The organism is Shewanella sp. SM68 (genome assembly GCF_025653925.1).
GTDB lineage: Bacteria > Pseudomonadota > Gammaproteobacteria > Enterobacterales > Shewanellaceae > Shewanella > Shewanella oncorhynchi.
Genome location: NZ_JAKKRU010000007.1, coordinates 115,343 through 173,013, shown reverse-complemented (window position 1 = coordinate 173,013; position 57,671 = coordinate 115,343). Strand labels below are relative to the sequence as shown.

46 protein-coding genes, 1 other RNA gene and 1 other annotated feature (1 of these 48 cut by a window edge) are annotated in these 57,671 nt (G+C 44.7%); of the genes, 21 read left to right on the top strand and 26 right to left on the bottom strand.

Annotated features, from left to right (window positions below):
- On the top strand, positions 1-232 hold the 3' portion of the coding sequence (locus L5M40_RS13240; RefSeq protein WP_028760718.1) for a hypothetical protein. The gene continues 134 nt to the left of window position 1, outside the view; 232 of the gene's 366 nt are visible here — the last part of the coding sequence; its start codon lies off the left edge, out of view; its stop codon occupies positions 230-232.
- Between the two features lie 288 nt (positions 233-520).
- Entirely contained in the window at positions 521-727 is a 207-nt protein-coding gene (locus tag L5M40_RS13235; RefSeq protein WP_028760719.1) for a hypothetical protein, read from the top strand.
- A gap of 80 nt (positions 728-807) precedes the next feature.
- Here L5M40_RS13235 and L5M40_RS13230 read toward each other — a convergent pair whose 3' ends face one another.
- From L5M40_RS13230 to aceB, 3 genes are all read right to left on the bottom strand, one after another.
- On the bottom strand, positions 808-1,176 hold the full coding sequence (locus L5M40_RS13230; RefSeq protein WP_006080843.1) for an acyl-CoA thioesterase: 369 nt from the start codon (positions 1,174-1,176) through the stop codon (positions 808-810).
- Positions 1,177-1,711: 535 nt separating this feature from the next.
- On the bottom strand, positions 1,712-3,037 hold the full coding sequence (gene aceA / locus L5M40_RS13225; protein WP_263256751.1) for an isocitrate lyase: 1,326 nt from the start codon (positions 3,035-3,037) through the stop codon (positions 1,712-1,714).
- A 140-nt stretch (positions 3,038-3,177) separates the two neighbouring features.
- On the bottom strand, positions 3,178-4,827 hold the full coding sequence (aceB, locus tag L5M40_RS13220; protein ID WP_263256750.1) for a malate synthase A: 1,650 nt from the start codon (positions 4,825-4,827) through the stop codon (positions 3,178-3,180).
- An 860-nt stretch (positions 4,828-5,687) separates the two neighbouring features.
- Here aceB and L5M40_RS13215 point away from each other — a divergent pair.
- A complete protein-coding gene (locus tag L5M40_RS13215) occupies positions 5,688-8,132 on the top strand; it encodes a TonB-dependent receptor (protein ID WP_263176703.1) in 2,445 nt (814 codons plus the stop codon).
- A 92-nt stretch (positions 8,133-8,224) separates the two neighbouring features.
- Here the strand turns inward: L5M40_RS13215 and L5M40_RS13210 are convergent, their stop codons facing one another.
- The 4 genes from L5M40_RS13210 to L5M40_RS13195 form a co-directional block, all read right to left on the bottom strand.
- Positions 8,225-9,994 (bottom strand): monovalent cation:proton antiporter-2 (CPA2) family protein, encoded by a 1,770-nt coding sequence (locus L5M40_RS13210; RefSeq protein ID WP_105249794.1) that lies wholly within the window; start codon positions 9,992-9,994, stop codon positions 8,225-8,227.
- A gap of 330 nt (positions 9,995-10,324) precedes the next feature.
- Positions 10,325-12,058, bottom strand: coding sequence for a GGDEF domain-containing protein (locus L5M40_RS13205; RefSeq protein WP_263176728.1), 1,734 nt, complete (start codon positions 12,056-12,058; stop codon positions 10,325-10,327).
- 63 nt (positions 12,059-12,121) lie between these two features.
- The gene (locus L5M40_RS13200; protein WP_173246043.1) at positions 12,122-12,334 is read right to left on the bottom strand and encodes a hypothetical protein; all 213 of its coding nucleotides are present in this window, start codon (positions 12,332-12,334) and stop codon (positions 12,122-12,124) included.
- A gap of 58 nt (positions 12,335-12,392) precedes the next feature.
- Positions 12,393-13,184: an SAM-dependent methyltransferase gene (locus L5M40_RS13195; protein ID WP_028760726.1), complete on the bottom strand. Its 792-nt coding sequence runs from the start codon at positions 13,182-13,184 to the stop codon at positions 12,393-12,395.
- Between the two features lie 429 nt (positions 13,185-13,613).
- On the opposite strand from L5M40_RS13195, the gene L5M40_RS13190 reads away from it, so the two are divergent.
- Positions 13,614-14,105 (top strand): outer membrane protein assembly factor BamE, encoded by a 492-nt coding sequence (locus tag L5M40_RS13190; protein ID WP_263256748.1) that lies wholly within the window; start codon positions 13,614-13,616, stop codon positions 14,103-14,105.
- 89 nt (positions 14,106-14,194) lie between these two features.
- Here L5M40_RS13190 and L5M40_RS13185 read toward each other — a convergent pair whose 3' ends face one another.
- Positions 14,195-14,527, bottom strand: a complete 333-nt coding sequence (locus L5M40_RS13185; RefSeq protein WP_263176700.1) for an RnfH family protein — start codon at positions 14,525-14,527, stop codon at positions 14,195-14,197.
- Positions 14,517-14,954 (bottom strand): type II toxin-antitoxin system RatA family toxin, encoded by a 438-nt coding sequence (locus tag L5M40_RS13180; RefSeq protein ID WP_028760728.1) that lies wholly within the window; start codon positions 14,952-14,954, stop codon positions 14,517-14,519. The genes L5M40_RS13185 and L5M40_RS13180 overlap by 11 nt, the downstream gene beginning before the upstream one ends.
- 278 nt (positions 14,955-15,232) lie before the next feature.
- Here L5M40_RS13180 and smpB point away from each other — a divergent pair, with 278 nt between their 5' ends.
- Positions 15,233-15,724 (top strand): SsrA-binding protein SmpB, encoded by a 492-nt coding sequence (smpB, locus tag L5M40_RS13175; RefSeq protein ID WP_006080832.1) that lies wholly within the window; start codon positions 15,233-15,235, stop codon positions 15,722-15,724.
- Between the two features lie 72 nt (positions 15,725-15,796).
- Positions 15,797-16,152: a transfer-messenger RNA gene (gene ssrA / locus L5M40_RS13170) on the top strand.
- Between the two features lie 174 nt (positions 16,153-16,326).
- Here ssrA and L5M40_RS13165 read toward each other — a convergent pair.
- Positions 16,327-17,565, bottom strand: coding sequence for a DEAD/DEAH box helicase (locus L5M40_RS13165; RefSeq protein ID WP_263176699.1), 1,239 nt, complete (start codon positions 17,563-17,565; stop codon positions 16,327-16,329).
- Positions 17,566-17,664: 99 nt separating this feature from the next.
- Positions 17,665-20,385 carry a putative bifunctional diguanylate cyclase/phosphodiesterase gene (locus tag L5M40_RS13160; protein WP_263145134.1) on the bottom strand — a complete coding sequence of 907 codons (2,721 nt, stop codon included), beginning with the start codon at positions 20,383-20,385 and terminating at the stop codon, positions 17,665-17,667.
- A 519-nt stretch (positions 20,386-20,904) separates the two neighbouring features.
- Here L5M40_RS13160 and L5M40_RS13155 point away from each other — a divergent pair.
- The gene (locus tag L5M40_RS13155; RefSeq protein WP_263176698.1) at positions 20,905-23,322 is read left to right on the top strand and encodes a Lon protease family protein; all 2,418 of its coding nucleotides are present in this window, start codon (positions 20,905-20,907) and stop codon (positions 23,320-23,322) included.
- Between the two features lie 70 nt (positions 23,323-23,392).
- Here the strand turns inward: L5M40_RS13155 and L5M40_RS13150 are convergent, their stop codons facing one another.
- Entirely contained in the window at positions 23,393-24,460 is a 1,068-nt protein-coding gene (locus tag L5M40_RS13150; protein WP_263176696.1) for an alkene reductase, read from the bottom strand.
- Between the two features lie 133 nt (positions 24,461-24,593).
- On the opposite strand from L5M40_RS13150, the gene L5M40_RS13145 reads away from it, so the two are divergent.
- On the top strand, positions 24,594-25,175 hold the full coding sequence (locus tag L5M40_RS13145; protein WP_263176694.1) for a TetR/AcrR family transcriptional regulator: 582 nt from the start codon (positions 24,594-24,596) through the stop codon (positions 25,173-25,175).
- 176 nt (positions 25,176-25,351) lie between these two features.
- On the opposite strand, the gene L5M40_RS13140 is transcribed toward L5M40_RS13145, so the two are convergent.
- Positions 25,352-25,576: a TIGR02922 family protein gene (locus L5M40_RS13140; RefSeq protein WP_028760777.1), complete on the bottom strand. Its 225-nt coding sequence runs from the start codon at positions 25,574-25,576 to the stop codon at positions 25,352-25,354.
- A gap of 332 nt (positions 25,577-25,908) precedes the next feature.
- A complete protein-coding gene (locus L5M40_RS13135; protein WP_263146127.1) occupies positions 25,909-27,477 on the bottom strand; it encodes a methyl-accepting chemotaxis protein in 1,569 nt (522 codons plus the stop codon).
- Between the two features lie 435 nt (positions 27,478-27,912).
- On the opposite strand from L5M40_RS13135, the gene L5M40_RS13130 reads away from it, so the two are divergent.
- Complete coding sequence (locus L5M40_RS13130) at positions 27,913-28,635, top strand: YebC/PmpR family DNA-binding transcriptional regulator (protein WP_028760779.1); 723 nt, start codon at positions 27,913-27,915, stop codon at positions 28,633-28,635.
- A gap of 65 nt (positions 28,636-28,700) precedes the next feature.
- Here the strand turns inward: L5M40_RS13130 and L5M40_RS13125 are convergent, their stop codons facing one another.
- Both L5M40_RS13125 and L5M40_RS13120 read right to left on the bottom strand, forming a co-directional pair.
- Positions 28,701-30,365 carry a carotenoid oxygenase family protein gene (locus tag L5M40_RS13125; RefSeq protein ID WP_263146124.1) on the bottom strand — a complete coding sequence of 555 codons (1,665 nt, stop codon included), beginning with the start codon at positions 30,363-30,365 and terminating at the stop codon, positions 28,701-28,703.
- Positions 30,366-30,379: 14 nt separating this feature from the next.
- On the bottom strand, positions 30,380-30,889 hold the full coding sequence (locus L5M40_RS13120) for a DUF2141 domain-containing protein (protein ID WP_219234069.1): 510 nt from the start codon (positions 30,887-30,889) through the stop codon (positions 30,380-30,382).
- Between the two features lie 183 nt (positions 30,890-31,072).
- On the opposite strand from L5M40_RS13120, the gene L5M40_RS13115 reads away from it, so the two are divergent.
- A complete protein-coding gene (locus tag L5M40_RS13115; RefSeq protein WP_263256747.1) occupies positions 31,073-32,266 on the top strand; it encodes a sensor histidine kinase in 1,194 nt (397 codons plus the stop codon).
- Between the two features lie 30 nt (positions 32,267-32,296).
- Complete coding sequence (locus tag L5M40_RS13110; protein ID WP_263146118.1) at positions 32,297-32,947, top strand: response regulator transcription factor; 651 nt, start codon at positions 32,297-32,299, stop codon at positions 32,945-32,947.
- Between the two features lie 93 nt (positions 32,948-33,040).
- Here L5M40_RS13110 and hpf (L5M40_RS13105) read toward each other — a convergent pair whose 3' ends face one another.
- Positions 33,041-33,397 carry a ribosome hibernation-promoting factor, HPF/YfiA family gene (hpf, locus tag L5M40_RS13105; RefSeq protein WP_028760784.1) on the bottom strand — a complete coding sequence of 119 codons (357 nt, stop codon included), beginning with the start codon at positions 33,395-33,397 and terminating at the stop codon, positions 33,041-33,043.
- Positions 33,398-33,645: 248 nt separating this feature from the next.
- Positions 33,646-35,214: a methyl-accepting chemotaxis protein gene (locus tag L5M40_RS13100; RefSeq protein WP_263146115.1), complete on the bottom strand. Its 1,569-nt coding sequence runs from the start codon at positions 35,212-35,214 to the stop codon at positions 33,646-33,648.
- A gap of 428 nt (positions 35,215-35,642) precedes the next feature.
- Between L5M40_RS13100 and L5M40_RS13095 the strand changes: the two genes are divergently transcribed.
- The 5 genes from L5M40_RS13095 (at position 35,643) to L5M40_RS13075 (ending at position 39,226) form a co-directional block, all read left to right on the top strand.
- Complete coding sequence (locus L5M40_RS13095; RefSeq protein WP_131523016.1) at positions 35,643-36,017, top strand: DUF3649 domain-containing protein; 375 nt, start codon at positions 35,643-35,645, stop codon at positions 36,015-36,017.
- Position 36,018: 1 nt separating this feature from the next.
- Positions 36,019-37,689, top strand: a complete 1,671-nt coding sequence (locus L5M40_RS13090; RefSeq protein WP_263146112.1) for a PepSY-associated TM helix domain-containing protein — start codon at positions 36,019-36,021, stop codon at positions 37,687-37,689.
- Positions 37,686-38,036 (top strand): DUF3325 domain-containing protein, encoded by a 351-nt coding sequence (locus L5M40_RS13085; protein WP_113940646.1) that lies wholly within the window; start codon positions 37,686-37,688, stop codon positions 38,034-38,036. Before L5M40_RS13090 ends, L5M40_RS13085 begins: the two co-directional genes overlap by 4 nt.
- Before the next feature lie 87 nt (positions 38,037-38,123).
- Entirely contained in the window at positions 38,124-38,561 is a 438-nt protein-coding gene (locus L5M40_RS13080) for an OsmC family protein (RefSeq protein WP_028760789.1), read from the top strand.
- A gap of 224 nt (positions 38,562-38,785) precedes the next feature.
- Entirely contained in the window at positions 38,786-39,226 is a 441-nt protein-coding gene (locus tag L5M40_RS13075; RefSeq protein WP_219253032.1) for a hypothetical protein, read from the top strand.
- 106 nt (positions 39,227-39,332) lie between these two features.
- On the opposite strand, the gene L5M40_RS13070 is transcribed toward L5M40_RS13075, so the two are convergent.
- From L5M40_RS13070 to thrA, 6 genes are all read right to left on the bottom strand, one after another.
- Positions 39,333-42,617, bottom strand: coding sequence for a S41 family peptidase (locus tag L5M40_RS13070; RefSeq protein ID WP_263176689.1), 3,285 nt, complete (start codon positions 42,615-42,617; stop codon positions 39,333-39,335).
- Between the two features lie 347 nt (positions 42,618-42,964).
- Positions 42,965-43,822, bottom strand: a complete 858-nt coding sequence (locus tag L5M40_RS13065; protein ID WP_263176688.1) for a substrate-binding periplasmic protein — start codon at positions 43,820-43,822, stop codon at positions 42,965-42,967.
- A gap of 280 nt (positions 43,823-44,102) precedes the next feature.
- Positions 44,103-44,396 (bottom strand): hypothetical protein, encoded by a 294-nt coding sequence (locus L5M40_RS13060; protein ID WP_028760793.1) that lies wholly within the window; start codon positions 44,394-44,396, stop codon positions 44,103-44,105.
- Positions 44,397-44,679: 283 nt separating this feature from the next.
- The gene (gene thrC / locus L5M40_RS13055) at positions 44,680-45,963 is read right to left on the bottom strand and encodes a threonine synthase (protein ID WP_263256745.1); all 1,284 of its coding nucleotides are present in this window, start codon (positions 45,961-45,963) and stop codon (positions 44,680-44,682) included.
- 70 nt (positions 45,964-46,033) lie between these two features.
- Positions 46,034-46,996, bottom strand: a complete 963-nt coding sequence (gene thrB / locus L5M40_RS13050) for a homoserine kinase (protein ID WP_263176687.1) — start codon at positions 46,994-46,996, stop codon at positions 46,034-46,036.
- Entirely contained in the window at positions 46,993-49,461 is a 2,469-nt protein-coding gene (gene thrA, locus L5M40_RS13045) for a bifunctional aspartate kinase/homoserine dehydrogenase I (protein ID WP_263256744.1), read from the bottom strand. Before thrA ends, thrB begins: the two co-directional genes overlap by 4 nt.
- A gap of 641 nt (positions 49,462-50,102) precedes the next feature.
- On the opposite strand from thrA, the gene slyD reads away from it, so the two are divergent.
- Both slyD and L5M40_RS13035 read left to right on the top strand, forming a co-directional pair.
- Positions 50,103-50,759: a peptidylprolyl isomerase gene (gene slyD / locus L5M40_RS13040; RefSeq protein WP_028760797.1), complete on the top strand. Its 657-nt coding sequence runs from the start codon at positions 50,103-50,105 to the stop codon at positions 50,757-50,759.
- A gap of 237 nt (positions 50,760-50,996) precedes the next feature.
- Positions 50,997-51,368 carry a hypothetical protein gene (locus L5M40_RS13035; RefSeq protein WP_173246097.1) on the top strand — a complete coding sequence of 124 codons (372 nt, stop codon included), beginning with the start codon at positions 50,997-50,999 and terminating at the stop codon, positions 51,366-51,368.
- A 64-nt stretch (positions 51,369-51,432) separates the two neighbouring features.
- On the opposite strand, the gene trpR is transcribed toward L5M40_RS13035, so the two are convergent.
- A complete protein-coding gene (trpR, locus tag L5M40_RS13030) occupies positions 51,433-51,708 on the bottom strand; it encodes a trp operon repressor (RefSeq protein WP_028760799.1) in 276 nt (91 codons plus the stop codon).
- A 190-nt stretch (positions 51,709-51,898) separates the two neighbouring features.
- On the opposite strand from trpR, the gene L5M40_RS13025 reads away from it, so the two are divergent.
- Positions 51,899-52,348, top strand: coding sequence for a c-type cytochrome (locus L5M40_RS13025; protein ID WP_263146091.1), 450 nt, complete (start codon positions 51,899-51,901; stop codon positions 52,346-52,348).
- A 73-nt stretch (positions 52,349-52,421) separates the two neighbouring features.
- On the opposite strand, the gene L5M40_RS13020 is transcribed toward L5M40_RS13025, so the two are convergent.
- Positions 52,422-53,114: a cytochrome b/b6 domain-containing protein gene (locus L5M40_RS13020; RefSeq protein WP_263176683.1), complete on the bottom strand. Its 693-nt coding sequence runs from the start codon at positions 53,112-53,114 to the stop codon at positions 52,422-52,424.
- A 299-nt stretch (positions 53,115-53,413) separates the two neighbouring features.
- On the opposite strand from L5M40_RS13020, the gene hpf (L5M40_RS13015) reads away from it, so the two are divergent.
- Together hpf (L5M40_RS13015) and L5M40_RS13010 are read left to right on the top strand one after the other, a co-directional pair.
- Positions 53,414-53,770 carry a ribosome hibernation-promoting factor, HPF/YfiA family gene (hpf, locus tag L5M40_RS13015; protein WP_028760802.1) on the top strand — a complete coding sequence of 119 codons (357 nt, stop codon included), beginning with the start codon at positions 53,414-53,416 and terminating at the stop codon, positions 53,768-53,770.
- Positions 53,771-55,407: 1,637 nt separating this feature from the next.
- Positions 55,408-55,524, top strand: a sequence feature (Phe leader region).
- 41 nt (positions 55,525-55,565) lie between these two features.
- Entirely contained in the window at positions 55,566-57,560 is a 1,995-nt protein-coding gene (locus tag L5M40_RS13010) for a chorismate mutase (protein ID WP_263176681.1), read from the top strand.
- Positions 57,561-57,671: the final 111 nt, after the last annotated feature.

The window sequence follows — 57,671 nt, the reverse complement described above, 5'->3', positions numbered from 1 at the left end:
ATGGCACGAGCTTTCTGGGGAAAAAACCTTCGAAACGAATAAGTTTGTGGTTCGTAAAGCCGAAAATGAAGATGCTTACTTCTCAATGCAGAGTGACAGACTCAAAAATGACGGCCATGCCTTAGTCACCTTTAAAATCTTTTTAGACGATTGCTGTGACGATGCGGCGCCAGAAGAAATCATGCAGCACCTGATTGAAGACTATCAACAACGCTTAGCCAAACTCGAATAATCTTTGCAGTATTATTTAGCGACCTTAGACGCCAGTGCGCAAAACGCCACTGGCGTTTTTATTTGTCGAGTTAGATAACTCAACCCACGACGTCATTTAATGCTCTTAGTTTCACTCACTCGGTTGATACTCGAACAGAAGCATTGCAACAGCGACTCAGCAGATAATGTCGCCATAGCGTGATTCAGCTCAAGATCTGTTATATTGTCCCGAATGTCATTTAGCACAGTAAAAATGGCAAGGCCCAGTAAATTGAGTTACGAACTTAAATTGAGGATTAGCATCACAATGAATAAAGCGACGCTCATTATTATTCCTTTATTACTCGCTACATCCGCCTGTGCGGATTTAAAGGACGCAGGCCGTGCCATCGGCACAACGACTAAAGAAGTCACCACTGAGATAGGCCACGCGACTCGAGACACGACAAAAGCCATAGGTCATGCTTCACGGGATGCGGTCAAATCGGTAAAAGAAGATTTAACCAAAGACTAATGACAGTGACGCCTAGGCGTCACTGCTCATTTTAAGCATCTTATACATTTAAGCATCACGCATTTTAAGCGCCACGCCCCTTAAGCCGCATTCGCCCGAATACCATGGGGCACAGGCAATCCTTGGGCATTGACATGCACAAACACCATCTTATCTATGCTCACCACTGGCGCCTGCGTCATCTTATTGCGTACTTGGCAACTGACGGTAATAGAACTGTGGCCGAGACTCACGAGCTCCAGACCAAACTCAATCACATCCCCTTGATGCGCTGGCGTCATAAAGTTGATTTCAGAAATCAGCTTAGTCACATGGCTGGTGCTCTTCATCTGGCAGGCAGCAAAGATAGCGGCCTCCTCATCTATCCAACTGAGCAACTGACCGCCAAACAGGGTATTTGCTGGATTTAAATGTTCAGGTTTAACTAAACGGCGACTGTAATATTTCATGGCGGTGACCTCAATGTGAATGCCAACAATCAGCTTTAATACTCTATAACTTCCCGTAATATTCAGAGCATTATTCAGGCCACAATTGATCGCCATTAAATAACAATGAGATAGCAATAAGCTGCTGTAAAATAATCCGATTATTGCACCAAGTCGCATCAGAGTTGCACCATATTAATCAGCACAATAATGAACCAATAAGCAAAAAAATAGCGACTCATAGAGTCGCCAAGCTAAGGCAAGCAAAAACTTACTGGGTAGGAAGTTAAGTCACAAGGTTTGACTTAAAAACCCGCGCAGCTCATGTAGGCGAACTGCACGGGGACAACAGCTGCAAAGCAGCTAAACACAGGTTTACAGGTAACACTCTTTCATACTCAACTCGAGATTTAGGCTTCAAGCTCGGTAACTCATCACAGTCCGCCTTGCTCTTTACTTCGAGTTTTACCACCACGCCTCACCACATACATCAGCATAAGGCGTGCTAAGGATTGATCCACAATCACAATGGATCATCCTAAGCGCTGTTTACTGCTTAAAACTGCTCTTCTTCGGTAGACCCTGTCAGTGCAGTCACGGAAGAATGGCCACCTTGAATAACCGTAGTCACTTGGTCGAAATAACCTGTGCCCACTTCCTGTTGATGCGCCACGAAGGTGTAACCTTTCTTCGCTGCAGCAAACTCAACTTCTTGAACTTTCTCAACATAATGCTTCATACCTTCGCCACGAGCATAGTCGTAAGCGAGGTCGAACATGTTGTACCACATGTTGTGGATGCCGGCTAAAGTGATGAACTGGTACTTGTAGCCCATGTCTGACAATGCTTGTTGGAAGCGCGCGATAGTGGCGTCGTCCAGATTTTTCTTCCAGTTGAACGAAGGCGAACAGTTATAAGCAAGCAGTTGTTCTGGGTACTGAGCATGAATCGCTTCAGCAAAAACACGTGCTTCTTCAAGATCCGGTTTAGCGGTTTCACACCAAATCAAATCCGCATAAGGGGCGTAAGCTAGACCGCGAGAAATCGCTTGGTCAAGACCTGCTTTCACACGGTAGAAACCTTCATTGGTGCGCTCGCCAGTCACGAAATCACGATCGTATGGGTCGCAATCTGAAGTTAACAAATCGGCCGCGTTAGCATCGGTACGGGCAATAACCAGCGTATCGACACCGCTCACGTCCGCTGCTAAACGTGCAGCAACCAGCTTTTGTACCGCTTCTTGGGTTGGCACTAATACTTTGCCACCCATATGGCCACATTTTTTCACTGAAGCTAACTGATCTTCAAAGTGAACACCGGCAGCGCCCGCGTCGATCATCGACTTCATCAGTTCGAAGGCATTTAATACGCCGCCAAAGCCCGCTTCTGCGTCAGCAATAATTGGCAGAAAGTAATCAACAAATTTTTCATCTTCTGGATTAACGCCATTGCCCCACTGAATTTGGTCAGCACGACGGAATGAGTTATTGATGCGTGACACCACAGCTGGCACTGAATTGGCTGGGTATAAAGATTGATCTGGGTACATAGTGCCGGCTAAGTTAGCATCGGCTGCCACTTGCCAACCTGAAAGGTAAATCGCTTCGATACCCGCTTTCGCCTGTTGTACCGCTTGACCACCCGTTAACGCACCCAATGAATTCACATAGCCTTTTTTAGCGCCACCGTTAACCAATTCCCATAACTTAGCTGCACCGCGCTTAGCGATAGTATTCTCAGGCACGATTGAACCGCGAAGCGCAACCACTTCTTCTGCGGTATAAGGACGACGCACGTTTTTCCAACGTGGGTTTTCTGCCCAATCTTGCTTGATTGCATCAATCTGCTCTTGACGTGAAGTCTGAGTCGTTGCCTTAGTCATAGTGTCGCTCCTTTATCTTTGATGTTGTAGCTATCATGAAACTGCCCCCCAGTTTCACTCTGCTAAATTGTTTGGTTGGCGGTAGCCCCGCCACAGCTAAATCTGGTTTACCTAAAACGGTTCAAGCAAATGAGTTCATTCTAAGCTGTCAGCATTTCGTAACCGGGTAAGGTTAAGAAATCGACCAGCTCGTCGGAGGTGGTAATGTCTTCAAGCAATACCGCCGCTTGGGTGAATTTGCCATGGGTGAATCTGTCGCTACCCACTTCTTTTTTCACGTTCGACAGCTCTTCAACCAACATGTCTTTAAAGAGTTGTTTGGTCACTAATTTGCCGTTTGACAGCGACTTACCGTGTTGGATCCATTGCCAAATTGAGGCTCTAGAGATCTCAGCCGTAGCCGCATCTTCCATTAAGCCGTAAATAGGTACACAACCGTTGCCGCTGATCCACGCCTCTAAATACTGCAGGGCGATACGAATGTTCAGACGCATCCCTTGTTCAGTGCGCTCACCATCGCAGGTTTTAAGTAACTCACTAGCCAGAATTGGCGCGTCTACATCACGGGTAATATGTAATTGATTACAGTGATCTTGGCCTATGTATTCGTTGAAAATCCCCATAGCGGTATCGGCAAGGCCAGGGTGCGCGACCCAAGTGCCATCGTGGCCGTTACGCGCTTCTAGTTCTTTATCCTTACGCACCCGCTGCAATACCGCTTCGTTCTGAACCGGATCTTTGGCTGGAATAAAGGCTGCCATGCCGCCCATCGCTAATGCCCCGCGTTTGTGGCAGGTCTTAATCAAGAGTCTTGAATAAGCGCTTAAGAAAGGCGTATCCATAGTGACGGCTTGGCGATCCGGTAAGACTCGGTCGCTATGACGTTTTAATGTTTTGATATAGCTGAAGATGTAATCCCAACGACCACAGTTCAGTGCGACGATATTGGAACGTAGTTCATAGAGAATTTCGTCCATTTCGAACACGGCAGGCAAAGTCTCAATCAAGCAAGTACATTTAATCGTGCCCGCTTGCAGACAAAACCTTTCCTCAACAAAAGCAAACACTTTTGCCCACCAGCGCGCTTCAATATGACTTTCTAACTTAGGAATATAAAAATATGGACCACTGCCCTTGGCCAAAAGTTGGCGATAGTTGTGGTAGAAATACAGTGCGAAATCAAACAGTGAGCCAGGAATCGCTTTGCCATTAAACTGTACGTGTTTTTCTTTAAGGTGCAGACCACGAACGCGGCAGATAAGCACTGCCGGATTTGGTCCTAATTTATAGTGCTTACCCGTGTCCGGTGCTGTGTACTCAATATCACCCCGCACGGCATCACGTAGATTGATTTGACCTTCGACGACTTTTTCCCAGCTTGGTGCTAAAGAATCTTCGAAATCGGCCATAAACACTTTGGCATTGGCGTTGAGTGCGTTAATCACCATCTTACGTTCAACGGGACCTGTGATTTCTACGCGGCGGTCAAGCAAGTCATCGGGAATACCGCGAATTTGCCATGCACCATCACGAATAGCTCGGGTTTCAGGCAGAAAGTCTGGTAATGATCCTTTATCGATACGCGCTTGCTTATCTTTACGTTTAGCGAGTAAGGCGGGTACTTCGTCGGCAAATTCACGACAAAGGGATTCGAGTAAGGCGACAGCCCCTTCGGTAAATATGACTTCTTGGCCTGGAATGTCACGACCCACAATATTAAGCGTGGCGTTTGCTGTAGCTTTACCCAGTGTCGAATTCAATTGCTGTTCACTCAAAGTGTGTTCCGTCATCTTGATGCCCTCCCAAGAGGCTCCACTATCACAGGCTTAACGCTGACATATAAAGCAGTAGCATCCCCAATCACCACTGCTTATAAACTCACCAAAAAACCATCAAATGTTTGTTTCGAACTAAAACTTACCGACAAACGTTTGTATTTGCAACAGTCCAAGATTGACAAAAACATGCATTAACCTAAGTAAAAGCCATGCTAAAATTGGTCTGACCAAGCAATAAAATAAACAACAAACAACTGATAAATATGCAATTAAACATTTTAATCACATATGGCAATTGCAGTTAAATGAAACTTGTCAGACAACTTTACCAATCAATACGCAAAGTAATTAATTACGTAATTAAATAACCAATAGTAAATTTATTATTACATATTTTTTACTCTATTGGACCTAAGTAGAAAATGCTCAATGTTTTGAACTAACCTAGAGGTAAGTCAGATAAATTCATATAAATCATAATGATAAAGACTGTTGCTATTGCCACAAATTAAAACGACCGTTTCATTTTGACGTTTACGTAAACGAAATAAGTATCGTGTGCGATTCAAACTAAGTACCAGGTTGCGTTTCCCGATCAACAAGGTGGGATGTGATGGTTAACTCAAAAAATAAATCACTTTTTTATAAAAAAAATGAAACAAATTTGACATTACAGCGGGATGGAGCTTAGACGCGACTTTTTATGAAGCTTTTATCCTGCGAGAACCCATACCTTACTTCCTCAAATACATGCCTTTTCGTAACACTTATTCGCAGCACTGCACATTTCAACCACGACATCTGAAACATATGTTGCCAACTTAAATGCAAATCATTACTATTCGCGACCTATTTATTTGGGGGAACCATTAATGAAATCATTTCGTTTGTCACTAACTGCACTCACCTGCCTTTCCGTTTTATCGCAAACTGCATCCGCCGAAGCTAACTCGGTATCAGCAAATACTGAAGCCAACGTTGAGCGCATCACGGTTTATGGCAGACAAAACTCAGTGGTGAAAAATTCAGGGCTAGCGACTAAATCAGACATGTCTCTCATGGAAACCCCTGCAGCTGTAGTGATTGTTGACCAAGAACTGATCGAAACCCAAGGTACAGATAATCTGCAAGACTTGATCCGTAACATCAGTGGTGTGACTCAAGCGGGTAATAACTATGGCATCGGTGACAACATAGTCATCCGTGGTTTAGGCGCAAATTACACCTATGACGGTATGTATGGCGGTGCTGGCCTTGGTAACACTTTCAACCCCACGCGCTCTTTAACCAACGTTGAATCCGTAGAAGTATTAAAAGGCCCAGCGACTGGACTCTATGGCATGGGGAGTGCTGGCGGCGTCATCAATTTAATTGAGAAAAAACCGCAATTCGAGTCAAAAAACAAATTTACCGCCGAAGTTGGGCAATGGGATACCTACTCCCTTGCTCTGGATAGCACGGGCGGTCTGAGCGATGATGTCGCCTACCGTTTAGTGGCAAAATCCGGCCGCAGTGATGGCTATCGCGATATAGGTACAGACAGAGACGAAATCTATGGCGCCTTGAAATGGGTATTAAGTGATAGCCAAGATTTAATGCTTTCAGGTGCTTACATCAAAGATGCTATTGCCGTTGACTCTATTGGCCACCCGATTCGAATTTACAATGCCGATTCAGTCGGCGGTAAGAGCGCGGGCGAGGTCACGTGGCAAGATCTGGTTAATGATCCCAACGGTAATGGTCTACAACTCACCGATGCACAGCGTCAGCAGTTAGCGGCCTCGTTGTCGGGCGCTGATGGCTTAAGGCCCTATTCGTTTGGTGATGCAGGGCTGATTTCACCCATGGCGAAGGACAATGAAGGCGAAGAGTTAAGATTTAAACTAACCCACAATATTTACTTCAACGATAGTCTGTTTCTTAATCAGCAATTACAGTATCGCGACTACACTTCAGGCTTCGCCCGCCAAACAGGTGCTTATAACTACGTCTACTGGAAACAAGGCAAAAACCCGATCAACGCTGATCCCCGCGCGCCATTAGTTGAAAACGGCGAACTTTATCCTTTTGCTGCAAGACGTCAGGAATACCGTAAAGTTGATGCCGACGAGACTTCGTGGCAGTACTTTGCCGATTTACGTTATGACTTCCAAATTAGCAATATAGACAATGAATTATTGGTCAATGCCAACTATGAAGACCGTAATATTCGCTTCCAGCAATATTCTATCTACGATGCGGATCAAATCTTTAAAAACAAAGATGGCAAAATCATTTACCAAGGATCTCTGCCTTATATATACGACATCCGCAATCCTAATTGGGGCACAGGTAAATTCGAGGACTATGACCCACTCAAAACCGCTAACTATGACAAAAAAGTCAGCGCTTGGGGCGTAGGCTTACAACATGTCAGTTATCTGCCATACGGCTTTACCACGCGTATTGGTGTTGCCTTTAATGAGATTAAACAAGCCTATGAGCACTTTGGTGTTGATCCACGCTATAGCACTAGCCAATCCCAAGCAACACCAGAAGCCGATACCACAGATAACGGTATGACCTATAACCTAGGGTTAACCTACATGCCAATTGAGGATTTATCATTTTTCATCAACCATTCTAAAGGGCGCACCGCTTACAGTGTACTTGATGCAGTAAAAGATAATGCTACCGATCGAGATGATTCAGAATCAATTAGCAATGATGTAGGTATGCGCTTTAAAGCATTTGAGGATCAATTGCTTGGCTCACTGGTATTCTTTAAAAGCTCGCGTACTAATGTCGCCTATAACAACCCTGATTATACCAATGGCATATTAACCCCTAATATTCCCGTGTATTTTTATGATGGCAGCGAAGATACTCAGGGGGTCGAACTCGATCTCAATGCCCACCTGAATGATCAATGGCGCGTTAACCTTAATGGCATGTACCAAGATGCAAGGGATAAGCAAAACCCGAATGACGTCGCAAATTACGACAGCCGTCAAAAAGGTGTGCCTTATGTCACCGCCAGTGCTTGGGTTACCTATGGCGCGGATTGGTTTAGATTATCAAGCCCAATCGAGCTGAGCCTTGGTGCAAAATTTGTCGATGATCGCAGTACGCACTCAAGCTCATTTGGTATTCCAGACGGTTACGTGCCTAGCTATACCGTCGTTGACTCGGCAGTAAGCTACAACGCGGATTCTTGGAAAATCCAGCTGAACATCAATAACCTTTTCAATAAAGACTATTACAGTAAAGCCATGTTCCTCGGAGGTATGCCGGGTGAAGAACGCAACGTCAAACTGCAATACAGCTATAGCTTTTAACACCTAAACATCAGCGTTAAATTTGATGTTTTAAACCAATAAAAAAGAGAGCATTTATGCTCTCTTTTTATATCCAAATCAGAGTGACAACATTAGCTCACATTCTCCCTATCACCACGCATAAGGGATTCCAACTCTGCCTTACCCTTATTCGATAGATTGATTAACGTCGCTAAATCATTCTGATGAGCCGCACTCGCAATCACCAGTTTCTTATCATGCTCAGCAAAGATTTTTACCCGCTCGTTGGCTTGTACCTGCGATAAACCTAGACCTTGGAGAATCTTCTCACTGGCCGATAGCGCCGAACCAAAGGTCTCACGAAACACATCCGTCACCCCAAGGCTCATCAAACGATAAGCATGGTTACGGTCCCTCGCCCGCGCGACTATGTTGATATGGGGAAAATGCGTTTTCACTTGCTGAGCAATTTCAATGGAATCCTCAACACTGTCCACGGCAAGCAATAGTAATCTAGACCGAGCAATCCCCGCCGACATCAACATGTCTAAGCGTCTGGCATCACCAAAATACACTTCACCACCGTATTTACGAATCACATCCACATGACTCGCATCCTTATCCAATGCGACAAAAGGGATACCTGATGAGGCCAAAATACGCCCCGTGATCTGGCCTACTCGACCAAATCCAGCAATCACCACTTCAGATTCGGTGACATTAATCGTATCTGGCAGACGAGTATCCACCACTTTGGCTTTAGTTGCTCGGAACAAAGTAAATAATAGAGGCGTTACTGCCATAGACAAACCAATAGCAAGCACAAGGACTTGCGCAATTTTATCGCCGACAATACCAGATAGCTGCGCCTGAGATAACAGCACAAAGGCAAATTCGCCCCCTTCAGCAAGGATCAACCCTAGTGCAATACTAGGCCGCCATTTGTGGTGCCGAATGCGCCCCAACACCATCAGCACAAAGGTTTTAATCAGCAACATAGCCATTAAAATGCCCAGAATAAGTAACGGATCAGATATCAATAATTTCAAATCCATACTCATACCGACAGCCATGAAAAACAGCCCAAGCAATAAGCCTTTAAAAGGTTCTATGTCAGTTTCGAGCTGGTGCCGATAACTTGAGTTAGCGAGCATTATACCCGCCAAAAATGCCCCCATGCCCGCAGAAAGTCCCAACCACTCCATTAACTCAGCGCTACCCATGACCAGTAATAATGCAAAAGCGGTGAGCACTTCACGCACCCCACTGCTTGCCACTAGTTTAAGGAATTTAGGCAGTAAATATTTTCCCACTAACACAAAACCAACGAGCGCAAGACACGTCCAGTACCAAGGCACCGCATGATGTTCAATCTGAGCAGAATTGGGCGCCAAATATGCTGTCAGCAACAACATAGGGATAACCGCAAGATCTTGCATTAACAAGACCCCAAAAGCATCACGTCCAAGTGGGGTTGTGAGCAACCTATGCTCACTCATTAACTGCACGGCAAAGGCTGTCGATGATAAAGATAGCGCGGCGCCAACCACTAAAGCCGCCTCAATAGACAAGCCAAAGCCCCAAGCCAAACCTCCAATCGCAGCCCATGACAACAACAGCTGACCACTGCCTAAACCAAAGATAGCACTGCGAAGTTCCCATAATTTACTTGGATTCAATTCGAGTCCAAGTACAAACAGCATAAGTACCACACCTAACTCGGCAAAATGCAACACGGCTGCAGGATCAGAAACCAACGCCATACCACCTGGGCCTAAAATAATCCCTGCGGCCAAATAGGAAAGAATAGGACCCGCGCCAAAACGTTTACCCAAGGGAACAAAAATAACCGCCGCCAATAAAAATAGCAGCACCGACGTGAGTAAACTCGACTGTTCCATGAAGGCTCCAACGGAAAAAGGAATGCGCATTGTTCTATGTAAGGACCCAGCAATAGCTAGGCAATTATCAGCTATGATATCCCATTTATTTATTAACAAGGTCAAGGCAATTCATTAAAAATGAGAAATTTTGATACGAAAAACACTTAAGCGTAGAGGAAATCAACTGGAGCAACAAAGCAGAGTAAAGGAGCGCTTAGAGACACCTTAGACTGTTATCGCATTTTAGTGAGTGGCTGCAAAATAAAAAGTGAGCAATAAACTAAAGAAGGATAAAACCAGGAAGGGCTTGCCAACTCTGGATGAGACTAAATGCTCACTCGACTTGCATTACACAGAGGGCGATGCGATATGACGCCGTAAATCAGTTGCCTGCTTGTCACATTTTAATATGTCAGAATAGCGTACTACGGTGTTGCGGCCATTGGCCTTAGCGGCATAGAGCGCCATGTCGGCTCGGTGAAATAATGGATCCAAACTCAGATCATCAGCCATTAAACCGCTCACGCCAAAACTCGCCGTTATGACGAACTTATGCCCTGAATGTTGGGTATCAATGGCCTCGATACGAGCTCGACATTGCTCCGCCACTTCCATGCCTTTCTCTTCATCGGCATAGGGTAATAAAATTGCAAACTCCTCACCGCCGATACGAGCAAAAACATCACCATTTCGGATATGGGATTTAAGGGAGTCAACCACCTTTTTAAGCGCCCAATCGCCAGTTCCATGACCAAAAGAATCGTTGATGCGTTTGAAGAAATCTAAATCGAATAAAATGACACAGAAATCCCCGCTACGCGCCGTGGCTTGCACAAAAAGGTTTTCTCCCAACTCTTGCCCTGCACCACGATTCAATATGCCTGTTAAGGCATCCATTCTCGCCATACGCATAAACTTACGTTTCTGCATCTGACCTACGGCTAACAAAATCCCAAGGAAGAACAGCCCACCGACTAGAATAGTGATAAACATCAGCATATTGGTGTATTCCCGCTCTTTTACCATTTGCTGAGCGATGTAAAGTTCACGCTCTTTATTGAGTAAATTGATTTCACGCGACTGTTCATCAGCATTAAACTTAGCCGCCTGATAAGCGAGGGTTTTCATTCTAGATTGGTCAAAAATCAATTGATTATAATATTGTTCTTTTCTTGTGTATTCATAGGCTTGCTCAAATTGTTTATCCGCCGCCATCAGTTCGGCAAATACCTTATATGCAATATGCTTATATTCGATGTAGCTATTATCATCGGGGAATGAAAGCACTTTAACGGCGTGACTTTTCGCTTGAACCTGCTCACCCATGGCAAAGTAATTCTCGGCAAGTAGTGCATGCACATGGCTAATTTCTAACTGAAATTGAAAAGCTTCATACCCTTTTAAGGCTAATAGCAGAATCACTCTCGCGCCTAAAAAGTCGCCCCGATCCTGCAAAACCATAGCTTTGCCTTTCATCGACATAGTCGCCAGAAGGGGGAATTGCTTCGCATCACAGTATTGACGGCTATCTTCGAAGGCATCGAAGGCATCGGGATTTTTCACGCCGAGTAAATAAATAGCGCGCAACAATTTGGCATGACAAATATCGCGGACATCGGTTTCCTTTGCGAGTTGTAGCACCTTATTGGCATAAAGGCCCATATCGCTATAAGCGTCCATTTCGGAATAAATATTGGCAATTCTTAGATATGAGTGCCGTTTAATTGTGACATCATCAATATTCACCACTAGGGCTAATGCTTGAGCGACTGCAGCCAAGGCTTTGTCATAGTCACGGATCCCTATATATACCGTGGCTTTGTAACTATAAACTGACGCCAATAAATCAGTATTTGTCACTAAGGTTTCGGCTTGGTGTAGATCATCTAACGCTTTAGTATATTCACCGATGAAAAAATAACCTATCGCTCTATCTATCCTCAGTCGTCCTTGTTGTATTGTAGTTAAACGACTGAATTCTTTCTCATATTCGGCAAGCTTTTTCTGCGCAGCACTAAGATCAGATTGCAGTAATACATCAAGCTCATTGAGTGCCTGATCAAAATCGAGAGAGTTAGCCATCAAAGCTGTCGAACACAAGGCGAAGATGGCTAATAGGGCACAACGTAACCGTTTCAAGATTAGTTAATTATTACCATGATTGACTAAAATAAATGTTTGATAATTTTGGTCGCCACTCAAAACTTTTAGTTTTGTCATATCCCCTGTCATTACAGCGCTAATTTCTTCATCAGTTAACCCATGGGCACGCATAACGGACTCAGGGTCCTGTTGATACGCTTCCATCAGTTGTGCATCTTGGCCTAACTGGGTAAAAAAATCCGATAATGCAGACATACCTTTCCTTATTTATATGATGACTCCCGAATTCAGCTCAGAAGTACAGCACTCACAATTAGCCTAAATCTTCAGGTCTAATGCCTAATTTAGTTAAAATAGCATAGTTGTATTCGAGTTTTTTTGCTGGCGGGATCAGTAAAGTACTGATCGGAGACAAGTTTGCCTCGGGCAGCTTACTCAACGGCAAATACTCAATTCTAGGGGCTTGAACTGGCAGATTAGCAGCTTCGTAGATCACCACTTGATGATCTCGCGGATACCATTGATTCAGTTGTTCAACCAAAATCTGCAGCCTGTCACTCGTAGTATGGAACTGAGTTAAGGTATGTTCACCAGCAATCGCAATTTGCCATAACAATAAATGGGTTGTCGGATCGGGCACATGATTAAAAAACATAAACTGGCTAGCTTCAAAGCTTTGATGCCCAGAGCTACCGGGGTCAATACCCAGATCAGCCCATAAACACGCCTCGGCAGAAATCCCCGGCTCCATCTTCGCTGAAAACCCTTCTGCCCTCGCCCGCGTAATCGCCATATGGGAAACACAGGCAAAGACTCCAGGATGACCATAGAGTGCACAAACGGTTTTTTTGCCAGCCCTCACCGCCTCCAATATAGAATTAACCATTTGTTCATAGGTTTCTCGGCGATTTTTAACTTCACCATTTTGTGCATAAAACGGCTGTAAATTAATGACATTGGGATTAATGTTCTGGATCCAACGCTGCGAAAAACCATCGGGCAAGAGTGAAAACACGACATCAGCGTGCTCAATATAACTACGACTCATCACACTGATCTGTCCGGCCAGTTGTAAACCTGTACCTACGCAAACTAAAGAGCCCAATGCATCTATCCCACTATTTTATTTCGAACACTGCAAACTTACGGCAAAAAAGCCACAGTACAAGAACACAATAAAAACATATCGGTAACTTTAATCTGATTTTAATGAGATTACTATGTTTATCGCCACACATACTGTCTATCGACTTACTAACTAATTGCTTGGCTTTAAAGAAGAAATCGCTCACATTTACTCTTTCCCAATCCAGCCAACAGTAAACCTGTACGGCTCTAGAAGCCGAAAATCATACTCTTAGCCCCATATGACTTTAGCGAATAAATATCCTTAAAGATTGAGAACTAAAGCCAACATACTGGGTCGAAAAGTCACACAATTAGATCTATGACGGTTGCAAAGCCCGATTGCCCTTGTCATGAGGGGGAATGCTTGGGTATTATGGCCGCCAGATTTTCAGAAGTAGCGCATACAATGATCAATAAAAAGCAAAGTCTTACCCTACTGGGCGCTATGGCGCTCTCTGTTTCACTCAGTGCCTGTAGCGTGTTCGATTGGTTGATTTATAAGCCTGACATTCCACAGGGCAACTACATGGAACCGCAACAAGTTGAAAAGTTGCGCATTGACATGACCAAAGAACAAGCCGAATACATTCTCGGCCGTCCGGTATTACGAGATAGTTTTGCTGACGATACTTGGTACTACGTGTATCACTACAAGAGTGGGCGTGATGCCAGCATTACGCATAAAGAACTCATACTGCACTTTACGGGCGATAAACTTACCTCAGTGAAAGGCGATTATGAACTGAGCAAAGAATTTAGTACGCCGCTAGAGCAAAGCAGCTTACCAACAGGTAATAAAACTGAGCTAGTGCCACAAATTCCAGCACAGCGCGCCGATGAAAAGCCATTAGTTAAAGAAAATCAAGCTGAAGCGCAAGTTCAAAAACCAATTAAGTAATATCCTAAACTTTGCTAATGCTCTTCTCAGTCAATCAAATACAAAAAAGCGCCCAAGGGCGCTTTTTTATTGAGCAATGATGTCAGTATTTAAGCCCGTCCGCCCGTCACTTTATTCGCGCGGCCTTCATCTTTAGCTTTATCTGCTCGGCGACGACGCACATCCTTAGGATCAGCAATCAAAGGACGATAAATCTCAACCCTTTGCCCCGGTAAAATCACTTGGTCATGCTTAATCACATTACTAAACACACCGAGCTTAACCGTGTCTAAATCGATCTCAGGAAAAAAGCTTACAATGTTACTTAAACGCACAACCTCAATCGCTGACGTGCCGGGATTCACATTCACCGAAATCACTTTTTGCTGTGTAGGCAAGGCATAAACCACATCAACTACAAACTTATCTGTCTCATTTATCACTGTAAATCACCTTAGCGCGACTCGTAAATGCCGTCACCATTGATACCATAAGATCATTAAACACTTTACCAAAGGCCATATCGGCTAACGAACTTGAAAACTCAAAACTCAGCTCGAATTCTACCTTGCAGGCCTCTTCAGTCAGCTCAGTAAAACGCCACTGCCCCAATAAATGCTTAAAGGGCCCATTTTCCAATGTTAAATCAATACTCTTACCAGGAACCACTTGGTTGCGAGTCGTAAATGTCTTACGGATCCCCGCTTTACTCACATCAACAGATGCCAACATAGTCTTGCCATCAAATTCTAAGACTTTGCCACCCACACAACCGGGTAAAAATTCCTTATACGACTCGACATCATTCACTAAGTCATACATTTGCATCGCACTAAAACGGACTAACACACTTCGAGAAATTTGCGGCATAGGACTTAGTACTCTTCACTAACGTATTCACAGCGACCTAAGCAAACTCAAACGCACGAAAATAACGCACGTGCAATAAACAACTTAGGCCAGCAATCAAAATTTGCACGGATTTTATCACGATACGTAAAAAACGCACCCCTTGTGCACTTAGGCTGATACTCAACCCCCTAATCACGTTCAAAAAACCAGCAATAACACGATAGAGGCTTGAAATTAACTAAATAAACCCTTATATCAATACCAAATTGATTCACCGTGCGTATAATGGCGCCACTATGGTAAAGAAAAATTCAAGCAAAGCCGCGCCTGCGACTATCGCACGTAATAAGCGCGCAACCTTCGAATACCGTTTCGAAGAGAAAATGGAAGCCGGCCTATCCCTTATGGGATGGGAAGTGAAATCTATCCGTATGGGTAAGGTCAACTTGTCCGACTGTTACGTATTCCTGAAAAATGGCGAAGCCTTTATGCATGGCTGCACCATTATTCCCTTGAATACGGCATCGACACACGTTGTCTGCGATCCCCTACGCTTGAAAAAGCTGCTACTCAGCCGTAAAGAGCTAGATAAACTAGCGGGCTTAGTTGAGCGCCAAGGCTACTCTATTATTCCTATCTCAATGTACTGGCGTAAAGGTGCATGGGTGAAAGTGGAAATTGGTCTAGGTAAAGGTAAGAAAGATCACGATAAGCGCGAAGATACTAAAGCGCGTGAATGGGAAGTTGAAAAAGCCCGCGTGATGAAAAAAGAAAAAACGCACGGATAATGAACAAACGATTGAACTTGAAGTAAATGATGCTAGGTGATCATAGTGCTACGGGTTACAATCAAATTCTTGGGGGGCGATTCTGGATTCGACAGGATTCACGAAACCCTGGGAGCATGCCGAGGGGCGGTTGGCCTCGTAAAAAGCCGCACAGTTATAGTTGCAAACGACGATAACTACGCTCTAGCAGCTTAGGCTAGCTAGCCATCTGACACAGGTCTCTCAAATGGGCGGTGTATACAGATGGTCATCTTACATTTGATAGCGAGGGAACTCCGTCCGGGGGTGAACCGCGAAATAGTATCGGACTCGCCCGATGAAATCCTGTCTTTCGGAGTTTATTCGGGTTAATTAAAAGAGAGACTAAGCATGTAGTGCCTTGGATGTAGGTGTTCTGGACGCGGGTTCAAGTCCCGCCGCCTCCACCAATTTTACCAGAAGGGCTTAACCGCAAGGTTAAGCCCTTTTTGTTTGGGTGTTCAAATGATTGCTAACGATTCAAATGCGGCGGCGGGAACTGAACTGGCGTCGATAAATGAATTATGTCACCACTTGATCTAATCTCTATTAGATTCAGCCATTCAGACGCCGCACCTAAAAACCTACCTTTTCCACTTTCCACCCAAAGCCCGTTTCTTCGCTCTTTGCTTCTGAGCCGCTTTGCCGTTACGTCTAGGTTCGGTATCCATCTTATTAAAGTCGGGTTCGAAGCCTAGTAACCATTGTTGTGGTAAACGCTTGTCCAATACGACTTCGACTTCTTCCAATAATAGGGCGTCCTCTTGACTAAAGAGGGTGATGGCAAGCCCTGCACTCCCCGCTCGACCTGTGCGACCAATACGATGAATATAATCTTCGGCGATAAAGGGTAGCTCAAAGTTGATCACATATTTAAGCTCGACGATATCTAAGCCTCTGGCGGCGACATCCGTTGCCACTAGCACTTGAATCTTACCTTGTTTAAATTCCTGCAAAACTTTCTCGCGCGCACCTTGGGACAAGTCACCGTGAAACGCCTGAGTGATAATATCGGCTTTATTGAGTTGCTGAACCAGTTTATCGACACCTTGCTTAGTGCGGCTAAAAATCAGCACTTGATGCCAGTTTTTACTGCGCACCAGATGGCTGACGAGTTCGATTTTACGGTCGGCGTCGACGGCATAAACCACTTGTTCAATTTCAGCAGCGGTCGTATTACGCTTGGCAACTTCAATCAACTTAGGATCGCGCAGTAAGGTTTTACTTAAGCTGAAGATAGCGGCATCTAAGGTGGCAGAAAATAACAGGGTTTGTCTGTCACTCGGTACTTGCTTGAGCACGGCTTGAATTTCATCCATAAACCCCATGTCGAGCATACGGTCAGCTTCATCGAAAACAAGCACACTCAATTGCTTAAGATTTAATGCACCTTGTCTAAGGTGATCAAGTAAGCGGCCCGGAGTTGCGATTAACACATCAATCCCTGCATTAAACACGGCGACCTGCGCATCGATACTCACGCCGCCGTAGGCGATGCCGATACGAATATCAGTCCCTTTAGCGTACTTAACAAAACTCTGCTGTACCTGCACCGCCAGTTCACGTGTCGGCACTAAGACTAATGCGCGTATGGGTCTCACAGCCGTTAACTCTTGCGAAAGGCTGAATGACATCAAATGATGCAAGATAGGCAAGGCGAACGCAGCGGTTTTGCCTGTACCCGTTTGGGCGCCAGCCATCACATCCCGTTTAGCTAAGATGGCAGGGATCGCTTCTAACTGGATAGGCGTTGGCGATTCATAGCCAAGAGCCGCTAAGGTATTCACTAACGTGGAGTTTAAGGGTAAGGCACTAAAAGACATTGCGGTTAACCACTGAAAATAATAGCCAGAATTTTAGCAGACACAACCCTAAGCGACTAGCGACATAGCGTTAGTCCTATTGTTATATGCAAACTTGTTTTACGATAAAAATGCGTCGAGATCTGCAGCTAGTTGCGGACGACTAAAAAGATAACCTTGGGCTTGATCGCACTGGTTTTGTTGCAGAAAATCAGCTTGCTCTTTAGTTTCAACCCCTTCGGCGATAATTTCCAGCTTCAACGCATGTCCAAGCGCAATCACAGCCTTAGCGATAGCGGTATTGTTGGTATCGAAGGGAATGTCCCGCACAAAAGATTGATCAATTTTCAATTTATGAATAGGCAGTTTTTTCAAATAGTTGAGCGATGAATAGCCAGTACCAAAATCATCAACCGATAATTCGATACCCAGATCGCCAAGTCGCTTTAAGTCACGGATAGCAAGATCAGGATTCTGCATCATCACACTTTCGGTCACTTCAAGCTCTAAATGCTTTGCGGGCAAACCCGTTTCAGCTAAGACACGTTTCACATCATCCACAAAGGAACTGCGCTGTAACTGTTGTCCTGCCACGTTCACGGCAATGCGGCCAAAGTGTTTGCCTTCACTAAGCCAGCGCATTCCCTGACGGCAAGCAGTTTCTAACACCCATAAGCCAATTTCATGGATAAGACCTATTTTTTCTGCCACAGGAATAAATATCGCGGGCGAAATCAAACCCAGTTGAGGATCGTGCCAACGCAGTAATGCTTCAAATCCCACGGTTTGTCGAGTCACTAAATCAAGTTTTGGCTGGTACATTAAGTACAAGGCATTTTGCTCAATCGCGCCATAGAGGGCACTTTGCAGCTTAAGATGCTCAAAAGACTGTTGAGTTAAGGACTCTGTATAAAAAGCATAATTATTGCGGCCATCATTTTTGGCGCGATACATGGCCGCATCGGCGTTACGCAGTAAAGTGTCCGCATCGGTTCCATCATTTGGATACAAAGAAACGCCCATACTCGCCGTTAAACGTAAGTGGTCGCCCGTGCTCACAATAAAAGGTTGCTCAAACACTTGGCGCAATTGATTTATGGCAACTGCGGCATCGGCACTATTGTCGATCCCTGAAATCAATGCCACAAACTCATCGCCACCAATCCGTGATAACACATCCTGATCGCCTACTTGGCTGCGTAAACGCTTGGCAAGCTCGACCAACATTTCATCGCCTATACTGTGGCCAAAACTGTCGTTGATATGCTTGAACAGATCGACATCAATCATCACAGTCGCTAATTGCAAATTCAGCCGCTTAGCTTGTCGCACTTCTTGCTTAAGCTGCATCATGAACTTCATGCGATTGGGCAAATGCGTTAGCGGGTCAAAATACGCTAAGTGCGTGAGTTGCGCTTCATTCTCTTTCTGGGCTGAAATATCGGCAAACACAGCGACAAAATAACGCACATCTCCAACGTCATCATAAATAGTGCTTATGGTGATATTTTGCGGAAAAATCGTGCCGTTCTTGCGCCGATTCCAAATTTCGCCATTCCATTTACCTTGAGTAAACAAGGTATTCCAGAGTTTATCGAAAAAATCTTTATCATGCCGACCCGAACTAAAAATCCGAGGATTCTGGCCGAGTAACTCTTCCCTCACATAACCTGTGATCTCAAAAAATGCACCGTTAACGTCGGTAATATTGCCATGCCGATCGGTCACAACGACACCTTCAACCGAGTTTTTAAACACATTGGTCGCCAGTGTCAGCTGTTCTTCAACTGCTTTATGCTTGGAGATGTTGCGAGTCATACCGATAACGCCCACGAGCTCCCCCTTGGCATTGAGTGTTGGGAGTTTTAGCGTTTCTAACCAAAGATGATTTTTAGCTTCACTGCCATCTAAACACTCAGCGACAATGATAGGCGTACCAGACTCGATAGCGAGCCTATCACCCTCTAGAAAAATCTCTGCAATATCAGCACCAAAGAGTTCAACATCGGATTTACCAACAATCTCACTGCGGGGCATTTCCCACGCATTCTCAACACTACGATTGCAAAGAGTGTAAATGCCTGCGGCATTTTTTATCCAAATATGTTCGTCAAAACTATCGATAAAAGTTTGTAAATCGACCGTATCGACACGACTCGGTGAACCTCGGCTTAATGTTTCAGCCGCATTATGTTGGCTCAATATCTCGCCTAACTGGTGTTGAATGCTATCGCTGATAAGCTTAGCGAGTTGTAGCGTTTTTGAATCTACGCCGTGAGCCTTGTTATGATAGAAGCATAAAAAGCCAAAATTAGCCCCAGATGGCCAAGCGAGAGACAAACAAATCACGCTGCCGATTGCGCTACAAGTGTGCCAATCTGAGTGCTGCAGAGTATCCATAATTAACAGAGGCTCACGTACCTGCTCAGTTAGCTGTGATACAGATAATGCAGCCGTGATTTGATGACTGCCTAATCGCGGCAATGCTGAAATCGGCTCGCTCAAGCTGTACAACTTAGCATTGCTTAGCGGGGAAATAGTAGGTTTATCAATTATATCAAAGGGATTAGGAACGATTTCAGATGGTGTGACCATTGACGGCATCGCAACGGACTGGCTTATAGCAGGCTGGGGGTTAGCCAAATGATTGCCACTTAGGTGGCTGAGTATTGCCTGTATTTCACTTTCAGCCGCAGAGTCTGAACTTAACATGCTGCTAAGTTCACCCGCAGCATTCCATGCTAATAACATTGCTTTACTGCTTGATATCTCAGCGACTAAATTTAAGTCACTCAACCAGTTATCCAGCTGTTGCTGCGTAATAGGTACATCTATCATCATCTTGCCAACTCAGATCTCGTTACTGCTCAATCGGCCTATGGCGAGAATACCGTAAGACCTTAAACACATGCCCAATATTGCTACAGAGGGAAAACGTTAACCAAGCAGTAAAATCTCATAAAATTTTACGTTTAACATCAAATCAATACATCTCAATTGGCACTAAGGTTGGATCTAAAACTTACTCCATCATATCCACCTTTTAGGGTGGTAGAGGTCAAACCATCAAAATTCACACTAACTTACTCACACCCAGCAGACTGCTTGCACGGGTAAATCCAACTAACATTGCATTTGCTACTTTAGCACAAAATTTTAGTGTCAGTATCGCGATAAGTTTATTGAGTAACAATTAGTTAGACTTAATCAATTAAGTCTTCCCCCGATAATTCAGCACTTTCTTAGCGAGAGAAAACCATCCCTAAAGACATATATCAGCAATAACAGGGTTTTGATTGACAAAAATGCTATCTTATTGTCTACAATGGAAATAATAAGGCTGAAAAACCAAGGATATTTATGCCCACTGACGTCGTATCAAGCCAAGCTACCCTGCTCAACAGTAAACAATTATATCGCATTTGCGAACTCGACCAATTAAGCACAGATTGCCAATCGACAGCAGAACTCACACCTCTCAATGATATTGTCGGCCAAGAACGCGCCCAGCAAGCGGTAGAGTTTGCAATGGGAATTAAAGAAAAAGGTTACAACATCTACGCCATAGGTCAGAACGGCCTCGGCAAACGGACCATGATGCTGCGTTACCTAAGCCGTCACGAGCCAAACGACCATACCCTGTACGATTGGTGCTATGTGGTTAATTTCGATGATACCCGTTGCCCTAAAGTGCTGAAACTGAGTGCAGGGACTGGGCTTGAATTTAAAAAAGCCGTCGAAAAGTTGATGCTTAAACTTGTCAAAGCTATGCCTTTAGCCTTTGATAATGAAATGTATTATGCCCGCACCGAAAAGCTCAAAAGCCAATTATCACAGAAACAAGAAGTCGCACTCACTGAATTAACCGAAGAAGCAAAACAAAAAGGCATCAGCCTCAGTTTAACCATGCAGGGCGACTATCAAATGGTAGCGCTCAATGGTGAAGAACCCCATGACGAAGCTTCATTCGAAGCATTGACAGAGACTGAACGTAGTCAATTTGAAAGTAATATCAATGGCCTAGAAGTTAAACTGCGCGGTATTATTCGCCAAATCACTGAATGGGAAGAAGAATTCAGCGACAAGCAGCAAGAGCATGACGAACAAGTCGCCAAAGAAGTATTAATCCATTTTATTAAGCCACTCAAAGATAAGTTCAAGCACCAGCCAGAAGCGCGGACTTTCTTAACCGGCATGCAGGCGGATATCTTAGACAATTTAGATATCTTTTTAGAAGAAAGTGAAGAACAACTGGGCCTAGCCTACGCTTCCCTTGAAAAGAAAATGCCCCGCCGCTACCAAGTTAACGTTTTGGTCGCTCAAGGGACTCAAAAATTCCCTATTGTCGTAGAAGAAAGCCCAAGTTATCACAGCCTATTTGGCTATGTGGAAAATGCCACCTTCAGGGGGACAGTGTTCACCGACTTCTCACTTATCCGCTCTGGCAGTCTGCACAAAGCTAACGGCGGCGTGTTATTGATGGATGCGGTAAAAGTGTTAGAACGCCCTTACGTGTGGGACGGGTTAAAACGCGCCCTGCGTTCACGCAAACTCGATTTAAGTTCGCTGGAGCGTGAAGTGTCACTGTCAGGCACTATTTCATTGGCGCCTGAGCCTATCCCCTTAGATGTGAAAATTATTCTGTTTGGCGATCACGAAACTTATCAGCTATTACAGCACTATGATCCTGACTTCAGTGAGTTATTCCGCGTTACCGCCGATTTTGAAGATGTGATGGACAGAACCTCAACTTCTGAGGCGCACTATGCCCGCTTTATTTCGAGCATAGTTCACGACAACAACATGCTACATTGCGACCGTGCGGCTATAGCACGCATCATCGAATACAGCTCGCGGGAGGCCGAAGATCAACAAAAACTGTCGCTACACTCGGCGAATATTGCCAACCTACTGCGGGAATCAAACTACTGCGCTAAATCGGCAGGCAGTCAGCAAATTTTAGTACCGCACGTTGAGCAAGCACTGCGAAATCAAGAGCAAAGAGTCTCGCGTCTGCACGACAACATAATGCAAAGCTTTACCAACGGCACGACCTTGATTAGCACTCAGGGCAAAGTGGTTGGGCAAATCAATGCCTTATCCGTCATCTCGACCTCAGATCATCAGTTTGGTATGCCCAATCGCATCACAGCAACCACAGCGTTTGGTAAGGGTGAAGTGATGGATATCGAGCACAGAGTCAAACTTGGAGGCCGGATCCATTCTAAGGGCGTGTTGATCTTAACCGCTTATTTAGCCTCAATTTTAGGTAAGACGGCGCAAATCCCGCTCACCACTTACCTCACCTTTGAGCAATCATACAGCGGTGTGGACGGTGACAGCGCGTCGATGGCCGAATGCTGCGCCATTATCTCGGCTATTAGCGAGCAAGCAATTAGGCAAGATATTGCCATCACAGGTTCGATGAACCAATTTGGTGAGGCTCAGCCCATTGGCGGCGTGAATGAAAAAATTGAAGGCTTCTTCGATGTCTGCAAAATAAAAGGCCGTACGCCGGAACAAGGGGTGATTATTCCTGCCTCGAACATGGCCAACCTTATGCTGCGCAAAGACATTGTCGATGCAGTGGCACAGGGGGAATTCCATATTTGGGCTATTACCCATGTGACTCAAGCAATGGAATTACTGCTCGGTAAAACCGCAGGAAGTTTGCCGCAAACGGCCGCACCTAGCCAAGGGCAATATTCTCCCGAGAGCATTTTCGGCATCGCTCAGCAAAAACTCACCGCACTCAGATCCTTAGTTAAAGCGGATTAAATAAAAACGAGAGACAAACGAAAAGGGTTAGCACATGCTAACCCTTTCTTTATAAAGCTATTAAATGAAATTACACTAAGCTTGTAAGCATTTCATCGCTGTAAGGAACAAGTTCAACGCCATCACGCACGCGAGCAACATAGTCAGGGTTAGCAATGAATGGGCGACCAATAGCAATCAAATCAAACTTATTCGCCGCAATCGCTTCACTGGCAGTTTCAGCGCTGTAGCTTCCAACTCCCACTAAGGTTTTGCCATAGTGTGCGCGCACATAGCTTGAAGCTCTGCCACCAAGATAATCGAATTCCATGCTGTCATCGAAAATCCCAATATGCACAAAAGCGATATCGCGGGATTCCAGCTCAGGCAAGAAGTAATCGAACACTTCGCGGTCACGACTATCTGCCGCCATATTGAAATAAGCCCCTGGAGAAATCCGTAAACCGGTTCTGTCTTTGCCGATACGATCCACAACAGCATCGACAACCTCAAGCGCAAAACGGGACATATTGGCAGGTGTTCCACCGTATTCATCGGTGCGGCGATTGCTGTCATGGTGTAAGAAGGTATCAATTAAATAACCATTTGCACCGTGGATTTCTACGCCATCGAACCCAGCTTCAATGGCATTTTCCGCCGCTTTGGCGTAATCACGCACTAGGCCTTGAATATCCTCAAGTGTGGCAGGTTTTGGCGTGACATAAGTCAGTTCGCGCATTCTTGGCACGCTGCCTTCAATCTTCTGCGCTGATGCAGCAAGCACATCACCACCACCGAAAAAGTGTGGATGAGCGACGCGGCCCGTATGCCATAACTGCACAAAAATCTTACCGCCATTGGCATGTACCGCATCGGTCACTTTACGCCAGCCAGCAATTTGCGCTTGAGTAAAAATACCAGGGGTATTTGGATAACCTTGAGCATCGGGACGAATAATCGTCGCCTCTGTGATGATCAAACCCGCTTCGGCGCGGCGTGCATAATAGGCAACCATATCATCGGTCGGCACTAAATCGGCATCCGCCATACAACGGGTTAAAGGTGCCATTAAGATACGATTATTTAAGGTAATAGTGTCATTAAGTGAGTAGGTATCGAACAGATTTACCAATGAATTTGGCGTGGTTTGTGTGGTCATTTTCTCAGTTCCATTCTTGAATATGCATTCAAGATATTATTATTTGAACGATCATTCAAGTTTATTTTTGAATGTTTGTTCAAATTTAGGTAGAATCTGGCCTAAGCGTTTCTATACAAGTGAATTAAATTCGATGCGTAATGCAGAGTTCGACCGAGAACAGGTACTTCGCGGCGCTATGGCCGCCTTCATGCACAAGGGTTACACCAAAACGAGCATGCAAGATCTTACTCAAGCCACGGGATTACATCCGGGGTCGATTTACTGTGCCTTCACTAATAAACGCGGGTTATTAATCGCGGCCATTGAGCAATATCAACTCGACAGAAACGAGCAATTCAACAATCTATTCGGCAATGGCGAGAATGTGCTGACTAATTTGAAAACCTACTTAGATCATCTCGTTATTGAATGTCTGAGTTGCGATAGCGCCCAAGCTTGCTTACTGACAAAAGCGTTAAATGAAATTGCAGAGCAAGATGTTGAGATCCGAGACATCATCAATCAGTATCTACAATCTTGGCAGCAAGCACTCACACTACAATTTGCCACCGCAACGTTACAAGGACTCCTCCAAGGCAATCGCAGCAGCGAGCAAAGAGCCCAATATTTAATGATGGGAATTTATGGTTTAAGAACCTTCGCCCACACCCATCCTAATGCCGAAACCTTACAGTACCTTGCAGACCAATTAATGGCAGAAGTCTGCCATTAAAGTGCGTTAATTTGTGGGACAGTAAATATCTGAATGACTAACCGAATATGATTAGGCGAACAAGCGCTAACATTAATAGAAATAGATGTATTGAATAGAATTTTTGCAGAAGATGTCGGGACGATAATTTAGCAAAGCGAATTATTCGTCCCAAGAATGACGATTAGTTTAAAATGTTAACCTATATTAGCTTGAGCAAACACTCGCTCGCCTAATGAATTCAATATCTTACACTCACCTTCAAGTACAGCAATGATAGATTTTCCCTTGCGGAAACTTGCAGGTATCATCACACGCCCAGCTTCACTCACTGGCAAATTACCTAATACGGCGTTGTGCATAATTAACCCTACGGGCGCATCATAATATAAAACAGTTACAGTCGCTTGATTTGCTTGCATCACATTTAACTCACATTAAGCAGCATCTACTGCGTTATATTTACGTCGCAAGAGAGCTCCCTGTCCTTAACATTTTAAAATATCCAGAAAGATATTTTAAACATTTTAAATCAATTGCTTAAGGTCTTATTCAAATTTTATGATTTTTTATTGGATACAATACTGTCTTATACTGTACACCTTGGGCTATTTAAGCACTTCGGCAAAAAGATGCCAATCTATTTCTATTATGTTAATCAATTACCCACTATCGATCACATATAAGACACAAATAAAGATGCGTTTTTATGCATTTTTTAGAGTAAATAACCTAAATTTGAGTTATCAGTAATCTACTTAGCTTTAAATCCCACTCGAAATCCGCCCCAATGTTTACCGTTTACAAAAATGGGTACCGACAAGTCGTGCATCACTTCGCCCGTATCGCGTTTATAAGTTTGCAATAGCACAGGTTCAGTATGGGCGCCGCAACGGATCCCTGTCGGATCATTAAACAAGCGTTTAGTTCGATTGTGCACCATATCAACCTCAACTTTGCCTGTCAGTGCTTGGCTAAAGCGTTTATTATGGGTCGGAAAATAACCTTTCCTATCAACGGCTCCCGCATAAATAATTTCGCTGTGTTTTGCCAGAATGGGCTCTTGAATTGTTGGAAAATGCTGATCGGTATAACGATCGAAAGCCGTGCTGTATTTCTGCGGCTGAGTATTGGTAATAGGTTGGTATTTAGGATTAAACAAATCAGCCTCGCTAAAACTGCCACTGGCTAAACCTTGTGCTAACTTGTCACCGCACGCTTTAGCTGCAACATTCGCCAATTGCAGAACCTGCTGATCGAAGGTTTGTGTATCCCATTTAGACAGCGCTTTAAAAATACCCTCAGTGGTCAAGGATAAAGTAAAGGCCTGCTCGGATACGCTATGACTCTGTTTACCCGTCGAATTTAACGAGTCACGTATTTGAGTCACCGAGCGGCTAATGTCGTTAGTAGTGTTGTTATATTGTTTGAGTGAATCTTCCATATCACCTAAGGCATGGGCCGATTGGGTCACAGAAGCCGAAATCTCAGTGAAGTGCGCGTCTAACTCGCCCATAGCCGCGACCACATCGGCGGTTTGCGTTACGACCCTTTCCATCAGCCCAGAAGTTTTATCCGTTTCACTGCGGATTTCTAATAGCATTTTGCCAATATCTTGGGTTGCACCCGCGGTTTTACCCGCAAGGCTGCGTACTTCGTCTGCCACTACCGCAAAACCTCGACCCTGCTCTCCCGCACGAGCCGCTTCGATGGCCGCATTTAACGCCAACAGATTAGTTTGCTCGGCAACGGAGTTAATCACTTCGGTAATTTTTTGGATTTCTTCGGCTCTTGATTTAAGCGCCTGCACTTGCTCAGCGGCAGTATCAATATCCGTACTCAGTGAACGAATAGCCGCAACACCTTTCTGAGCTTGACTTCGTCCCTGCACGCTAACGCGCTCAGCCTCTTGAGCTTGGCCTAAAATATCGGCGGCATTATCACCAAGTTGGGCCGTAGTGTGGCTCAATTGCCCTGCAGCAACAGCAATGGCACTGGCATGCTCGCCATTTGATTCAATTGATTTATTCAATAAATCAATAAAATGCGACACCTCAGCCGAACCGATAGCAATTTTGCTGGTTTGCACACTAATGTCGTGGGCGGGAATGCTTTGCTCTTGTAATGCCTTAATGTTTGCCTCATCGGTGTCGAGCTTAGCCTTAGATGCGCGCAAACACACCCACACCACTAAGCCACAGGCAAGAACGCCCAAGATCAACGCCTGCACAATACTCGGAAGATGCAGTCCCTCAAGTAATAAACTCCCTAGAGTGACCAGTATGAAACTGATGAAAATTAAAATTTTGTGCTGTATTTCCATATACTTCCCGTAACTGCGCAAGGTAAAAATGAAAGGGAAATGCTAAGAGTCGAATCATTAGCCTTCGTTCAGTTGGTATCAATTACAGCGGCTATTGCTTACAACTGACGAGGGAGGGCTAACTATGATAGCGCTCAAGATTTATAGTTTTAGTCTATTTCTCTGAATAAGCTAGATAATTTATCTCGCTAAATAAACAAAGTAGAAGTTAGCTATCATCAACAGTCTCACGAGCGTATGGCATTAGACATTAGTATTAATCTATCGCGATATAGTCCTAGCCTATCTAAAAGCGGATCTTCCTTGATAAAACCAACTTTGCCCTGAAATGCGTGCCCCGTCGCCTTCTAGGTAATAAATCACATAGGGACGACTGCACTTATGCCAAGAAAACTGCTAATATCGGCGCAATTTTTTTGAGCTAACGAGATCAAGATGGGCAGAGCATATCAAAACAAGAAAGAATCCATGGCGAAAACAGCCGGTCAAAAAACCCGCATTTATTCACGCTACGGTAAAGAGATTTACGTTGTCGCTAAGCAAGGCGGCGTTGAGCCCGATGGAAACTTATCACTGCGTCGCTTAATTGAACGCGCTAAGAAAGACCAAGTGCCTGCGCATGTTATTGAACGCGCAATTGAAAAAGCCAAAGGCGGCGGTGGTGAAGATTACGATACCGCCCGTTACGAAGGTTTTGGTCCTGGCAACTGCATGGTCATTGTTGACTGCTTAACCGATAACGTAAAACGTACCTTCACCGAAGTGCGTCAAGCCTTCGTGAAAAACGATGCCAAACTCGGCGGCCCTGGTACAGTTGGCCACATGTTTGATCATCAAGCCGTGTTCGTGTTTGCGGGTGATGACGAAGATGCGATTTTAGAACTGCTGATGATGGCTGACGTTGATGTAAGCGATGTTGAGCTGGAAGATGGCTTAATCACAGTTTACGCGCCGCACACTGAGTACTTTAAAGTCAAAACAGCGCTGACCGAAGCGATGCCAGAGGTTAACTTTGAATTTGACAATATCACCTTCGTACCGCAGGACATGACTAAAGTTGAAGGTGAAGATGTCGTTATGTTTGAAAAGTTTATTGCCGCACTTGAAGATTGTGACGACGTACAAAACGTCTATCACAATGCGGAAATTGATGACTAAACGTTTCTTTCGCCTGAAACAAAAACGCAGCCAAGAGCTGCGTTTTTTATTTATAGATCAAAATATTAAGCTTCAATAAAGCAGCCATGAAACCCTAGTGGCAATACCCTGTTCATTTGAGCTGAAGCGATGGGGCCCGCACTGATATCACTGGCACGAAACAAAGACAAACCAGACTGTGCATTATGGTAATCGAGCCAAGTCATCAGTAAATAGGCTTCGTGCTGCTCAGTGGCGGGGATATAGAGCGGCTCTTCGGCAATTTTGCCTTTGCCAAGATAAAACGCGCTATAGCTCGCGTCGCCAAGTGTATCCGCACTGTGCTTGCTGCTGTCTTTTGCATTATGAATACAATACAGAGTGTTACTTAGCCCTGATTCAGAGTCAGATTCTGCTTCATATTTAAAGTTAGAGCTGGAGCCAGAGTTAACAGCTGAATCTGATCTTGCTCCAACGCCAAATAACGGAGCAAACGCCGAAGCCCCACCTGTTTTCTCTGCAAACGCTTTTTCACCGCTAGTTTGTTTCTTACTCATAATGTGCTGCGAAAACTGGGGGAACTCCATCATCACGCCGCTGCGCTTAATACGTGCAGAGAAAGACAAGGTCTCCGCAAACTGCGCTTTGCTAGCTGCTGTGAGTGGTACTGTGAGCGGTACTGTGATAGTCACTAACTCTGCATGGGGTGTCTTAGTTTTACGCTCCCCCGTCAGTAACCCCTTCATCCCTTGGGTTAAAATAGCTGAATTGGGATAGAGGCAAAGCTGCACAGAAAGTTCGTCATTCTTCTCAATGGCTTGACCAAAGTGAAACACAAATCCCGCAGGTAGCAGGTATAACTGGCGCACGCTAAAATCAGCTTTGTCGATGACTAGTAATTGCGATGGCAATTCGGGGCGCCATTTAAAGGCATCAACATAGGTTTCGCCCTCTTCATACACGCAGGATGAAATGTAAAACACCAGCTTATTCTCACTCTGCGCGAAGGCATGTAAGTAACTCGCCTGTGGCAATTCAATCACTTCCATTCTGGCTATGCTGTCATCGGGTGCCACTTGATACACAAGTAATTGCTTCTCACCACCGACATACCAGACGCCAAAATTCCATAGTCCACCTTGTCCATCATCGAGTGGATGGGCGGAAAAGGGTAAACCCTTAAACTTGTCGCCAAAGCTTTTAACACCAAGCGTGGTTAAGGTCTGAGCATCGAGTCGATAGGGTGACCCCGCCTCCCATAAAGCGAGCAACTCGCCGTGGCGCGGCAATAAACTGGTATTGGCCACATTCAAGTCATCGTTATTTCGAATAGGTAAAGCATTGGGGATCACTGTGCCTGCGGTCGTGTACTTAAACGCGCCAGCGGCCTCTTCGACTTTAAACTTCTTTGTTTGGATGAACTTGGCCTGATGCTGAATTTGCCCATTGCTCACACTAAACTGTTGCACCATGCCATCGCCATCGAACCAATGCTGATATGCCTTACCTGCCCGAGACATTTTCGCTGGCCCATTACGATATAGATTCCCACTCAACTGCGCTGGCCACTCACCCGAAACCTGCATAGTCAGTGGCTGATAGTCACCTTCAGCACCACTAAATCCAATAGCCCAAGGCTCACGTGCGACCGTTTGTGCGCTATCCAGCGCCAATAACTTATCCACTGAACTGGCCCAAACAGCGGTCGTCATTAGGACGGCTGAGCCTGCTAGAAATTGACGTCTATCCATGGTGCAGCCCCCTCTTAGCGAATGTGTATAGTGATTTGAGCATCGGCCTGCAAACTAAAGCTGGCGTCTTTAAAGCTCGCAGGTCCAAAACTGCCGGCGTTATTGCTAAAGCCATAGCCTTCACTCGGCACACCTAACATATTGGTATCTAAACTGTGATTGTTGTTTTCATCATGAAAGACCTTTACCGCGTATTGGCCATCGGCGAGATCGCTAAATACCAGCCTATGCTCTGTCTTAGTGACGGGTTTTATCATAGACGCGCTAGGATTATGGCCTGCAGCGTAATCCTCGGCATTGGCATAAAGCTCAACCATCAAGGCGCCGGTTTGTACTTGAATATTATCGATATCGACAGTCAAGGTATGTGCCTGGCTCTCAGCCGACATGCTTCCTGCCGACACACTTCCAGCCGACAAGAGCGAGCAAGCTAAGCCTGCGCCCCAAATCGCTGATAACGCCCTTTTCGTCTTATTAGCTTGGGAAAACTGTGTTTTTGTCATAGCCGAGTTCACGTGTTTCATGTCTTACTCCTGTTATTTGCGCTCATAAGTAACTGCGATGGAGTTAGCTTAAAAAATCACAGGACGAAAAACAGGTGCCAAAAGTCATGAAACAAAATGATAACAACATGACTTTTGGCATAGTGACATCTGGCGGTGATACCCTAGAATGGTCGGCAGAATTGGATTAAGGAATAGACATTCGTGCTAGAAAATCGATTAGCGAAAGAAGAAAACATGTTGATTGCCGCTGGAGTGCTCACTTGGGCATTAGTCGCTTGGGTTGGGATAAACCAAGCCGCATTACATACATGGCAAGGCATGCTCAATGTAACACTTTATGGGCTGTATTTAGTGCAATTTATACTGATAGCTACCGATAAAGTTGCGCATAATAATATTCAACTTCGCCGCATAACCACGCTAGTGATGCCGTTGACCGTGATGAGCTTAATGCTCACAGCAAACAACGCATTACTGCCTATCCTCTTCGTCATTTGGGCGTCACTGTTGCCTGAGTTTTTTAGTCGTCGCCAAGCCATTTCACAGCTAGTGTTGGTCAATGTTGTTTATTACCTACTGCAGCAATGGCAATTGCATGAACAAAGCAATGTGTTCAATATTTTGATTTATCTTGGTTTTCAATTCTTTGCCTACAGCAGTAGCCAAGCAAGGCTTTCTGAACGTAAATCACGTTTGATACAAGAACAGCTAAACCAACAACTTATTGCCACTCGCGCGCTGCTGAGCCAAGCCAGCGAACAGCAAGAAAGATTAAGGATATCACGCGATTTGCACGACATTCTCGGCCACCAACTCACAGCGCTTTCCCTGCAATTGGAAGTACTAAGCCATACAGCGCCCGAGGAGCTCAAACCTCAAGTTAACCAAAGTAAATCCTTAGCTAAAGAGCTACTTGAAAGTATTCGCGCCGTCGTCAGGGTGCAAAGAGTGCAAGTCGGATTGGATTTAGTCCCACCTTTAGAGGCACTGATGACCCGCTTACCCAACGTGACTCTTAACTGCAAAGGGATGAAGCCACTGCAATCAGCCGAACTGACTCAGGCACTACTGTTAGTGCTGCATGAAGGCATCAGCAACGCCGTTCGTCACGGCAAGGCGAATCAACTGCAATTGAGCATGCAAGACTCCCAAAGCGCGCTGGTATTGCAACTAAGCGACAACGGCATGGGGCTAACACGGGGAGCCGCGCGAAACGCATCAGCTAAAAGCGGCACAGGGCTAAACGGTACAGGACAGTTCGGCACTGGGCAGTTCGGTACTGGGCTCGGCGGCATGCAGGAAAGGCTACAACCCTTTAATGGCACCTTGGAGTTAAGGGCAAATGACTCGGCGTCCGGTTGCCAACTCACCCTCACACTCCCAGCACTCGCTTAACTTTTTATTAAAAAAATCTTTGGAATAGCTATGGATATGCAAAACAACATCATCAGTGTCGGTTTAGTGGAAGATCAGCAATTGGTTCGCCAAGGGATCGCTAGCCTGCTCGCTATTTCCGACAACATTCGCGTGTTATGGCAAGCCGAAGACGGTCAAGATGCACTCAAAAAGCTTGCCAGCAATCCCGTCGATGTGCTGCTCAGTGATATCCGTATGCCAAATCTTGATGGTATCGCCATGCTCAAACAGATACGGCAAAGTGCCAATCGCTTACCTGTCATCATGTTAACCACCTTCGACGACAGTGAGTTATTCCTCAATAGTTTACAGGCGGGAGCCAACGGCTTTTTGCTCAAGGACGTGTCACTCGACAAGTTACTGCACGCCATCGAAACCGTCGCCAAAGGCGGCTACTTGATAGAGCCTTCGGTACTCAAACAGATGAGTGAGCCTAAACCTACACCTAGCGTTGGGGTAACTAGAAATGAATTATTGTCGGAACGGGAGCGGGAAATTCTCAGTTTTATGGCGGGCGGCTTCTCCAACAAGGAAATCGCCAATGCGGTATTTTTAGCCGAGGGCACAGTGAAGAATCATGTCTCTAACATACTCACTAAACTCGATTGCCGAGACCGTACCCAAGCTGTGCTCAAGGGATTACAACTGGCATTGATTTAACCCATTAGCATTAAACCAAACCCGATTGCCAACAAAAAGGACCATTTAAGGCCCTTTTTGTGCTCATCTAAAGCGATGAGTTATGGCTAAAACCTAACGAAGATCCATCTCTTGGATAATTTCATGGGCAATAGCTGGCGTTGTACAGCTCGGGGTTTCATGCAAATCCGCTTTTAGCTGACCTTTACGGTGCTTAAGTGCTGCATCTAATTTTTTCGATGCGGCTTTGATTGCTGGGTACATAACCTCATCGGTACCTGAAGCAGAAATACGGCTTCCTTCATAATTCGTACGAAGCTCAACCTGATACTCGCCATGCTCTTTCGCAATAATAATGTCCAGTGCGATCAGAGAGGGGAAATGGGTGGCGATTTTTGCAAATTTTTCGTTAACATCTTCTCTAATAGAATCAGTAACATCGACGTGGTGACCAGAAATATTTATTTTCATAGGTTGTCCCTTTTAGTGTCATTACTTTTATTTTTGCTTCACTAATAGAGCTTGGGGCATGCAGGATAAAACACAAGGGTTATTGGCAAATATTTCGGTCAACTCAGGTATTAGCATCTCCTAAATGTGACCTCCATCAAGAAGTCAAAAATAAAACAGCGAGAAAAACATGATTAAGTGATTGATTTATAAACAGGCATTAATAATAAATCAATCACAAAATGCAATACGACATAAGGTAAATACGCTTAATATTTACGTTGCACACTCTGCTGCCAAAACTGTTGGGACAAATGATGCGTCTTGGTCGATAAACGCGACACTTGATCACCCCGCGCTGCCGCATCGAGCGTCTGCTCTAAACTCTGCTGAGCCAAGTCGCTGATCACATGGATGGCTCGGCTAATTTCTGCGGCCACCGAAGTCTGCTGCGTCATCGCCGCCGCATTATCATCACTCAAAGAATTAATTCGCGAAATAGATGAAAGCAACTCGCCAAAAGCCACACTCGCATCTTGCGCTAAGCTTACCGAACGTTTTACCTGTTCCTGCCCCGCCATCATGGTCGAGGTCGCCCTTTGAGTGCTTTCCCTAAAACGGCTAACAATTAACTCAATTTGCGAGGTGGATTGGCTAGTACGACTCGATAACTGCCTGACCTCATCGGCCACCACGGCAAAACCACGACCACTCTCCCCTGCCCGTGCCGCTTCAATTGCCGCATTTAAGGCTAATAAGTTAGTTTGGTCGGCAATGGCACGTATGACTTCGAGCACTTGGTGAATCGCACTGCTATCTTGTTCAATAGCTTGTACAACATCGGAAAAGTGGCTCACTTGTACACTTAACTGATGTATCGCATCAATAACCGTTTCTAAACGAGAATGCCCGCGTTGAGCCGCCTCATGGCTCGACACCATTTCCGAGGCAGTGCGATGAATGTTTCCCGTTACTTCAGCAAAACTGGCACTCATCTGCTCCATCGCAGTCGCAGCTTGCGTGGTTTGTTCACTCTGACTATCGGCATGCTCCCAAGTGTTTGTAATGGTTTGTTTAAGGCTGACACTTTGTGCTTGGATCTCACTGGCAGAATCAGCCATACGGCCAACAACGCCACCAATTTCAGTGATCAAAAAACGTAGGGCGAGGTCTAATTTACCGATCTCATCTTGGCGGCCGGTGTACACGCCCGTAGCGACGGGATCGTCAATAATGTTAGTTGCCATAGACACAAGCTTTTGCAGCGGCTGCATCAGGTAATACCATGCTAGGCACGCGAGACTCATTCCCACCATCGCGGCAACTATGGGGGAATAACTGGCAATTATCGCCGTAGCCGTAATCGAAACCAACATGGCCAGCAGTATTTTGCCACTGAAACCTAACCTATCTTTACGCAACACTTTAGGTTGCTTGCCCTGATTAATATCACTGTAAATACTCTCAGCGGCTTTAATCTGCTCAGGGGTAGCTTGGCGACGAACAGATTGATACTCATGAACTTTACCATCTTCATACACAGGCGCGACGTAGGCATTCACCCAATAATAGCCGCCCGTTTTGGTGCGATTTTTAACTATCCCCATCCAAGGCTTGCCCTGCTTAATTCGCTCCCAGAGGATCTTAAATGCAGCCGCAGGCATATCTTGATGGCGCACTATATTATGTGGATTCCCTTGCAACTCAGCAACACTAAACCCACTGATCTGCGAAAAGGTCTGATTCACATATTTAATGTTTCCCTTCAGATCCGTCGTTGATAGTAAAATCGCATTATCTGACAGGTGTGTTTCACCATTTGTAGAATTTTTATGCATAGGGTTATCAGGCTAGGTCTCGGTAAAAAAGATAACGCATTCTGCCAAAACCGTCGCCTATCAAAATTGATAAAGCTCACATTGGCAGCATAAAAATTAACCTAATGCTAAACAAGCAGTAACCACTAAACACATATCAACAAATAAAAACAAACAATTGTGACAGGGCGCTCGTTACGCTACATACGTTAAACTCGTCACCCTACACTCGCTAAAGCAGATCAGCTTAAGATCACAAATTCACATTCGAATCTAAATGATATCGTTTATCATTTGGATTAACTAAGTTATACTTCTCGCGGTTAGCTATCTACTGCTATAGAAATGCATTCGTCGTTAAGCCAAAAAGCTCAAGCACACTTTGCAGAATCAACAGTAGCGGATAGCCATAACAGACCCATATTGGCTCGAAATGAGAAGTGGCACTTATGTCTAATACACCCGCGTTTGAAACCTCAACGCAATCTTCTACAACCCAAATGCGCTCGTTCTCGCTGATTTCGCGGGGAATTGTGCAATGGTTTAAGCAAGAGCAATCGCAGTTTGCCTTCAAAGTCTTTGCCCGTGCGAGTGCCGCTCTACTGGCGGGTTATGTTGCTGCTGCAACCTTAGCTTGCCTGCTGACATTAGTACTACCTATGCCGCGCTTTGAAAGCACGATAACGGCCAATATGTTAGCTTTCCTGTTTTATGCCATCGCTATTATTTATGCCTTTTGTGTGCGTAAAACTTGGCATGCGTGGCGAGATTTAGGCTTAGTGAGTTTGTTATGTTTTGGATTGATCAAGGTATGTGGGCAATAAGATGAAAGAAACATTTTTTAGAACTTTATCTTGGCTACATACCTGGGCAGGCTTGCTGGTATGTTGGGTATTATTGTTGATCTTTTTTGCGGGTAGCTTGAGCTATTTTCGCCATGAGATCAGCCTTTGGAATGAACCCGAATTACACAAAGGGGTTTATCAAGACTACCGAGCCGATACCCTCGAAAACCAATTAGATAAAGGTCAAAGTTACATAGAAGCGCATTCGCCGGCAACAGCGCAGCGCTGGATGATAGGTTTTCCAACTGAACGAACCCCCTTTCAAAGCGTTAGCTGGCAACTGCCACCAGAAAAAGGTCAGCGTCGTGGCAAGACTGAAGAACATGTAGCCTTAGCAGATGGCAGCGGCATGATCTCTGAAGTGCGTGAGAGTCGCGGCGGTGATTTCTTCTATCGTCTGCACTTTGACTTGCACTATATGTCCGCTATTACAGCCCGCTATATCGTCGGCGTTTGCACTATGTTTATGCTGATCGCCCTTATCAGTGGCATAGTGATCCACAAACGGATCTTCAAAGATTTGTTCAGTTTTAGACGGGATAAAGGCGCTCGCTCTTGGCTAGACGCGCACAATGTGAGCTCTGTCATCGCCCTACCCTACCATTTGATGATCACTTATACAGGGCTTATTACCCTAATGCTTATCTATATCCCATGGACGGTTAATACCGCCTATTCGGGTGATAACCAAACTTTTTTAAAAGAACTTAATCCCGCCAGACAAACCGAGAAAGCCGCGGGGATTAGTGCGCCACAGGTGCAACTGAGCCAATTACTACCTCAAGTGAAAGCCGCATGGGGCGATGCGCCAATTAAGCAAGTGATAGTGTCATACCCTAAAGATCAAAATAGCCAAGTGACCTTTTACCAAAACACAGGTAAAGATGTGACCGATGAAGCCAATATTTTGATATTCAACGGGGTAAATGGTGAGCTTAAATATGCCAGCCCGCACGAAGCCTCTGGAGCATCCGCGACTTACGATACTATGATGTCGCTGCACACGGCACGTTTTGCCGCACCGCTGCTAAGATTTTTATTCTTTTTCTGCGGTTTATTAGGCTGCGCTATGATCGCGACAGGCACTTTGATGTGGGCCATTCGTCTACGTCAAAAACAGCAAAAATTGATCGATAAGGGCGAGAAACCAAGCTTTGGATTACGTTTAGTTGAAGGGTTAAACTTCATGTTTATCTTAGGATTACCCTTAGGCACTGTAGCCTTCTTTTACGCCAATCGTCTCTTATCGACAAGTTTTGCAAGCCGCTCTGAATGGGAAGTTCACAGTTTCTTTATCGCGTTAGCGGCAATGGGAGTTTGGGCTTTCTTGGGTCGTTCACGTCGCCAGTGGCAAACCGCATTACGACTCACAGGGATTTTGTGCTGTGCGCTGCCCGTGCTCAATGCCTTCACATCACCAAGCAATATCATCGACAATATCCAATCCCATCAATGGGCTTTAGTCGGATTTGACGTGCTCGCAGTGCTACTTGGTGGCGCTATGCTATTTGCCAGTAAAAGAGTGACTTTGATTGCTAAGGCCTCCACTAAACGCCCAGAAAAAGCAAAAAATGCACGTAGAAGCGAATCCCAAACATCCCTTGCCAACGACCTTAGCTCGTCATCTTCATTGGAGGAAGCCAAATCATGATGCCAGAATTTATTCCCCTACTTGGGATCTTAGGTTTGAGTTATCTTTCCCTCGCCCTGTTTGCCTTAGCTAAATTTGGTCACTTCAAGGATGTGTTCAATCGTCCACCAGCACAATGGCAAAGTCGTTTGCTAACCTTGTTTGCTTGGTTACTACTAGCATTTAGCTTAAGTGCCTGCGCGAGCGATCAGGGCTGGGCCTACGGGAGCATTTTGTTTATGGGAATAATTTCCCTCGCGGCAATGCTGGTCATCCTAACGTTAAGCTACAGCCCGCGCCATTTACCGATAGGAATCGTCACTGGCAGCGTGCTCACTGGCACTCTATTACTGAGTGCTGGGATCTAATGTCCAGCTAACACTGGCATGGCGATCATGGCTAAGTGAGCACCGCTAGGCTATAGTGCCCTGATGTCCTTCAGATAGGAGAAAATAATGGGCTTTAACTTAACGGTTAACTGGCAAACCTCGCCCGCCGAAGAAGGCGAATTTTGTCGAGACCACAGTATTACCTTTGGCAGCGGCCAGACGATTCAAGCCTCGTCGGCACCGGAATACAAAGGCAATGGGCAAAATGTCAATCCAGAGGAAAGCCTGTTGGCTGCATTATCCTCATGCCATATGTTGACCTTTCTAGCGATTGCGCATCTTAAGCGCTTACCTGTAACCTCTTATGTGGATAATGCCACTGCAGAGCTGGGTAAAAACGAGGCGGGCAAGTTGGCCGTGACAAAGATGGTGCTCAATCCTAAGGTCATTTTCGCTGAAGGGGTCGAAGTCAGCCAAGAAACCCTTGAGAAAATTCACGAGAAAGCACATGCAAATTGCTTTATCGCTAATAGTTTAGCAACAGATATTCAAATCAAGTTTTAGGATTTGAGCAGATCTTTATGGCCCGCTGATGGTTTTCTTAAGCGGGCTTTTTTATTGCCGCACCGTAAATTAATAGCTGTCTGAATCATTGCTATCATCGAATTATCCGCGCCACCTAACCATCCACAGAGTCTAACTTTTCACCATTATTCAGCTCAGGTCCAGCTTTTAAACAGTACGATAGAAGCCAATCTTAGCTTGGTATCATCTGTTGGAATTAAAAGATGCACATTCAACCACTGCGAAATTCCCTGTCTGTAAGCCCACAAAAAAATGTCTCCACTGCTGAATTTGCACAAGTTAACAATGCCGTTCAAACCAGCGCACCAGCGTCAACTGATACAGTAACGCTTTCTAGCGATGCAAAACAATTGGCGGCGAATACGCAAAAACCAGCAGAAATGCCAGCACTGAGGGATAACATAGAAACCTTAGTCGAATTGAAACACGCGAAGATGAAGTATCAAGTGATCGCCGACATGACCAATTTAGCGACAGGAACGAGCCAAGGGATTTCAGCACCAACGGCCTATTATCTAAGCCATAACGAAGACGCGAGAGCAATGACAGTGAATCACCTTGCCCAACAACAGCAAGTGAACACTATGCAAACCTATGCGGAAACAAGTAAAAATGGGAATAGAAGTATTAATGAATGGGCATAAAAATGGGTGTTGTCTCGGGAACCAAGAGACAACACCCTAACTTTGTACGCGGACATGCTAGCCGAGATACCTTAAATTTCGGTTAAATACTGAATTTAAATATCAATTACTTAGCTTTAATATCCTGTGCCATACCTTTTACAGGCAAAGGTTGCACTTTTAAGGCTGGGATTGGCTGTTTAACCAACTCATCCTTCAAATAACTTATTGCAGTTTCAAGCTGCGCATCTTTGCCATTAAAGGTAGCGAAAGGTAAGTTATCAACTTCAATATCCGGCGTTACGCCATGGCCTTCAAGCACCCAGCGGCCATCCATTGCATACTGTGGATACTCGGCCACCCGCGCCATCCCTTTATCGGTCAACGCATTTCGCCCAGATAACCACACACCCGCACCTGCCGTTTGCTTACCAATTAAGGGCGCAATACCGAGTGCTTTAATCCCTGCGGAGAAGGTTTCGCCGTCGGAATAGGTCAGTTCATCGGTTAACACCACTAAATGACCGCGGAAGGTTTGTTGCATATTGGTGTTTGGCGTGCCGTGGGTCGGTTGCCAAAACGCCCAAGCGCGGCGTAGTAACTTCTCGATAATCCAACTGTCAATATTGCCACCGCGGTTACGGCGAACATCGATAATCAAACCCTCTTTATCGTAGTTGGCATAAAACTCACGGGCGAAACTTTCAATATCACCACCGCCCATGGCATATAAGTGCAAATAACCCATCTTGCCCTGACTTACATCCTCGACCACAGCCGCATTATGGCTCACCCAATCTAAGTAACGTAATTGACTGTCCACCACAGCACTAACGGGCATGACGATGGTTTTATGGGTTTGGCTACCACGCTTAAGCTGTAGTAATACTTGCTTATCCTGTTGATTGCGCAGAAGACGCGTGACGTCGGCCACATTCACTACTGGCGTGCCATTAATAGCCAACAGCATATCGCCTTCTTTAGCATCGACTTCGATACGATTTAACGGTGATGCATTAGCAGGTAACTCAGGATCGTTACTGTAAATGTGCGCAATTTTAACGCCATCTGCAGTTTGTTGTAGGCGCGCGCCAAGGCTTGCCGCTTTAGCCGCATCGGGATCTTGAGGTATGTCACCACCGCGCACCTGTGAGTGCAAAGAATCTAACTCGCCCATCATTTGCATGAAGATGTCATTCAGTTCGTTACGATCGGTCAGGCGATCGAGCAAAGGCTGATACTTAGCCTTAGTGGCTTGCCAATCGAGGCCGCGCATCTTCTTGTCGAAGAAAGATTCTCGGTGCATCAACCACGCATCTTCAAACATTTGCTGCCATTCAAGCTGCGGAGAAATCGCTAGCTGCCATTGTTCCGTTTGCACTTTGGCATTATCCGTATCGCCTAATTTATCACCGCCGTCAACAATCAGGAGTGATTTTTCATCACTGTGCTTACGTAGCATCAGCTTTTTACCATCGGCAGAAACCTCATATTGGCCAATGTCCTCGGCAAAAACCTCGGCTTTGGGGCTTAATCGGTCAAATTTGATGGTCATTAAATTAGGTGCGACATCGTCGCCAATAGCTTGATCTAACAAATAAAGTCTATCATCGACGACGCGCAGCTTACTGTAATTTCCTGAATCGACAGACACTTGCCATAAACGCTGGGAGATCCCTGCCCACTCGATTTTCACTGGACTCGGTTTATCCTTAGCATCGGTTTTTTCAACTTGATTCGATTCGAGTTCATTGGGTTTACTAAAGGGGAATTTGGCATTTTTGACCAGTGCGATGGCAAAAATTTGGCTGCGTTTATCAAACACAGGGCCCATGTTTCTATCGCCCCAAGGTGAACTTGGTGTTGCGCTGAATTGGCGGTTTGACAGGAAATATAGCCACTGGCCGTCACTGCTAAAGGTTGGCGAATAGGACTCGTATTTGTCGCTGGTGAGCGTCTCGACCTTATTTTCATCCACAGAATACAGGACGATTTGCGGACGTTGTTTACCGATTTCCGACTTAGTTAATGCAATAAAACGGCTGTCACCGGACCAGCGGATATCGGCGTAAGGCCCAAGTCCCTCGCCGTTAGTGATTATTTTTTGATTGGTATTTTTCTTTAAGTCGAGCAGCCAAACGTTACCATCGTTATCGTCATGGGCGATAAATCGACCGTCACTGGACAAATTAAGACTCATTCTTAAAGTATGACTGTCTTTGGTTAACTGTTTAGCGCCACTGCTGCCATCAGCAGGGAATTGCCAAATTTCCTGCTGACCTGTCATGTCGCTAATCGCATAAACCGACTTGCCATCTTGGCTCAACACCGCTTCCCTAACGCGATAAGTCCCCGGCAGTGCAACTTGAACTAAACGCGATCCATCAATACCCGCGATTGCCACGTGGCTGCGGGCGGTAATCACCACTTTATCGCCAGCGGGGGCAAAATTAGTCGAAGAAGCGTAATCCATAGGATCTTTTACCCAATGCTCACGGCGCTCGGCAAAATCAGAAGTGAGTTCAATATTGAGTAACGAGTCTTTAGCGGCCGCAATATCAAACACATGGATATCCGCACCTAACTGGAATACCACTTTGCCTTGGTCCATCCGCGCACCGCGGACTTGCCAATCTTTAAATTGAGTCAACTGTTTTGCATCTGAACCATCGAGCGCCATCGACCAGAGGTTGTCGTTGCCATCGCTGTCGCTGATAAAATAGAGTCTGTCCTGCCATAGCATAGGTTGGCGCACTGAGCCGTCGTGTTGGCCGCTAAGCAACTGTGCTTCGGTTTTGCTGCCAAGTTTAAAGCGCCATAATTCACCTTTTGCGCCGCCACGGTACACTTTGGCATTATCGCCAGTCACTTGCAGACCAAAGCGGGTGAAGTACACGTATTCGTTGCGATCATGAATCACACCTTCAACTGCATCGGCTAAGGGTAAATCTGTGGTGGTGAGGGTTTGAGGATCGACGCTGCGCAGTATCCAATTATTAGCAGGACCAAAACCAGTGTCGGTGGAATATAAAATCTCGCCTTTGGCAGTCCAGCCCTGAACTCGTACACGGCTATTCTCAAAACTCACCCGTTTAGCCACACCGCCCGTAATGGGGATCACATACACTTCGCTCGCGCCTTCATAGTTGGCAACATAAGCAACCCACTTACCGTCGGCCGAAATAGTCGCCCCTAGCTCTTCCGCAGGTAAACTCGTTAAGCGAGTCGCCGCTTTTTGACCTAAGGTCTGAGTCCATAAATCCCCTTCTGCAGTAAAGACTAAGGTTTGATCGTGCAACGCTGGCGCACGGTAATACCCTTGATTGCTCACCGCATCGGCAGCGATGGTTTGGAACGCTGTTAATGTGCCTAGGGCAAGCATACAGCAGGCGACAGAATGGCGAAGTTTCATGTATGACCTCTATCCTATTGTTATTTTTTAGCAATAGACTCTTTACTACGAGATTTTGCTAGCAGATTTAGCGAAGAAATTCTTGCCATGGGCTTTTATAAAAAACCACAATCAAGTCCAAAGCATGACAATTGAGCCCAACAAGCTAGCAGAATTTGATAGAGAGTTCAGTAACTTCAAGTCAGAGAAGTTTTAGCAAATGTGTCACATCTTAAATCGCGGAGGAACAACTGAATAAAAGACAAGATTCTTTAGAGGAAAACATCAAAGATCATAGCGTTACCATATTGCACTAGGATAAAAATATACCAGAGTCGGACATGAGTGGCTAACGTGAAGGGCTAATGTTAAGGGCTGACATACAGCGTCTTTAGCGGACTGTTTAGGCGGCTCATATTAGACTGTTTCGCCAGTGTCATTTGTTGCCATTTATTGATCACTCGTGCAATTTCACCGTTATCCATCAATGCCTTAATCGCATGATTAAACTGCTCTAACTGGCTTGTCTTGATACTCGCTTTACTGAACATTAAATGAATATGGTTTTGATCTAACACTAACTTAAGTGGCACTAGCTTGATGCGTTGATGCTGGCTGGCGATATAGGGCATGGCTAAGGTATCTCCGACGATCATATCTCCCCTACCGTAGATAAGCATTTGCACAGACTTATCTGAGTCGGGACTTAATACTAACAAGTGCTCCTGCTCTAATCGATATTGAGATTCTTGATAATCTGCACCATACCAACCGCTAGAAGGGACAAGTAGACGCAATTTTTGGGTAAAAATGTCCTCCCATTTATCGATATTAATCTGATCTTTTTGCTCATCGAGTACAAATAAGCGTAGCTCTTCATCCCGGTAATAGGTTGAAAAAAGAGCATAGTTTTGACGTTCATCCGTCATAGTCGCTCCCATCAACACATCTAACTGTCCTGCTCGCAACATCTGATGCGAGCGCTTAGCGGGCACATTAATAAAATGAACTTCACAACCAAGATACACTGCAAATGCCCGCATCAGATCCACATCTAAGCCTTGGGCTTCTCCGTGAGGATCTTGCCAAGCATAGGGAGGCCAATCGTTGTAACCGACTTTAATCATGTTCTTACAAGGTAAAGGACTATTGACCTGCGACGCACTTACAGCGGGCAAGACTAAAAAAAGCAAAAATAAGACAGGAACGTATTTAAACCATGGCATAGGCTAAGTTATTTGCCTCTTAAGTTGACGATCCTCTCTTGATTAAGATGAAGTATAACGATTCAGCGTCAGACTTCCGCGAGGGGGTTCTACCTCAGTAAGCGTAGTTGTCACTTAGATAGCGCGCCATAAACACCGGCGAGATCACAGTAATTAGCCTAAAAAAGGGCGAGGAATAATAACAAAAAAGCACAACAGCCAAGAGTGAGATCTAAACGACTCACTATGCTGCGATAAAGGCTAAGCCTGAACGCAGGAAATAAAATAAAGTTTTATAAATTTAAATCAGACACTTATAAATAATAGCAACAACTTTAGTGGGATCCCCCATATCGACTTGTAACCAAACTATGTGTGTTCCCCCCAATTCCTCACCCTGAGCCGTGGCGGACTCTTTAGCTTCATCAAGCCGGTTTTCATGGCGGCTCACCCCAGTGACTAAAGCAAAACTATCGCAGTGGGTGACTTCAAAATCGTAGGCCACGTTAATGCGACGATATAGTTCATGCTGCTTGGTCGCACATCCAGATATTAAAACGCAAAAACATGTACTTAACAGAAAAAATTTAGACAAATCAATTAACCCACAGATTAAACACGCGGGTGAACATAACTAATTGCAATAGATAAATTGTGAACAATGTCACATATAAGAAACCAAGGATAATACAGAAAGTTACAAATATTAATTAAATATCATGTAGTTAACTAATGGTTGTTTTATGTTCACTGGTAACACAAGCTCATCAATTCCTCACCATAAAACTCACACTTGTAAAAAAAGGGAGCCAAGCTCCCTTCCTGCTTTTACGCCATGTTATTCCACTGCTAGGCAGACATCAGTAGGGCTAAAGCCCTTAAGCTAATATTTTGAATAAATGCACTTTTAATGCAGCAAAATCTGCCGCTAATTCCGCGGATAAGATGGGCTTACTCGCAACAGCTTCAAGCTCAGGCGGCAAGGGTAAGTTAAGCGTTAATTCTCTATCCACAACATCCTTAAATTTAGCGGGATGCGCCGTCCCCAAGAATATGCCCACTTCATCGGGCACTAAGGTTAAAGATAAGGCCTTAGCTGCAATCGCCGCGTGGGGCTCAGACACATAACCCTGTGCATGCAACTCAGCTAATGCCTGTGACGTTTGTTCCTCCGATAAGCGAATACCCACTAAGCTACTCAGTGGCCAGCCTAATTTCTCACAAATGGCTTCCACTCGCGGCCAGTTACTTGGCTCACTCACATCCATCGCATTAGACATGGTCGCTTGGGTTTGATTGGGCTGCCATTGGCCGTTTTCTAAATAGCGCGGCACAGTATCATTCGCATTGGTTGCGGCGATAAAGCGTTTAACCGGTAACCCCATGGCTTTGGCGAATAAACCTGCGGTGAGGTTGCCAAAGTTACCACTTGGCACTGAAATCACAGGATCGGCTTCATGCCGTTGTTTAGACTGGGCAACCGCTTCAAAGTAATAGCAAATTTGCGCGAGTAAGCGGCTGATGTTGATAGAGTTCGCCGAGTTTAAGCTCAACCCATCGCGGACTTCGGGATCATCAAAGGCGCGCTTAACGAGATCTTGGCAGGCATCGAAATCGGAAGAGACGGCAACTGTATGGATATTTTTGCCCAACGTCGTGAACATCTTTTCCTGTAGCTCACTGATCTTCCCCTTAGGATAGAGCACCACGACATTGACTTTCTCTAGTCCATAGAAGGCATCGGCAACCGCAGCGCCAGTGTCGCCCGAGGTCGCAGTCAAAATGGTTAAGCGCGTGTCACCCACAAAGGCATTGACGCATTGCGCCATAAAACGTGCACCGAAATCTTTAAATGCCAGTGTTGGACCGTGGAATAATTCGAGGCAGGCACGCTGCTCATCGACGGCAACCAAAGGTAAATCAAAGTTAAAGGCACGCTCAACTAATTCATCGACCGCATCTTGGCCTAACTCAGAGGCAAGCCATGCGCCGAGTACTTTTTTACTGCGCTCAACGAATGGCAACGCCAGCAGCCCTTCAATATCGTCTAATACGGGTATTTGACTAGGAAAGAACAAACCTCTGTCTTTACCTAACCCCAGCTGTACCGCCTCTTTAAAGCTCACTTTCTGCGAAGGGTGTTTTAAATTATATAGTTCCATGCTCACTCAACCTTTTGATGCTAAACCTTAAATGCTAATTTGGGGTACTTAGTCTTAGCTAAATTAACTATTAATCAACTCTACGCGTGCCTTGCTCATCGAGGCGACACACGTGGGCAAAGCCCCCAACCTCGGTTAAATAATGCTGTTCTAACCAGGCTTTAGCCGCATTTGCCGTGGCTAAATCATCGGTAATCGAAAACAGCGTTGGGCCACTGCCGGAAATCCCCGTAGTCAACATGCCTAAAGCGGCTAAAGCGGCTCTGGCCTTGTCGTAACCCGGGATCGCGGCGGCGCGATAGGGCTCGGCTAACACATCTTTTAATACGCTGATCGCAAGCTTGGCATTCTGCTGGTAAGACGCATGCACAAAGGCGCTTAAATAACGGCCAAAATCGATAGTGACACTTTTATCATATTGATCTGGCATGAGTTTGCGCATCATTGCCGTTGAGAGTGAAATCCCTGGATAGGCCACAACCCAATACCATTCTTTAAAGCTGGGTATCGCTTCACAGACATTGCCCGGCACATTGAGCATCAATTGCATGCCGCCCAAATAACAGGGGGCAACGTTGTCATAGTGCACACTACCGCTGATCTTCCCTTCAAACTCGCCCATCAGTTCCAGCAGTGCTTGCTCGTTATAGGGTCTATCAAAATGTTCATTCAGGGCATATAACGCCGCCACGACTGAGCTTGCACTCGACCCTAAACCACTGCCGACGGGCAGGTTCTTTTCCAGTGTCAGCGCTACGCCTCCATCTGCTTTACCCAGCGCAGTTAAAAACTCCTTACTCATGGCTGTTAAGAAGAATTCGGCACATTGGTACACAATATTGTCTTTCGGATTTTCAGGCAGTTTATGGGCCCAAACGCCGGTCTGTATCAGACTCACACCCGACGCTGCCGCGGCGATAGTCACTCTATCGCCCAGTAAACTGCCATCAATCGGCGCTAATGCAGCGCCTAATAAATCAAATCCGACGCCCACGTTACCCATAGAGGCTGGAGCGTAAACGGTCAAACTCATACACTCACCTCACGAGTCCAATTCAAGGTTCTTAATACATCGGCAAAGGCACCAGCAGCGGTCACTTCAGTCCCCGCGCCATAGCCGCGTAGCACAAAGGGAATGGGCTGATAATAGCGGCTATAGAACGCTAAGGCATTTTCACCGCCTTTAACGCTATAAAGCGGACCCTGTGCATCCACTTCGGCGATACGCACACGGCACACACCATCCTCAATTTGCCCAACATAACGCAGCACTTTACCTTGGGCTTTGGCCTGCGCCACTTTTGCGGCAATTGCGGCATCAACTTGCGGTAATCGTGCCATAAAGCTTTCAACATCACCTGAATCATCAAACTCGGCTGGCAATACAGATTCAACCTGCACATCACTGAGCTCTAACTTTAGTCCCACTTCACGGGCAAGAATGAGCACTTTACGCGCCACATCCATACCACTCAAATCATCACGGGGATCGGGCTCAGTAAAACATTTTTCCCGCGCAAGACCTGTCGCTTCAGAAAGTGTCATGCCTTCATCGAGCATGCCGAAGATAAAGGATAAAGAGCCCGATAAAATACCGTTAAACTTATGCAGTTTGTCACCCGCAAATAACAGTTTTTTCAGGTTATCGATCACAGGCAAACCCGCACCGACTGTAGTTTCATATAAGAATTGGCGACGCTGTTTTAATGCCGTTTGGCGCAGTGCTTGATAATAAGCATAATCGCGAGTGTTCGACTTTTTGTTCGGCGTGACAACATGCAAACCTGAGTTCATCACATCCAAATACAGATCCGATACTTGCTCGCTCGAGGTGCAATCCACCAGCACAGGGTTTAGTAATTGTTGCTCTTTCGCCCATGCAAGTAACGCTGGGATATCGCAGGCTTGCTGGCTATCGGCAAGCAAGCTAGACCAATTGCTTAAGTCGATACCCGCACTGTCGAGTAGCATCTTGTTCGAATTCACTATGCCGCAAACACGGATACTGATGTGCTGCTCTTTGAGCATGGCAGACTGTTGTTTTATCTGCTCGAGCAGGCCTGCCCCTACATTGCCGCAACCCACTAAAAACACATCTAAATACTGCTGCACATCGAAAAAGCCTTGATGACAAGCCGCCACCGCATGCTTAGTCTTACGCTGCTCGATCACAGTCGAAATCGACCGCTCGGACGATCCTTGAGCGATAGCGATAATATTCACGCTTGCCTGCGCTAACGCTTGGAAGAAACGCGCTGCCACGCCTTTGTGGGTGCGCATGCCATCACCAATCAAAGAAACGATAGCGAGCTCATGACGCATAGCAATAGGTTCAAGCAAGTCACTTTTTATTTCTAATTCAAACTCTTGCTCTAAGGCCCATTTCACTTTGGCCGAGTCAGACGTCGCCACACAGAAGCTAATACTGTATTCAGAGGAGCTTTGGGTGATTAAAGACACAGACACGCCGCTGCGAGAAATCGCCGCGAGAGTACGGCTCGCCATGCCAACCATGCCTTTCATGCCTGGGCCTGATATATCAAACATGGTCTGGTTATCTAAATTGGAGATAGCTTTAACCTGTAAGCCCGTTTCATCGGCTTGGTTTGATACCAGAGTGCCGGGCGCATCGGGGTTAAAACTGTTTTTGATATAACAGGGAATATGGAACTGGGCGATAGGCGCAATCGTCTTAGGATGCAGCACCTTAGCGCCAAAATAGGAGAGTTCCATCGCCTCTTGATAGCTGAGTTGTGATAACAGCTTAGCATCGGCAACCACACGGGGATCGGTATTATAAACACCGTCAACATCGGTCCAGATTTCACAACTTGACGCATCTAAACAGGCAGCGAGCACAGCAGCAGAATAGTCAGAACCATTACGGCCTAACGTCACCACTTTGCCCTGTTCATCGGCGGCGGTGAATCCCGGCATTACCCATACGCGCTTTTCACCTAATGCCAACGCACGAAACCTTGGCTTACTCACAGCGATATCGACCACGGATTCTAACGGCCGACCACGACCCAGAAACAAGGCGCGCGGATCGAGTTGAGCAGATGTGATCCCCTTAGATAGCATCACTTGTTCCATCAAGGCTGCAGATAAACGCTCACCTGCCACCACGATTTCAGCACGTATGCCATCAGGACACTCTTGCAGTAAGCTAATGCCACGTAATCTATCCTGCCAAATCACCAGCTGTGCATTAAGTCCAGAAAAGAGCTGTTCACTCTGCTCACTCGACAACATTGAAGTAACAGCATCTTGGTATAGCGAGGTAAATACCCGCTCAACATGCTGCAGCACAGACGAATAATCTTCACCTTTAACGGCTACATCAACCATTTCTAGTAACGCATTTGTCACAGTCGCCGGGGCCGATAGCACAGTGGCTATGGGTTCAAGCTTAGATGACTTAGCAACGATATCCGCCGCCATCGAGAATCGCTGCCAATTTGCAAGCGAGGTACCACCAAATTTCATTACTTTCATCTTGTTCTCCTGTACCGCGCCCGACTTAGAAATAAGAGCTAGAAACAAAAAAGCCCGCTTCTTTGCGGGAAGCGGGCTCATCGTTAAAATTTTTTAGGGTGTATCAGCCCGCCCCCACTGTTGTTGTAGTGGTGGTTGTAATAATGGTAGTTACTACGAAACCTAGGCTATGCATGTGTTTGGGCTAATCCATGTTAATTTCTTGATAAACAGAATTGCTTTTTTTACCCGCGCTTGTCAACCCCTAAAATGGATTATTTATAGGCAAATATTAACGCTCGATAAAATACTGCATCAAGATTCGTTAATATGAAGTTTTCTAGGGGTAAAAATGCGATTTACGCAATAGATAACTGTTGACGTCAACGTAATATGGTACGAATACAATTATATAATTACTTGTTTTACATATAATTATTTATAGTGCACTTTAAAATAATGCGTTATTTGTTCTACCTCATCACTCAGGCTAAATTGACAGGCTAACGAGCAAAAATCACATTACTCATCCTTTCTACCGTAAAGCACCGACAAATTTGCCTAAAAAAAACCTGTGCGATATCTAACATAAGCCACTTCAAATTATCGCCAGCACTAAAAAAGCACGTTATTATGCGCGCACATTACGAATTGGAGGCGATATGAAGATCACTCAACACAGCGCGGTAACCATTCATTACCGTTTATCAGATCAAGAAGGCAGACTATTAGAAGACTCCTTCGACTCTGAACCTATGCTATATCTACACGGCACTGAAAACCTGATCCCAGGTTTAGAAGCCGCATTAGATGGTAAAAGCAAAGGCGAAAAACTCGATGTCACTATTAGTGCCGAAGAAGCCTATGGCCCTTATCACGATGGCCTACGTCAAGCAGTGCCATTAGAAGCCTTTGGTGATATCGAAGATATCGTCCCAGGTATGCGCTTCATCGCTGAAACTGAAATGGGTCAGCGCCCAGTTCAAGTCATGGAAGTGAAAGACGATGTGGTTATCGTCGATGGCAACCATCCTTTAGCGGGCCAATCGCTCAATTTCAGCGTCGAAATCGTTGACGTTCGTGAAGCCTCAGCCGAAGAAATCGCTCATGGCCACATTCATGCCCAAGGTGGTTGTGGAAGCCATGGACATGATCACGACCACGGTGGTGGATGCTGTGGCGGTTCAGGTAAACAAGAAGCGGGCGGCTGTTGTGGTGGTTCAGACCACGATCATGGACACCACCATGAAGAGCACGAAGCCTGTGACACACCTAAAACAGGTTGTGACGGTAATGGCGGCTGTGGTTGCCGCGGCTAAACAAAGCCTGATACCAGCAGTTGAACGAGAAGTTGTTTATCCGTAAGTGATTAAACAGCCATGGTTTAACCTTTTAAAATGCATGCCCTTAATTTAAGGTCGTGCATTTTTTATACACAAGCGTTTATAATATTCGTAATAGATAAATAACTGACTGGTAAATTGAAGTATTCAAATTTTATATGAATAGTTTCAATTAGATATTGATATCAACCTAAGTTAAGCGACGGAGTGCTTATGTTAACCAAACCCCTTTACGAAATTTTGCCTTTTGGCTACATGGCGCTCGGTAGTTCGAGTTTTATTGCACTCGACATCAACTATGCCTTGATAGCGGCAACTGTGGTATTTGTATTAGGTGCGAGGATCTACGTTATGCGTTCTCAAAACCGTCGAACAGACTCGGCCAAACGACGTAAATCGGGTTATCTTCCCGAGATAATTTATGACTTTATACCTTTTATCTATCTCTTAGCGGCGCTGGCTATCTTTAAATTCCTTCCCAAGGATCTTTACCCAATTCTGGCTATCTGTTTACTCAGCTACGGCTTATACATTCTTGTTCGTCGTTCCCTCTATCGTCGTCATAAGCTTCCCATCACGCCTTAAGACTTAGTTCTATTCACCACAATAGGAGCAGATGATATTCATAAGAGTTGTATCCACGTGAACACTAACCAATTAGTTTTTGAACTTTCGCCCTATGCTCAGAAGACATATTCTTCAAATAATTAGAACAACGTGTAATCGTTGCAATACTGACTTCATATTCAGCAGCGATATGCCTTTGACTCATTTCCCCGTCTAGCAGCAATTGAAAGACCTTCAAACGTCCGGCAACGGCACTACGTTCTTCTTCGGTTAACAGTAAATGAAACAACACAGAAAGATCTTCATAATTGCTGTGGCTCAAAATTTTTTCTAATACTAGATCCCAGTTAGCTCTCATAATCACCCTCATAAGTACTGTTCAAGCATTACATTAGCAGTCTAACAGATTTAGCCTACTTACAAATAAATTGTTACGTTTAGCAGTCAGATCCAGACAAAAACTGACAAAATTGCTTCTAGTACATCAAGTTAATTTGTGTACAATAGGAGTGCAATGTCACACTTCGACGCTAATTTGTGAGAATACGATGAAAAAATTACTACTTACTCTCGTTGCCAGTACCTTATTGGCTTCAACTGCTCAAGCACACAATTTCGAAGACTCTAAAGATGCAATTGAATACCGCCAATCTGCATTTGGTCTTATTGCTTATAACTTCGGCGATATGGCTGCCATGATGAAAGATAAAAAACCTTTCGAAGCAGAAACCTTCGCAATGCGCGCAACGAATGTTGCTGCATTATCCAAAATTCCTTTCGAAGGTTTTATTGATGGCTCAGACAAAGGTGATACCGAAGCCCTAGCCAAAGTTTGGCAAGACAGAGCTGATTTTGATGCAAAAATGAAAACCTTCCAAGAGAATGCTGCCATTCTGGCTACTGTAGCTCAAAAAGGTAATCAAGCTGAAATCAAACAAGCCTTTATGGACACAGGAAAAAGCTGTAAAAGTTGTCACGACATTTATAAGAAAGATTAGTTTGACGTTGTTTTTCCCATCAAAAAGCCTGCTAAATAGCAGGCTTTTTGTTGTTCCCAAACTAAGTATAAATCTATAGAACTTGCACTATTGGCCACATTAAATAGCCAAAGACCACAGCCGCGCATACTGTGAACAGCACTAAAGCAAGCCACTCAGACTTGAATCGAAGCTCGCTCTTCGCACTTGATGAAAAAGCAACCTTCGAGACTTTCTTGTAACCACTGATCATAGCACCAACTAACTTATCCCCTTTCATGGCATGAATAATCACAGCCAGTACATGAATGGCACTCAGCAAGAGAATAAGGTTAAAGTTCGTTTTGTGTAACCAAGTCAAAAACCCACTGGTATCTGAACTGACATAGCTATATAGCGGACCTTCGGTAAAAATATCATCAGTCGCAAAAAGGCCTGTAACTAATTGAAGGCTAATGATCCCAATCAACGCGATGACCATATAGCCACCGATAGGATTGTGCCCAAGTACCACAGACATCCCTTTAGTTCGAATCGTCCTCAAGTAGTCGAGTACAACTTTGGGGTGATGAACAAAGTGGCTAAACCTTGCCGTATCGCTACCAATGAGCCCCCAGAGGATCCTAAATCCAATAAGGATCAGCAAACTATAAGCAAAAATTTGATGCCACTGCATTTCGCCCGCATCGGCACTCCACCATAAAAGTGCCAACAGACACACCATACCCCAATGGAAAATTCGCGTGGGTAAATCCCAGACCTTAATTTTAACGTGTTCAGTATTCATAAAATGGGCAAACTCAAAGTGACCGAATGGAATAAGTAGAAGTATTTTATCGGGATTCGGGATGAAACTTAAAGTAAATATAAGTAAATAAGGGCAAAGACTGCGCAGTTATCCCATCGAATATGGGCCCATTTAGCTGGCAATACAAGACTTTTCGGCCAAGAATTATTGATATTTGTCTAAGTGATCAAATATCCAACGAACAGTATCTAATGGACATAAAAACGTGATCTACATCTCGTTTTATAGTGCGAACCTTGGTAATCTGAAATCCAAGGAAACAACAGAAGGTTCGAAATATGCTAAAGATTACTAGCAAGCAACTTGAAGTCACATCTCCTATTCGCGAACGCATTGAAAGCCGTTTTGAAAAACTTTCAAGGCATGATGTGCAAATGATAAATCCCCATGTAATCATTACGGAGGAGAAACCTGGTTTCAAAATTGAAGCATCGGTTGGCATCCCAAATGGAGAACTCTTCGCTCAAGCAAAACATGAAAATTTATATACTGCGATTAACGCTATGGGCCAAAAATTAGAGAAGCAGCTCAATCGCATAACACACAAACCTGAAGCTCAACGCTCCACATCACTAACACCGACTAATAATGTTATTGAAATTGACGACGAGTACGAGGAGGAAGATGCGGCATAATTTAAATCTGGTGAGTGCGAGAAACGCATCACTTTGAGAGCAATAAAGTAGAAATATTTAATCAGATCACAGTTTTTACAAAAGCTTAGTGCAATCATTTTAATGATGAAAAAAACAGTTCTTTTGACTAAATACCTACTACACTTTACAAAGTGACAGCAAGAATCGAAGTGGTGCGGATTTAAATCGTTTCAAATGTTGATTTACTTTAAATTTTGATTTACAAATATTGATTAACAGAACTTAAGTTCTAAGTAACGTTACTGGATATAACTAAGGAGCACGACCAATCTAAGCCTTATAGTTTTAAGCACTAAGGTTTTAAGTACTAAGGTTTACTATTAATGATTAATTTTACTTATAATTTCTACGTTTAAAAGTTCAATTTTTATTTTCAACTAGGTTCCACTTTCAATAGCAAGTTTGGGAAGGAGGCAACACAAGAGCGAACAATTTGATTTTAGAAACAATCAAGTATGTTGGCATTCACTAAAAGCAGTACTCAATTTTGACCCAATATCAGGATGACCACCAGAAACAGGCGGCATTGCTGAATACCAGAGTTTACATAAGGAGCCGAGTACAGTACAACGAGTACATTAGCAAAACCTTTAACTATCAAATTTTTTATATCCACAATGGAGGCTCAGGTAAACATAAATCACATTAACAAAAGCTACATGAATAAAAGCGTTTATTGTAAAACGGGTCAGCACCAATACGTGCTAAACACTGAGATAAATGAGGTAACAACTGTCACGTTTAGTTAGATGTAGATTAGTTTGAAGAGAGTCATATTTACACTGATATGTTAGTTAGCGTTTTTAGCGTGTGATTTAATGTAAGTGCAATACGTTGGTTTGATTAAAAGTCATTAGTTTACTTAGTGTTATTTGTATAGTAAAAACTGTAAATCGTATAAATGTTTATTTATGTAATGTGTTAACGTTTACCATTAGTTGAGTTTTGATATTTATAGACACCTTAAATAATGTTTACTTATCAATTAAAAAGGAGGAAATCTAGACTTGACGAAAATTGTAATAACAGTAAATGAGAGCTTTTTATACGTTCCATGTATTAACATGTTAGGTTTTAAAGTAAAAAGTAATAATGGTAATAATGGTAATAATGGTAAAAATGTAAGTAGCAAGACCTAAACGCGTGACAAGGCTAAGCTGTTCTTACAGCAAAATGTACCTAGTACAACCAATGAGCCGTAAATCGTTTATTTTTAAATGTTCGTTTTGTTAGTGTTATTTTTTAATGTTATAGCTCCATGCAAGTGTTAATTGTTAAAATATAAGTGCAAGACATGTCAACGTAAGTTCGCTGGTACTGCAAACTGCATAGTTTCAAGGTTATACGCTATACTGCATAAAGTACTTGTTAATGTTCATTATAAATGCAAGTCGTTATCTAGTGAGTTGTCAACGTTTTACTGTTACACGTAAATGTAAGATAAACGAATGTGTTACCTTGTCCCACACTGACCATAAGGAGGATAAACTCGCTTGACCATATATACATACTTGAACCAAACCAGCGCACCCTCGGGTGCGCTTTCTTTTTAGATTACCTTTAAGAAAGTTTTGATTGACAGCTAAGCCCTAGCCCTTTAGTTTTAAGGCCATGAAAATGATAACAGCAGCTTTTTTTACTTTCTTTTTTACACCCCCACTCTAGGAGGCGGATTTACTGTGTAAAAACGAAAGTAAAAATCCAAAGCCTCCCAACTGGGAGGCTTTTTTGTCTTAAACGATTGATAAAATACATGGCGGCAATTGAGGTCAGAATGCATACACCACAGCCTTTAAATCAAACCCGAGAGCAGATCACCCATCTGGATAATGAACTGCTGGCATTACTCGCAGAGCGCCGTCGCTTAAGTTTAGAAGTAGCCCGTAGCAAAGAAGTGGATGTTAGACCCATCAGAGATACCCAAAGGGAAAAAGAACTGCTCGCTCGACTCGTGAAAGAAGGCAGAGAGAAAGGATTAGATGCCCACTATGTTATCTCCCTTTACCAGAGCATCATTGAAGATTCAGTATTGAATCAACAAGCTTACCTTCACGGCCGCGCCAATCCAGAGACACAAAAACAACAGTATTGTATCGCTTACCTCGGTGCTAGAGGTTCATACTCTTATCTCGCAGCTACACGCTATTGCCAACGTCGCCAAGTTGAAATGCTGGACTTAGGTTGCCAAAGTTTCGATGAAATAGTGCAAGCCGTTGAGTCTGGACATGCTGATTATGGTTTCCTGCCGATTGAGAACACATCTTCAGGTTCAATCAACGAAGTCTACGACGTGCTACAGCACACCAGTCTGTCGATTGTTGGCGAAACGACGATTGAAGTCAGCCATTGCCTACTAGGAAAAGCTGGCAGTAAATTAGCTGATATCAAAACTGTCTATGCCCACCCTCAACCTATTAGCCAATGCAGCAGATATTTAACTCAACACAAAGACTTGAGACTGGAATACTGCTCAAGCAGCGCAGAAGCAATGGAAAAGGTAAACCAAAGTCCAGATAACAGTGCAGCAGCGATTGGCAGCGCCGAAGGTGGTGCACTCTATCAACTTGAGTCCATAGAAGCAGGTTTAGCTAATCAGAAGATCAACCAAAGTCGCTTTATCGTTGTTGCTCGCAAAGCCGTTGCCGTACCAGAGCAGTTACCCGCTAAGACTACATTGATCATGGCAACAGGCCAAAAAGCCGGTGCTTTAGTGGAAGCCTTACTGGTTCTAAAAGCGCATCAGTTAAACATGAGCAAATTAGAGTCACGCCCGATTCCAGGGACTCCTTGGGAAGAGATGTTCTATTTGGATATCGACGCGAATATCTCCAGTGAATCTATGCAGGCGGGTTTAAAGCAACTCGAGCGGATCACCCGTTTTATCAAAGTATTAGGCTGTTATCCTTGTGAAACAGTCAAGCCCACACAGCTGAGCAACAGCCAGCTACTGATTGAGCCCAGCACCTCTAAGGATCAAGTCATCAGCGAAAATGGTGCTAATGCCAGTCCAGTTCGATATAGCAAAGCCTATAAAGAGCAAGCCAGTGAAATCAACTGTGGCGCAATGACAATCGGTGCAGGGCATGTCGGTGCCATAGCCCAAATCACACTGAATAATGACATTTCACATTTAGCATTATCGGCTTTCGAGCAGCAAGTGAAGCAGCTTAAAGAAGCGGGATTCCAAGCCGTTTTGCTCAGCGCTGTTAATCAACTGACTATGGCAGAAGTTACTCTCGCTAAACTACGCCAAATCCTGCATCAATATGGCCTAGTGTGCATTATTGCCATAGCGCAAGAAGCCGATATGCCATTAGCAGTCCAGCACGCCGATATGTTATTCCTCGCAGGCAAGCAGATGTTTAACCAAACTTTACTGACTCAAGCTGGAACCCTACCGATACCATTAATACTTGAGCGTAACGATATGGCAAGTTTTGAAGAATTACTCACGGCAACAGAAGTCATTTTAAGCCAAGGCAATCAGCAACTGGTTCTGTGTGACTCAGGCATTAGAACCTTAAATAACGCCAATCTACCTTCACTCGATTTAGCGAGTCTGATCCAGATTAAAGCCACGAGCCATTTGCCGATTTTAATCAACCCAAGTTATGCCGTATTAGATGATGCCCTATTGGTTCAAACACAAGGAATTAAACAGCTTAAAGTGGATGGATTGATACTCAATTGTCCACTATCTAGCAGTGATGACCATGAGTCGCTTAACTTAATAAGCGCTGTGGTAAGGGAATTATATCGGGCAAATTAAAGCTTTGATCTTGAGTGATTTAATTTAAAGTGAAATGGGGTTAGTTCGAAGTGTGTTAAGGGATAAATGAGGCTTCTTTTATCCCTAATTGACTCAGACAAGCTTGCTAGC

Excerpts from the sequence above, each read along its gene's own strand:
- L5M40_RS13235 (WP_028760719.1), top strand. The coding sequence starts at position 521 with ATGAATAAAGCGACGCTCATTATTATTCCTTTATTACTCGCTACATCC.
- L5M40_RS13110 (WP_263146118.1), top strand. The coding sequence starts at position 32,297 with ATGGATATGCAAAACAACATCATCAGTGTCGGTTTAGTGGAAGATCAG.
- L5M40_RS13205 (WP_263176728.1), bottom strand. The coding sequence starts at position 12,058 with ATGGCTAACTCTCTCGATTTTGATCAGGCACTCAATGAGCTTGATGTA.
- L5M40_RS13230 (WP_006080843.1), bottom strand. The coding sequence starts at position 1,176 with ATGAAATATTACAGTCGCCGTTTAGTTAAACCTGAACATTTAAATCCA.
- L5M40_RS13065 (WP_263176688.1), bottom strand. The coding sequence starts at position 43,822 with ATGCCATGGTTTAAATACGTTCCTGTCTTATTTTTGCTTTTTTTAGTC.
- L5M40_RS13190 (WP_263256748.1), top strand. The coding sequence starts at position 13,614 with ATGATCAATAAAAAGCAAAGTCTTACCCTACTGGGCGCTATGGCGCTC.
- L5M40_RS13095 (WP_131523016.1), top strand. The coding sequence starts at position 35,643 with ATGTCTAATACACCCGCGTTTGAAACCTCAACGCAATCTTCTACAACC.
- thrB (WP_263176687.1), bottom strand. The coding sequence starts at position 46,996 with ATGAGTTTGACCGTTTACGCTCCAGCCTCTATGGGTAACGTGGGCGTC.
- L5M40_RS13130 (WP_028760779.1), top strand. The coding sequence starts at position 27,913 with ATGGGCAGAGCATATCAAAACAAGAAAGAATCCATGGCGAAAACAGCC.
- L5M40_RS13180 (WP_028760728.1), bottom strand. The coding sequence starts at position 14,954 with ATGCCGCAAATTTCTCGAAGTGTGTTAGTCCGTTTTAGTGCGATGCAA.
- L5M40_RS13215 (WP_263176703.1), top strand. The coding sequence starts at position 5,688 with ATGAAATCATTTCGTTTGTCACTAACTGCACTCACCTGCCTTTCCGTT.
- L5M40_RS13070 (WP_263176689.1), bottom strand. The coding sequence starts at position 42,617 with ATGAAACTTCGCCATTCTGTCGCCTGCTGTATGCTTGCCCTAGGCACA.
- L5M40_RS13120 (WP_219234069.1), bottom strand. The coding sequence starts at position 30,889 with ATGAAACACGTGAACTCGGCTATGACAAAAACACAGTTTTCCCAAGCT.
- L5M40_RS13165 (WP_263176699.1), bottom strand. The coding sequence starts at position 17,565 with ATGTCTTTTAGTGCCTTACCCTTAAACTCCACGTTAGTGAATACCTTA.
- L5M40_RS13125 (WP_263146124.1), bottom strand. The coding sequence starts at position 30,365 with ATGGATAGACGTCAATTTCTAGCAGGCTCAGCCGTCCTAATGACGACC.
- L5M40_RS13085 (WP_113940646.1), top strand. The coding sequence starts at position 37,686 with ATGATGCCAGAATTTATTCCCCTACTTGGGATCTTAGGTTTGAGTTAT.
- aceA (WP_263256751.1), bottom strand. The coding sequence starts at position 3,037 with ATGACTAAGGCAACGACTCAGACTTCACGTCAAGAGCAGATTGATGCA.
- L5M40_RS13135 (WP_263146127.1), bottom strand. The coding sequence starts at position 27,477 with ATGGAAATACAGCACAAAATTTTAATTTTCATCAGTTTCATACTGGTC.
- slyD (WP_028760797.1), top strand. The coding sequence starts at position 50,103 with ATGAAGATCACTCAACACAGCGCGGTAACCATTCATTACCGTTTATCA.
- L5M40_RS13150 (WP_263176696.1), bottom strand. The coding sequence starts at position 24,460 with ATGACCACACAAACCACGCCAAATTCATTGGTAAATCTGTTCGATACC.
- L5M40_RS13010 (WP_263176681.1), top strand. The coding sequence starts at position 55,566 with ATGCATACACCACAGCCTTTAAATCAAACCCGAGAGCAGATCACCCAT.
- L5M40_RS13160 (WP_263145134.1), bottom strand. The coding sequence starts at position 20,385 with ATGATGATAGATGTACCTATTACGCAGCAACAGCTGGATAACTGGTTG.
- smpB (WP_006080832.1), top strand. The coding sequence starts at position 15,233 with ATGGTAAAGAAAAATTCAAGCAAAGCCGCGCCTGCGACTATCGCACGT.
- L5M40_RS13035 (WP_173246097.1), top strand. The coding sequence starts at position 50,997 with ATGTTAACCAAACCCCTTTACGAAATTTTGCCTTTTGGCTACATGGCG.
- thrA (WP_263256744.1), bottom strand. The coding sequence starts at position 49,461 with ATGAAAGTAATGAAATTTGGTGGTACCTCGCTTGCAAATTGGCAGCGA.
- L5M40_RS13145 (WP_263176694.1), top strand. The coding sequence starts at position 24,594 with ATGCGTAATGCAGAGTTCGACCGAGAACAGGTACTTCGCGGCGCTATG.
- L5M40_RS13075 (WP_219253032.1), top strand. The coding sequence starts at position 38,786 with ATGCACATTCAACCACTGCGAAATTCCCTGTCTGTAAGCCCACAAAAA.
- L5M40_RS13200 (WP_173246043.1), bottom strand. The coding sequence starts at position 12,334 with ATGTCTGCATTATCGGATTTTTTTACCCAGTTAGGCCAAGATGCACAA.
- aceB (WP_263256750.1), bottom strand. The coding sequence starts at position 4,827 with ATGACGGAACACACTTTGAGTGAACAGCAATTGAATTCGACACTGGGT.
- thrC (WP_263256745.1), bottom strand. The coding sequence starts at position 45,963 with ATGGAACTATATAATTTAAAACACCCTTCGCAGAAAGTGAGCTTTAAA.
- L5M40_RS13025 (WP_263146091.1), top strand. The coding sequence starts at position 51,899 with ATGAAAAAATTACTACTTACTCTCGTTGCCAGTACCTTATTGGCTTCA.
- trpR (WP_028760799.1), bottom strand. The coding sequence starts at position 51,708 with ATGAGAGCTAACTGGGATCTAGTATTAGAAAAAATTTTGAGCCACAGC.
- L5M40_RS13210 (WP_105249794.1), bottom strand. The coding sequence starts at position 9,994 with ATGGAACAGTCGAGTTTACTCACGTCGGTGCTGCTATTTTTATTGGCG.
- hpf (WP_028760784.1), bottom strand. The coding sequence starts at position 33,397 with ATGAAAATAAATATTTCTGGTCACCACGTCGATGTTACTGATTCTATT.
- L5M40_RS13155 (WP_263176698.1), top strand. The coding sequence starts at position 20,905 with ATGCCCACTGACGTCGTATCAAGCCAAGCTACCCTGCTCAACAGTAAA.
- L5M40_RS13140 (WP_028760777.1), bottom strand. The coding sequence starts at position 25,576 with ATGCAAGCAAATCAAGCGACTGTAACTGTTTTATATTATGATGCGCCC.
- L5M40_RS13090 (WP_263146112.1), top strand. The coding sequence starts at position 36,019 with ATGAAAGAAACATTTTTTAGAACTTTATCTTGGCTACATACCTGGGCA.
- L5M40_RS13080 (WP_028760789.1), top strand. The coding sequence starts at position 38,124 with ATGGGCTTTAACTTAACGGTTAACTGGCAAACCTCGCCCGCCGAAGAA.
- hpf (WP_028760802.1), top strand. The coding sequence starts at position 53,414 with ATGCTAAAGATTACTAGCAAGCAACTTGAAGTCACATCTCCTATTCGC.
- L5M40_RS13100 (WP_263146115.1), bottom strand. The coding sequence starts at position 35,214 with ATGCATAAAAATTCTACAAATGGTGAAACACACCTGTCAGATAATGCG.
- L5M40_RS13020 (WP_263176683.1), bottom strand. The coding sequence starts at position 53,114 with ATGAATACTGAACACGTTAAAATTAAGGTCTGGGATTTACCCACGCGA.